The sequence below is a fragment of the Lactobacillus sp. ESL0679 genome (assembly GCF_029433515.1).
Classification (GTDB): domain Bacteria; phylum Bacillota; class Bacilli; order Lactobacillales; family Lactobacillaceae; genus Lactobacillus.
Genome location: NZ_JAQTIG010000003.1, coordinates 1 through 57,671, shown reverse-complemented (window position 1 = coordinate 57,671; position 57,671 = coordinate 1). Strand labels below are relative to the sequence as shown.

Genomic DNA, 57,671 nt, shown 5'->3' with positions numbered 1-57,671 from the left:
GGTAAGGCCGAATGCCATTACCATTGACAAAAACACTAGCAACCATCAATTTTTTGAAAACATGCTGGTCCTGACTAGCCAACATCATGGCAACAAGACCACCAGCATCAAAGCCAAAGCAATAACAACCCCGAATATTAACCTGCTTAATAAAGGTCGCTACATCCTCAACTTCTGTTTGGTAATGCTCGGCAATCTCGCCCTCGCTTAGACCATGGCCACGCATATCTAAGACATAAACCGTATAATAAAGCGACAGTGGCGCCACCACTTGGTCAAACATCCCACCATCCAAGTGGTGACCGTGAAGTAATAAGAGCGGTGCCCCCTGACCTAATTTATTATAGTAAAGTTCGTTGCCGTTAACCTTTTCTCTCATTATTGATCCCTCTCACTTACTTCAACTAAGTGTTGGCTTTGCCGTTTTTGATGATGTTCATGCCACAGACTGCGGGTCACAATTTTAGCCACAATGTAATTGGCTTTAAAGTCATCTGGGATCATTTTTAGGTTAAAATTGTGCACCATGCTATCCTTGCGCTGCCAATAATGATAGAGCGGCTGACTATCGCAATAAAAGCCCTCGGTCAATGCCAAATACTGCACATTGAAAATCTGGTCTTCCATAAAGACCAAGTCTTCCACAAACCTCAAATGATGCTGACGCACAACTGCGATGCGATACCCTTTATTCCACGTATAGCCCTTAACTGGTGTTGCCAAAATATGATTGTTAAATAGCGAGCCAAGAGGGTTGCTAACAAGTTGATACGTTCTGAACTTTTTCTTCATCCCGTGGACAACTTTTTTAGTTGCCGCAATTGACCCTTGCTTGTTTTCATAATTAAGCCAAAAGCCACACGAAACCATCGCCGCATCTGGATGAGCATGGAAAGCATGCACAAAAAAGGCCGTATATCCGGGATCAACCCAATCATCACCATCATGAAAAGTAAAATACGGCGTATCGACATTCTTTAAGCCGACATTACGGGCATCAGACAGACCACCGTTGGGTTTATTAATGATTTTAAAATAACGAAACTTATCTTGGTAACTCTCCGCTATTTTACGTGTATTATCTGTTGAGCCATCATTGACAACCAGCAGCTTAAAGTTCATGTCATTTTGCACGGCCAAGTGATCTAGCGCCCGCGCTAGATACTTAGCAACATTATACACTGGCATGATGATAGTTAATTCAGGTTGCTCGAGCATAGGTCCTCCTCAATCTTATTGTTTATTATACCATCTAAAAAATTAAAAAAAACGTAAAATAAACGACACGAAATCGTAACTTGACCTTTTCCTATGAGCACCTATTATAATTAAGACATCAAAAAGGAGTTAATATTCTTATGAAAAAAATGTTTTCAATAATATCAATATTGCTAGTAACACTTGCCACGGCCTGCGAATTCACCGAGCAGCTGCAGATCGTAAAGGCCGATGATTTACCAATTATTTGTTTAGGGACATCGTTAACCGACCCGCAGCGTGATGGAACATTGAAGACCTTAACCGCACCGCTCAATGGTTCTAGTTACCAAACAATTACGATTAACGGTGAAGACCTCGTCAAGTACCTTAATCCGTCAGGCGACAACTTCACGACTGGCTCAGGCGTTTGGTCCAGTGCCATGATCCAGAAGACAGCCAGTGGCAGTGGTATCAACGTACAGATTTTAAATTATAAAGGCAGTAACAATATTACAACCATTACCGCCAACCAATACAAGAACGCCGCTTTAACCGCGGGGATTGCCGACGCTAACATTTATGTCACCAGCGCCACTCCAATCGATGGTTCCGGTGCTTTAGCCGGTGTTTATGCTGCTTATGCCAAGACTGGCGACCATTTAAACCAAAGCCAAGTAAATGCCGCTCAAGATGAGATGGGCACTTTAAGCAAAATCACTAAGGAAAACAAGGGCAAAGATGGCTACACCGATGCCCAATTAAACAATGCGATTGCTGGTGCCAAACAAGAAATGGGTAAAATCGGCAACAATATTTCCGATAGTCAAATCCATGATATTGTTAATAACCAAATTAATATTAATCATCTTGGCAACACAATTAATAACAATCAAAAGCAGCAAATTATTAACGTGTTAATTGAGGTACGTGATTCTGGTGCTCTGAAGAACCATAATTTTAAAGAACAGGCAGCGACCCTTTCTAAAGGAATCGAAAAGAATGCCAAAAATATCTTTAATAAACTCAACACGCAAGAGAACCGCAACTGGTTTGAACAGCTTTGGGACAATATTGCCGGCTTTTTCGATCATTTGTTTGGCGGCACCATTGTTACTATTAAGTAGTTACATTTGATCCATAAACTTGTTCAAGGTATGGTCAACAAACTCATTACCGCGATTATTAGCGTGCCCCTTAGTCCACTTAAATTCCGGATTACTAAACTGGGCAAGCAAACTATCTAGCTCTTGCCAGCCAGCTAAGTTAGCAATTTCACCCTTGGAACTTTTCTTCCAGCCCCGCTTTTTCCAACTTTTAAGCCAGCCTTTTGTAATTGGATTCAGCACGTATTGTGAATCAAGCACAAATAGCAGTGGCTTGGTATTAAAGTTGAGTTCCAATAGTTTTTTGAGGGCCTCGATCAATGCAGTCAATTCCATTTTATTATTAGTGGCACCAAACTCACCGTTTGTGCCGTAAGTTGACTTAGGCTCCCCGGCTTCCTGCCATTCAATCAGGTAAGCCCATGCAGCCTTATCCGTTGGCTTAACATGACCACCCTTATAATTACCGGTATTGCGGGTCCCACCATCAGTATAGATTGTCGCAAAATAAGTTTGATCCCTATGCACCTGAGTTTTCTTCTCGGGTGCTTTTTTAATTACTTGCCTAACTCGCGGCGATCTAGGCTTGGGCGATTGCAGCTTGGTCTGTTCACTAAAGCGTTGAATCTTAGCAATCGCATTTTGCAAGGTGTCCTCACTCTTGGGCAGCACACTTTTAGTAGCAATTGGGACGACAGCAGGCCGCTTTGCACCAGCTACATGCTTAACCGCTTTGCGTTTAGGTTTAGCAGTTGCAGGTTTATATGCTGGACCCATAAATTCAATTGCATCAGCTTCCTCATTGAAAGACTTGTACCTAGCCCCAGAAAACCCGTCAACTTGCTTTTTGGTTGCATCCCACGTACGATAAATTCCGGGAGCACGACCTTTTTTTACTGCATAAAATTTCATATGTACCTCATTATTTACTAAAAAGTTATTTGCAATGTTAGAATATAATTAATTATTATTTTAAAGGTGAGCGTAATGTTCTTCAATACCAAAAAATATAAGGAAGAAGCGGAAAAAAACCGCAAACACAATCTATCTGAAGAACCTAGTAGGTTTAATATGCTCTCTTTGGCGATTTTAGCCAGCATTGCACTGACTAGACCTCTGCTACATCTGCACAAAAAGCACGTCGATGATAATGCCGTGATTGAAGAAAAACTCGGCGACTTTAAACAAGTACCCGTGCTTTACTTTCACGGCTTTCGCGGCGGCGACTACACAACTAACGTCATGATTAAGCAGGCTCTAAAAGATAAGGATAACCCTAAATATCTCAAGGTGACAATTGATTTGTTAGGTAATTTTAAACTCGAGGGCACTTGGACCGGCGACTTAAACCCAATTGTTCAAGTGGTCTTTCGGCAGCGGCTAATCGGCGTGTACGCGATTGACTATTATCTGCGAATGCTACTGCCCTTTTTAGCACAAAAATTTCACTTTAAAAATTACATGGCTGTCGCGCATTCACTCGCCTGCCCATGTGTTGTCCGCACCGAGATGCGCACCTGCCGCAAGAAGAATTTCCCGCGGCTGACCAAGTGCGCCTTTATTGCCGGGCCTTTCGACGGTGTAACTTACATGGGGGACATCCCGAACGTTAACGGTCTTAATGCCAACGGCCGCCCCAATGTAATTAACCCACATTACATTTACCTGCTGCTCAGACGCAAGCGGTTCAACCCCGACATTTCCGTTTTAAACATTTATGGTAACGTCCTTGACAACACTAACAGCGACAAGTTTATTTCCGTTATTTCTGCTAAAAGCATTCGCTACATTCTGGCACCCGGTGCCCATTCATACCACGAAGTTGAAATCCGTGGGCAAAAATACGCCGAGCACAGCTGGATGCATGATAATCCGTTCGTTATCAAAATTGTCGATAAATTTATCGGCCTAACACAGTAACTTTTTATTATTCTGGAGGATTTCCGTGAGTCTACTTCGTGACATTGCGCGTATCATCATTATTGCCAACACTATTCTTGCCTTCTACATCGTCTTTCACAGACGACGGTCGGTTTCTACAACCTGGGCATGGCTAATTATCCTGCTTGTTTTCCCCGTAATCGGGATGACTCTGTATGGCTTTTTTGGTCGTGGAATTTCACAAGAAAATATTTTTGCCATTAATAAACAGCACCACATCGGACTGCGCAACGTGCAAAAGTCAATTACTAAAGCTCCTAAAAAGATTAGCTCATCTGATACTTCTAATAAGGCCAAGATGGTCGTTCACTTCTTCGACCGGCAAGGCGAATCACCATTAAGTAAGAACAATCAGGTCAAGCTCTATACTGACGGACAACCAATGTTTGCCGACATGATTCAGGATATTAAAAATGCCCGCGAAACCATTAACGTAGAATTTTATACCTTTTATAACGATGATATTGGCAATGAAATTTTGAATTTATTAATTAAAAAGGCTTGCGAGGGCGTTTGCGTCCGTGTCCTTTATGATGCTTGGGGATCAATGGGGGCAACCAAGTCATGGTTCAACCAATTATGCCAAGTCGGCGGGCAAGTATTGCCCTTCGTCACATCGCGCAACATGATTACGCGGTACCGGATTAATTACCACCTGCACCGCAAGATTGTAGTTATCGATGGTAAAATCTCGTGGACCGGCGGGTTTAACATCGGTGATCAATATTTAGGCCGAAAAAAGAAGTTTGGCTATTGGCGCGACAGTCAGGTTCGCATTGTCGGTTCGGCTTCACTCTTACTTCAGGAACGTTTTGTCATGGATTGGAATGCTTCAATTCAAAAAGATAGCCAACTGATTACCTTCAACCACCTTCTCTTTCCTGACTTAGATGAGAATGAAATCCATCCTGGCGATATTGCCACGCAGATTGTCTCCGATGGTCCAGACCATTACAACGCCAACATGCGTAACGGTGTTATGAAGTTAATGTCGCAAGCCAAAACACGGCTTTGGCTGCAAACACCTTACCTTATCCCTGATGATGCCATGTTCGCGACCCTGCAGACAGTTGCCATGTCAGGCGTTGATTTGCGAATTATGATTCCGTGCAAGCCAGACCACCCCTTCATTTATCGGGCAACGCAGTGGTACGCAAACGAATTATCGCGTTACGGCGTCAAAATTTACATCTACAATCACGGCTTTATTCACGCCAAGACAATTGTGGTTGATGACGACGTTTCAACTGTCGGCTCAATGAACCAAGATTACCGTTCTTATGACCTTAATTTTGAGGACATTGCGATTTTTTATGATAAAAACTTTACTAGCAAAATTGCCCATGCCTTTGAAGAAGACATGAAACAGTCAACTCTGCTTTCACCAGAGATGATCGCTAAACAAGGCCGCTGGCTGCGGACCCTGCAGAGCTTTTCGCGGATGCTATCCCCAATTTTATAATTAAAAAAATAAACTTTTACATTTATCTGTAAAAGCTTAACTCTAAAAGTCATGCCTTAGTGCGTGGCTTTTTTTATAAAATATCTTGCACTTCAATCTGAACATTGTGGCCAATGCGCTTTTTCAAAACAGTAATAATTTGCGTCACTTCTTTAGAAAAGCGCAGGTAATATTGTTGGTGCTTCTTCGTCATCAAAATACAAATTACCATTTTCTTCTTGAGTTTCGGCACCTTAATCAAAGTTACCATGACAATATCTTTATAGGCAATTGTCCGCCTAAAATAACCCGACACCACTGCCCTTTTCGGTGCTAAACCGGAAAAGCCATCAATAATTCCCATTAATAAAAAGATGGCGAGAAACATGCTCAAGCCCGGGTCGCTCTTTTCCAAAAATTCCCACGCAAAACCAGCCCAAATAATTAGCACAGTCCAAACAATTGATGAAGTCCGATAATGTCCCTTTAAGTCAATACTAGCTTGCCAAAACCAACTGTAGCAGCTGTAACCAAGCAGTATTGCATCCAAAAGAAAATATAAAAATGTCGAATTTGCCATAAAAATTCTCCTCGCTATTATTCTTTATTATTATAACAGAGTAGCTTAATTTCGATAGTCATCGTGAATATAATTAATTTTTGCTTGCAATTTTATTAAAAAGAGTGTTAAATATCATTTAACATAAATGCAATGACAAAGACGAGTAAATAATTTATCTCTACTCAGTGAGGTGCAGCTAGTGCAAATGCGCCAGACCCTGAATTATCGAAAAACCCTTTTAGCAGCGCACTGAAATTTTAGAAGAGTAAGTTGCGTCGTCCCCAGTACGTTACCACGCTGGTGAAGCATGTTAGTGCTTCATGAGTTGGCTCAAGCTTTGAGCAATTTAGGTGGTACCGCGGAAAAAGCCTTTCGTCCTATTGAATTATCAATCGGACAAAGGGCTTTTTTCTTTGACCCAATTTTGGAGGTAACTACCATGACTTTGATTTTACCAGAAAAATATCAGCCAACTTTAACAATTAGAGATACCGAAGCAGCAATCGTGTTTATTCGGGAGCGATTCCAAGACATTTTAGCGCAAAAGCTCAACTTGCAACGGATGTCGGCACCAATGTTTGTCGAAAAAGACACGGGACTAAACGACAACTTAAACGGTGTGGAACGTCCCGTCGCCTTTGATGCCAAAGACATGCCTAAGGACGATACAATTGAGATTGTCCACTCACTTGCCAAATGGAAACGCATGGCGCTTAAGAAGTATGGCTTCCGGATGCACGAAGGACTCTACACAAATATGAACGCCATCCGCCGCGACGAGGAAATGGATAATTTCCATTCCATCTATGTTGACCAGTGGGACTGGGAAAAGGTCATTAGCAAAGAAGACCGTACTAGCGAAACCCTGGAAATCACCGTCAACAAGATTTTCGCAGCGATTAAACAGATTGAAGCTGAGTGCGCCTCGCGTTACCCGGCTTCTACTTATCGCCTGCCCGACGAGGTCCACTTTATTACCACGCAAGAATTGGAAGACCACTGGCCAGATATCAGCCCAGAGGAACGTGAAAACAAGATTGCCAAGGAAGAAAAGGCCGTCTTTTTAATGAAGATTGGTGATAAATTAAATCGTAGTGGTAAGCCACACGACGGTCGTGCACCAGACTACGATGACTGGCAATTAAACGGCGACCTGATCTTCTGGTATGAGCCACTCAAGCAAAAGTTAGAAATTTCTTCAATGGGGATCCGTGTTAGTCCCGAAAGTTTACACGAGCAACTAACAAAGGCCGGCTGCCTTGACCGTGAACAATTACCGTTCCACCAATTGCTGCTGAAAGGCGAATTGCCTTACTCAATCGGTGGCGGTATTGGCCAATCGCGCCTGTGCATGTTACTACTGGGCAAAGCTCATATTGGCGAAGTTCAAGCCAGCATTTGGCCTAAAGAGATGGTTACGACATGCGCTGAACACGGCATTCCACTATTATAAAATACAAAAAGATCGTTAAGTTTAACTTAGGACTAGCTCCCGATATTTTATCGGAGCTAGTCTTTTGGTTTTGATTCTTTTACAAAAAAATAACCTTAACCATATTGTAACAGTCAGAAATATAGGAAATAAAACTGTTCAGATTATAAACCTTGGATATATGTATAAGAAAAGAAGGAAAAAGACACCTATTATAAATAACATAAATAAATTTATAAACGATAAAACTCTACCTGTCACTATTGAGCCCAATCAAATGATCATTTTTAATATTAATATATCATTCATGCTTTTTTGAACTATTGGATAACCTTCTTTAAATACATTTTCCAAATACAAAAAGCAGCTTAGAAAATCTAAGCTGCTGTGTACACTACTTAAATAGTTTAACTAATTCAGCTAACACACCTTGCAATGCAGTTAACAAATTGGTTGCTTGTCTAAGAAAAATGTAAGCTATGAAGAGTTTAACAACGTTTTTCAGCATCGTGTTCACCTCCTTTAGAAAAGTTGACTAGACTTTTCAGAGTTACACACTAAAAGACGTGCAATAATATTCTAGCATGTTATAATTATCGTATGAAGAGTTTACACGTTTTCAGTGTAAAAAGACGTGCCTGTAAGTTGACTACTTACAACGCGCGGTAGCGATCCCAATGGATCGCTTTTTTTATTGGAATATAAAAAAGCGGGCTTTAAGTCCACCATATCAGCTTTTCTTCTGCTACCAAAGATTTCTTTGACACATAGTTTTAAATTATGTGCCATTTTTGTGTCAAAATTACTTTTACTAACAAAAATAACCTTGAATTACCTGTGCTAAACGTTGATAAATCAAGGTTATTTATAAAAACAGCATTAAAAAATGCTGACTAAAAGACGAAAGATTACCGACTTCAATACTTATACCGACCTCAAGTCGCTTAATTGGTTTCATTTTGCTTCCAACTAATTAATTCTTCATAACTATGTGCTTTCGGCAATTTTTTAGTGCCATCCATATCTGCCTTTATCTCTGCCAACGATGCTTGAACAGTCGCACTAAGTTTGGGAATAATATACTGTTTTGGCAAGCCCTCAATCGCAACTTCAGTTAAACTCATTCTAACAAAATCAGAAATACTCAAACCATGTTTTGCTAGTTCTTTACTGGCCTTGGCTTTAATATTCGGGTCTATTCTTGCTTCAATTCTTGCTGTTTGTGCCACTATAATCACCTCAGTTTAATCGTACCATAATTGTCGTACAAATCTACACTATTCTAAATTTTTCCTCTGGCTCCACTTTTAGTTCCTCTTTATTAAATATTCAAACACCATTTCCATACCCGCATCTTTATTTTAAAAAAGAGTATCATCAAATTGACAGTGAAATAACTTAATAATATTGGTTGGGAGAAATTAAATTTTACACAAAAACATACTAACCTAGTAGTGGAGCAATATTCGCCGGAATATTGATTCACTGCTTTTTATTAACTCCTTAAATTGCAAAACCTCTAATTATGTCACACTAAACTCATTCATCGCAGCCGCAACTTGTAGTAAACTACAGATAGTAAATTAATTTTAAGAAAGGTGCATAACTGATGATTGACCCAAAGCAAATAGCTGAATTAAAACATGACATTGACCAAGCCCAGCACATTACATTTCTAACTGGCGCCGGTGTTTCTACTCATTCCGGCATTCCTGATTACCGTTCCAAAAACGGAATTTACGATGGTGTCTCTGAAAGTCCCGAAACCATTTTAAGTAAAGAAACGCTTTATAACCGGCCCGACTTTTTCTACAAATTTGTCATGGATAACATGTACTTCCCCGATGCCAAGCCGAATGCAATCCACCAAAAGATTGCTGAACTTTGTAACGACAAGGGCGATTTAATTACCCAAAACGTTGACCACCTTGATACAAAGGCTGGCAACCAGCACGTGACCGAATTTCACGGCAGCTTGTATAATATCTACTGCACCAAGTGTCACCAACCTGTTGCCTACACGGAATACGCCAAAAGCTACCGGCATGAGAATTGTGGCGGCATCATTCGTCCTGGTATCGTGCTTTATGGCGAAGCTATCAACGGCGATAACCTATCTAAGTCCGTTAATGCCATGCAAAATTCTGATTTAGTAATTATTTCTGGTACCAGCTTTGTCGTTTATCCGTTTGCCCAGTTGCTGTCTTACCGCCAAAGTGACGCCAAAATTTGGGCAATCAACAAGACTGAAATCCCTGCTGCCGGAATTTCTTCAATTATTGCGGACGCACTGGACGTTTTTGACCAAATTTAATGCTTTATTACGCAAATTTAACCATTGACCATGTGACTTTTCAATTAGTTGCAGATGAAAGCGGTCTTACTTATGTTGGGCAAACAAACGCAGCAACTTTGCCATTAAGGCACTTTTATCCAAGCGAAAAGCCGCTTCCTGATCCGGCAAGACTCACACCTTATGTCCAAGAATTACGGGAATTTTTAACTGGGACTAGGAAAAAGCTCGATGTGCCGCTAAGTATTAGCCAGATAGTCACGCCTTGGCAGCAAAAAGTCCTTGAGCAAGTAAGGCAAATCCCTTATGGTCAGACAATCAGTTATCAAGAGCTAGCCCAAGCGATTGGGCAGCCACAAGCCACTCGAGCAGTAGCTCACGCGGTTGCTCTGAACCCCGTTTTGTTTTTCATCCCGTGTCATCGAATAATTCGCGCTGATGGCACTTATGGTCAATATCGCCTTGGCAATAACTACAAGAAACACCTCATTAATTTAGAAAAGAGTTTTTAGATGTCAATTATTAAAATGTATGCCCCCTTTTTCAGTGCCAGCAATTGGCTGCACGTCTTAACTAGCGGCAAGGATTGGATGGTTATCCTTACCCTGATTTTGATGGAATGCTTGTTGTCCGTTGATAATGCGGTCGTTTTAGCCACACAGACAAAAGTCTTACCTGATAAAAAGCAGCAGGAAAAGTCCTTATTTTATGGTCTTTGGGGCGCATATATTTTCCGTTTTATCGTTATTGGGATCGGAACTTACCTGATTAATTTTTGGGAGATTAAACTAGCCGGCAGCTTCTACCTGTTTTACCTCGCCATCAAGTTTTTCTATGATCAGCGCCACCCGCAAAAAGCCGCCGCAAAAGAAAAAGCCGAAGAAGAAAAGATTTTGGCTCATCAAAAAAAGAAGGGCAAGCATGTCTTGTCCCTCTTCTGGCGCACAGTTATTTCGATTGAAGCAATGGATATTGTCTTTTCAATTGATTCAGTTTTAGCGGCATTGGCCGTTTCCAGCAATCCAGTAGTTGTTCTAATCGGCGGAATGATTGGAATTCTGTGCATGCGGGGCGTAGCCGAAGTCATTATCAGATTGATGGATATTATTCCGGAATTACAACCAATGGCCTACGTCTTAATTGGGATTATCGCACTTAAACTGCTACTTTCGCTGCCGCCATTTAATTATGAACTGCCAAACACGTTGTTTGCAATGATTGTCTTTGGCATTCTTTTACTGACAATCGCCTTTCATTTTTGGCGGATTAGACGCCACGGGCGCAAACTATAAGGACTGCAGCACATATTCTTTGAGTACAACCGCTTGGTTGTGCTCTTTATTTTTTGCACTATATAAAAACAAGACATCTTGCTTAGCCAGCTGCGCTTTTACTAATTCTAAAAATTGCGGCAGCGCCGGATTTTTCTGTAACTGCGCAAGATATTTCTGCTTAAAAGAGACAAACTTCGCATCTTCATGGTTAAACCATTTGCGCAAGTCGCTACTTGGCCCCACTTCTTTTGCCCATTCATCCAAATTAGCCTTAACCTTACTCATCCCGCGTGGCCATAACCGATCAACTAAAATTCGGTAACCAGCAGGTTGTTCATGATTATAAATTCGCACCAATTTAATTTCTGTCATTATTATTTCCCTTTTATTTTCAATATCTTACTAGGAAGAAAAAATGAATTATTCCACATACTTTACTAACAATTCTACTACCGAAATCACCGCTGACCTAATCGGACGACCGTTAACTTACAATAATGGTCAGCACTTAATGGGCGGCTATATCGTTGAAGCCGAAGCCTATTTGGGTGCCCGCGATCGCGCCGCGCATTCTTATGGCAATCGCCGCAGTCCAGCTAATGAAGGCTTGTACCGCACTGGCGGCACCATTTATATTTACAGCCAAAGGCAATATTTTTTCTTTGATGTAGCTACACAAGAACTAGACGAGCCGCAGGGAATTTTGATTAGAGCAATCGAACCAGCATGGGGCATTGAGCAGATGATTACCAATCGCGGCGGTAAAAGTGAGGTTTTACTAACCAATGGCCCCGCTAAAATGATGCAGGCCTTTGGCATTCATGATAAACATTGGAACCTGCACTTTTTAGATGATTCACCATTTAGCATCGACCTAGACAATGCTCACAAAAAGCACGCAGCTAAAATCATTGCTGGGCCGCGAATTGGCATTAATCAATCTGAACCAGAGTGGGCACAAAAGCCTTTGCGTTATTATGTCGCTGGCAATCCCTACGTCTCAAGAATGAAAAAACGTGATTACACAGAAAATCACGGTTGGCAATAAATTTCTGCTTCTTATCAGTATTAAAATATATTTAGTGTTGTTGAATTTTTTCATATTTAGATCATAATAATTACATAATATTTTTTACAGGAGCTAAATATGAAAAAAGTCCGTAATTCTTCCCTCTTACCAATCATGGCATTAATTTCTAACCTGGGTGACTTATCTGTTGGTATTGGCGGTTCAATCTTAATCGCTTCTTTTTCACGGTCGGTAACTGTCAACAGCATCTTCTCAAGCTTAGAATCGTTTGGCATCATTATTCTGACGCTTTTTGTTGGTTCCACAATGGACCGTATCAGTAAGAAGAAGGCCTTACAAATCACCTATCCCTTACTAGGCTTAATCTTACTAATTCCCTTTTTCTTTAATGGCGTTTATTTCATTTATGCCTACATTGCCTGTGACATCGTCATGACTTTTATTGCACTTTTTGCTCAGTCTGCATATAACGGTGCCACCAAGCGCTTCATTCCTGACGAACAAGTTGATATGGTAATTGGTAAGAACACAACTTTCGGCAATATTGGCTTAATTTTAAGTTACTTAGCAATTGGCTGTGCCTATGTTCTGGCTAGCGAGCTTAACGATGGCTCGATTATCTACAAATTTTTATTACTTGTTGGTAGTATTGCCTACCTATTATTTGCGATTCCAACTAGTTTACTAGATGAAAACTACGATCCTAATCTGGTTGGTCATGACCTAGCCACTAATTCAACCTTAGCGCAAGTTAAAAAGATTTATCACCTGATTAAGACCAATACTGGCTTACGCAGCTCAATTATCTTGGCAATTTTCATTAGCTTACTGATGGGTTATTTTAATAGTCTAATGGTCTACCTGTGGAGTAGTGTTGATCCCCAGTATACCAACATTGTCTATTTAATTGTCGATTATGCCATTGGCACCATCTTAGGCAACCTCGTTTTGCGGACCAAATTAAATTTCAAGAAAAGCATGGTGCTCATTACTTTACCCGCACTATGTCTAATTATCTTTGCCGTTAGTCCCAGTGTTTATACTTTAAGCATTTGTATTATTGCCGTCATGCTTAGCTGCATCCCTGTCAGCACATGGATTTCTCGGATTCGAATTAGACGGACTGAAGTTACAATTCAATCTGGCCAAGCAAGCTTTATCACTTTTGGTTCTTCAATTCTTGACGTCTTCTTCGGAACAATTGTTGCCGGTATTTTTGACTTACTTAAAAAGCCGCTTTTACTGCCAGCATTTATTGCAATTATTACCGTCATTGTTTTCCTAATTCTTGGTAAAGACATGACAGCATACGAAAAGACGCCCGTTGTTAAGAATTAAAAATTAGCACACAAAAACACGCTAGGCAATTCTGTCTAGCGTGTTTAAGATTAGCCATTTAATTTATTAGCAGCCGCGGCGTTCTGGTGCACCTTCAACCAGTAAATCACCAGCTTCTGGAACATGTCCTAATTGATAAATTCTTTCAACATCAATTACAACAATGGCAGTACCGTCGCCAAGGCCACCCTTTTCCTTAGCAGTTTTATATTCTGCTGAGCCAGGTTGGTAAACATGAGCTGTACCTTCAAAGCGGTAGCCAGTTCCAGCCGCCTTATTTGATACAGCAACGGCTGCCTTACCAGTAGCCTTTAAGTTTTCATAAGCTGTCTTACTTGTCCATTCAACATAAGCTAAGTGTTCATCATCGTAAACCTTTAATGAGCCCTTAGGACCTACTTGAGGATTACCATCCTTGTCAGCTGTTGCTAAGAAAGGAAATTCGCTTGTTACTAAATCTTGCATTTCTTGTGTTAATTTTGCCATCTATATGACCTCCTAAAAGTCTTACATAACTTTGCTTATATATACACTATAAAGGAGTCACTTACAAAATACAAGTAAGATGCTTACCATTTGATTTTTAAGTCTTAAATTAAATATTATTAAAAATTTTTTAATAATACAGTTGACAATCATCAAAATTTAATTTATTATTTTCATCAAGTTAAATAATTTCCAATGCAATAGAGGTCGCGACAATTACGAACCTAGTCTAAGCACGCGTGATGCAAAGATGATTAGTGTCAAGAATTGCCGCCGAAACCGAAATTTTATCCGTCGTAAGGTTTTGGTTGGGCTGCAGGAACAGATCCTGCAGACTGTCCCAAGTCAATCTTGGGGAGCGCTATATGATTTGTCTAAATATGATTGATTATAACCCTCGTTGTCTTGAAAGATGACGAGGGTTTTTATTTACGCTTTTTATTGTATTGGCTTTATTTGAAAAATATTTGGAGGTTTTCAAAATGAAGTCAAGATACAAGTGGTTAACCGCAATTTTTGCAGTTCTAATCGGTTTTACTATCAGTGCATTTTTCAATATACCCTCAGTCCAAGCAGCTAAAAAAGACGATGGGGTATTAAAAGTCGCAATGGAAGCTAACTACTCGCCCAACAATTGGACCCAAACCACTTCGGCTAATGGTGCCGTCCCAATTGACGGCTCACATACCTATGCTAACGGCTATGATGTCAAAATTGCCAAAATCATTGGTAAAAAGTTGCATCGTAAAGTGGTCGTACTTAAGACTGAATGGGATGGATTACTCCCCTCATTAACTAGTGGCAAGGCCGACTTAATTATTGCCGGAATGAGTCCAACTCCTGAACGTGCTAAAGCGATTAACTTCACCAATGCTTATTGGAGCGGCATTTTTGTCGTAATTACTAAGAAGACTAGCAGATTCGCCAACGCCAAGAAGCTAACAGACTTTAAGGGTGCAAAATTGACCTCACAGCAAGGTACTTTCCACTATAAATTAATTAATCAATTGCCCGGAGTTAAGAAGGAACCTGCCATGAGTGACTTCTCCGCAATGCGGCAAAGTCTGGTTTCTGGAACAATCGACGGGTATATCGCTGACTCAACTGAGGCCATTTCGTTCAAAATGGTTGATCCTGATATTACGGCAGTAAAGCTTAATCCGATGCATGGTTTCCATGTCACCAAAGAACAGATGGTTTCTTCAATTGGTGTTGCCAAGTCTAATCCCAAGCTGCTTAAAGACGTCAACCAAATCTTAGCAGGGATTCCTACTAAAAAACGCCAAGAATTAATGACGGCAGCTATTAAAGAACAACCTAAGACCACTTCGAAAAAGGGTAAAAATGGTAAACCAGAGCCGTGGCTCATCTCCATGCTCAAGCAATACGGCGGCATGATTATGAGCGGGATTGGCATGACCTTATTACTAGCTGCTGTCGGAACAGTTGCTGGTTTCCTAATTGGTTTAGTCGTTGGAATTGTCCGCACAATTCCTGAACCCACCACTCGCGGCAAGCGTTGGGGCTTGAAATTTATTAATTGGCTCCTGTCAGTTTATATCGAAGTCTTTCGGGGCACGCCAATGATGGTTCAGGCAGCCGTAATTTACTACGGCATTGCGCAATTCTGGCATCTTAACATTGACAGAACTGCCGCTGCCTTAATCATTGTTTCGATTAATACCGGTGCATATTTAGCCGAAATTATCCGCGGCGGGATTATTTCCACTCCCGATGGTCAGTTCGAGGCAGCCAGTGCACTGGGGATGACTCATAGCCAAAGAATGTGGCACATTATCCTGCCGCAGGCAATCAGAAATTGTCTCCCTTCAATTACCAACGAGTTTATTGTAAATATCAAGGATACTTCAGTTTTGAGCATTATCTCTGTTTCTGAATTATTCTTCGTTGGTTCCACAATTGCCAGTCAAAGTTTCAAATTCTTCCCAACTTACCTGACAATTTCCGCAATTTACCTGATTTTAACCTTTACTATCACGCGGATTTTCAACTTGATTGAAAAACACCTCGATGGCAGTCAGAATTACAATTTAATGGCCAATCAGATTCAAGTTGGCACGCAAGACAAATAATTATTTAATTGATAGGAATTACTATGGATAGACAAAGACAAATTAAGTTATTACAAGATTTAATCCAAATAGAAACCATTGACGACCATGAAAAAAAGGTTGTTGACTACGTTGAACAGTTATTCGCACCCTTTGGCGACCGCGTTCGCATAACACGTGTTCCCTATCAGGGTGATCGCGAAAGTGCTGTCATCTCAATTGGCCCCACTGACGGCAATTTCAAGCTCGGCTTTTCCGGTCACATGGATGTGGTTAACCTTGGCAATCGTGCAGCTTGGCGCGATGATCCATTTTCCGGCAAATTGTACGATCATAACACCAAAATGTACGGCCGGGGCACGACAGATATGAAGAGCGGCTTAGCGGGGATGATTGGCACGCTCATCACTCTACTCGAAGACAACGTGCCTTTAACAGGGGAATTACGTTTATTAATGTCTGTTGGTGAAGAAACTGGGCAGTGGGGCGCTGAAGAATTAACTAGGGAAGGCTTTATTGACGATTTAAACGTTATTGTCATCGGTGAAGACTCCAACCTTGATATTTCTTATTCCAATAATGGCGACATTGATTACACTGTCACCTCTTACGGCAAAGTCGCTCACTCTGCGCAATTAAATGTCCTCAACGCCATTGATAACATGACTGATTTTATCCAATTAGCCAACCAAAAATTACGGCATTTGCCACTGGTCCATGAAAAGTTAGGTCCTGTTCTGCACAACATCACGATGATTTCTGGCGGTGACCAAGTTAACAGTATGCCTGATAAAATTGTTGCTCGCGGAAACATTCGCATTAACCCGTTCTACACGGTTAAAGACATCCAAACGATTTTAGAAGATGTAATCAATGAAGTTAATCAAATGCCACAGCACCATTTTGAATTGCAGTACGATTATTTAGGCGAGGCTGTTTCTGGTGATGCAAACAATGAGTACGTGCAGGCAGCTCAGGAATTACTCGCAGACGTTTTAGAGCGACCAGTTAATTTGGTAACCGAATCAGGCACCACCGACGCCTCTAAGTTTGTCAATAGCCCAACAGCACCAACAATGTTTAGCATTGGACCGGGCAATGACAGCTGCCATCAAATCGACGAGTACGTTGATATTCCCGACTACTTAGCGGCATGCAAGTTCTATCTAAAATTTGCGCAAAAATATTTAACTGAATAATTTTAAACATAAAAAAGGCACCGTTCTCGATTAAGAAGAATGGTGCTTTTTAACTGGGGTAAAACCTAAGTGCTGGTAGACTTTTTGCGCACGCACGCTAAATTTGGCAACGTCTAAAATAAGCTCTATTATTGCAAGTTTACTTGTTACAAAGGCTAATATTTGTCGCAGAAATTCCTGCCCTTTTCCTTGCCCTGTTAAATTCGGCTTCATGCCCAGACCTAATTCATAAACACCCTGATTTTTATCTGCTGGCTCAATCACAAAAAGCCGATTAGCCTGTTATCAGCAAGTACCTGATAATAATTATTTCCCCGCAACCTTGGCATAATGATTTCCTCATAATCTTCTGGATCAGCAGTCATATTATCTAGCCCAGTGTCCTTTCTTTAATCCATTCTGCTAATCCAAGCATTACTTCTTCAGTTTCATTATCAGTAAAAGTTATTTCATAAATTCTTTAATCTTTCCATTAATGGCTGATGCTTTTTATATTGCTTTTCTATATATTTCATTAAATTTGGGTCAGCTTCTTCAATTTTGGTAAAAGTTATTTGTCTCCCATCTGGCGAAATAGTCTTTTTAAAACGTGTATTACTATCTGCATGAAGAAATTCTTTGTCTTGCTTCAAAACACGAAAAACCCATGAATTTCCTGTTTTAAACAACTTTGTTTCTTTAGTTAAATCAGCTGGATTTTGCATACATATTTCTCCTTTTATCTTGTATATAAATATTACAAAATTGTACTTACGCATTCAACTTTTCCCATTATCTATAAATAAATAGTTGACAAAGCAATCTTTTTAGCCTATGCTTTTAGTCAAGTTAAATAATTTCCAATGCAATAGAGGTCGCGATAATCACGAATTCAGTCGGAGCTGGCAAAGAGCTAAGATGGCTGATGTAAGGATTACCGCCGAAACGAAAACAATACTTGTCCGATTATTTTTGTTGGGACGCAGAAGCAAATTCTGCGGACTGTCTCGGTTTCCCCGGGGAGCGCTATATGATTTGTCTAAATATGATCAATTATAACCTCGTTGTCTTGAGAGACGATGAGGTTTTTATTTACGCTTTTTATTGTGTTGGCTTTATTTGAAACGTTTTTGGAGGTTTTAAAATGAAGTCAAAAAACAAATGGTTATCTGCATTCATTGCTATTTTGCTCAGCTTAACAATTGGATTTAGTTTCAATACTCGTCAAGCTGCAGCCAAAGACAACAATGTTCTAAAAGTCGCCATGGAAGCTAACTACCAGCCATACAATTGGACTCAAACTAACAACGCTAATGGCGCTGTTCCAATTGATGGCTCGCACACTTTTGCCAATGGTTACGATGTCAAAATCGCCAAAATCATCGGACAAAAATTGCACCGTAAAGTAGTTGTGGTTAAGACGGAATGGGATGGGCTATTACCCGCTTTAACTAGTGGCAAGGCTGATTTAATTATCGCCGGAATGAGTCCAACTGCTGAACGTGAAAAAGCAATCAACTTTTCTAATCCTTATCGTCGGAGCACATTCGTTGTCATCACTAAGGTTGGCAGCAAGTACGCTACTGCCAAAAAGTTGTCTGACTTTAAGGGCGCTAAATTAACAGCTCAACAAGGAACTTTCCACTACCAATTAATTAAGCAATTGACTGGCGCTAAACGTCAACCTGCTATGCGTGACTTCGCTGCCATGCGGCAAAGTTTAATTTCAGGCACAATTGACGGTTATGTAGCCGAAGATACCGAAGCAACTTCATTTAAATTGGTTGACCCAGATATTAAAGCTATTCCTGTCAGCAAAATGCCTGGTTTCCACGCCACTAAAGAAGAATCAGTTACTTCAATTGGGATTGCCAAGCCTAACAAGCAGCTGCTCAAGCAAGTTAACCAAATTTTAGCAACAATTTCTAATGCTCAACGAGTTAAGTTAATGAACACTGCCGTTAAACAGCAACCAAAGACCGACAATTCTAAGAGCAAAACTGGAAAGCCAGAAAACTGGTTCGTTTCCATGTGGAAGCAATACGGCGGCATGATTATTAGTGGTATCGGGATGACACTACTACTAGCATCAGTTGGTACCATTGCCGGATTCTTTATTGGTTTAATAGTTGGTATCATCCGGACAATCCCTACCCCAACTACTCGCGGTAAACGTTGGGGCTTAAAGTTCATCGATTGGCTATTATCCGTTTATATCGAAATCTTCCGGGGCACACCAATGATGGTTCAAGCAGCTGTAATTTACTATGGGATTGCCCAATTCTGGCACCTTAATATCGACAGAACTGCAGCTGCATTAGTCATTGTTTCCATTAATACTGGTGCATATTTAGCCGAAATTATCCGCGGCGGGATTATCTCAACACCAGAAGGACAATTTGAAGCTGCCAGTGCTCTAGGGATGACTCATAATCAGAGAATGTGGCATATTATTCTGCCGCAAGCTATTAGAAACTGTCTGCCATCAATCACTAACGAATTTATCGTTAACATCAAGGATACTTCAGTTTTAAGTATCATTTCTGTTTCTGAATTGTTCTTTGTTGGGACCACGATTGCTAGTCAAACGTTTAAGTTCTTCCCAACTTACCTAACAATTTCTGTAATCTATCTAATTCTGACCTTTACAATTACTAGAATTTTCAACCTAATTGAAAAGCATCTGGAAGGCAGTAAGAACTATAATTTGATGGCCAATCAAGTTCAAGTTGGCCCAACTGAAAAGACGGAGGTTAACAAATAATGACACAAGCAAACAGTACAATTTTAAGTTTAAAGCACATTCAAAAGTCTTTTGGTAATCACCAAGTATTAAAGGACATTTCTTTTAATATTAAAAAAGGAGAAATTGCTACAATTATCGGGCCTTCTGGCGGTGGTAAATCAACTACTTTACGCTGCATTAACATGCTAGAGGAGCCTAGTGCTGGTGAAATTGATTTCCACGGTGAAAATGTACTAGCTCCCGGCTACAACCGGAATATCTACCGGGCCAAAGTCGGCATGGTTTTCCAGCAATTTGACTTATTTGAAAACAAAGATGTCTTAGCCAACTGCATGGTTGGTCAAGAGCTGGTCTTGAAACGTTCCAAAGAAGAAGCCCGCAAAGTTGCCATCAGCAACCTTAAAAAAGTCGGCATGGCGGAATACATTAATGCTCGCCCTAAGCAATTGTCCGGTGGTCAGCAACAACGGGTCGCAATTGCCCGCGCGATTTCAATGGATCCGGAGATTTTACTATTCGATGAGCCAACTAGTGCCCTTGATCCAGAAATGGTCGGCGAAGTACTTAGCGTTATGAAGGACTTAGCCACTACCGGATTAACGATGATTATTGTTACTCACGAAATGGCCTTTGCCCGCGATGTTTCCGATCAAGTCTTCTTCATCAGCGATGGCGTAATTACCGAGCAAGGTAGTCCTGACCAATTACTTAACCATCCACAAAACGAAAAAACTGTTAAGTTCTTACGTAACTTCCAAAATAATTAAAAATAATCATAAAAAGAACCAACTTACTAACAAGTTGGTTCTTTTTGATTAATTAAATGGCCACCACGGGAAATTTTTATTCACTCTTAATGCAGTAGACGCATGCTCTGGTCCTGTTGATTCTTTAAATGGCGTATAATCATCCGGTATTGTTTCACGCATTTGTAGAGGTATCTCACTCTTTTTAACTAAGCGAGCTGCATATACATATGAGCCCTTATGCATGACATAAGCCCAGCGGTGCTTTAAGTCGTATTCTCCAGTAGAAAACTTTAACCACGAACCATGACTAAAAGCGTCGTCAGTAACATACGCATCCACTTTTTGTGGAACTTTAAGCCAAACCTTCTTCTCGGTTTTACCACGTTGCTCGATTCCACGTTCTTTTTTCACTTCGACTTTATCCGGCAAAACAGCATAACCATACTTCGTTTCTAAAAATGGGTTAAAGCGGTCAATCCACTCCATTTGATTTGCCCGACCATAGCCTAAAACGCAAAGCCATATTAAAATCACGGTAAAGATACTGCCAATAATTATCAAATACCGGCGGTATCTCCGCTTATCATTTACATCCGAACTAATTTTCTTAACCATTGCGTTATTGTCTCCTTTCAATAAAGTGTCAAGCGGAACAGCCAACAGGTCACTTAGTTCTACCAAAGTGTCCAAATTAGGATAGCTCAAAGAATTTTCCCAGCGTGACAACGTTTGGCGCGTTACATGTAACTTATCTGCCAACTGCTGCTGCGTTAAATTCATTTCTTGCCTTTTTTCACGTAAAACATGCGCTAATTCCATTTGCACTTTACTTCCTTTCTAAACAATAACTTAACAATATCTGCCGCAAAAGTAACGCAATTATCATGTTACATCGGCGCCAGAAGCGGCTTAATCAATAATATTATCTTAAATGATGTTAATTAAAAAGAGCCAACTTACTAACAAGTCGGTTTTAATGATTGTACACTAAATCCTGTTGATGAATACCTTGTGGTATTATGTTAACAAGATATTTTTGTACAAAAAAGAGGCCCCAGCCGCCACTTAAAAAGATTGGAGTTTTGACTATGACCTCTATTGATAACTATTCAACTAAACTTTTGCTTAATATTAAAGACAATAACCTCACTTTTTCTGCTACTTATTTAGCTGCCGATCAAGTTACTAGGGTTTTAGTCGCTGAACTCAAGCTCCCTTTAACTGCTTGTCCCACTTGTCAAACTCCCTTAGTTCACAATGGGCACTATCAGTCATTAATTCATTATCACTCTTATGATGCTTCACAGCCAATCCAGATTGAACTGCACAAACAACGCTGGCTTTGCCGTGCAATAATTTCTGCTAAAGTCGTCTTGCCAACACCTGGCGGGCTCCAAAAAATCATTGAAGATAATTGCTGGCTCTCAATCATCTCACGTAATATTTTCCCATTGCCAAGCAATTGCTCTTGCCCCACAAATTGTGCCCAATTTTTAGGCCGAACACGACTAGCTAAAGGAGTATTATTTTCACTACTTGTAACTAATGAGCCTTGCTTCGTTACTCCATCTTCTTTTATAAATTCTATTTTTCAAAACCTATTATACAAGTTTTTGAAGAATATTTTTAAAGTTATCAGCTAAGTTAACGTAACTTATTGCCGTTTTACAATTACTCTGCCCCAGACAACTGTGATTAAACTGATTACACAAAGAACAGCTAAAATGCCATAATCCAGCTTACTACCTAATGCAGTAGATGCAGCTAAACTACCACCATGTGATTGAGTAGTAGCAATTACAGCTGATAAAACACTAGTACCGAATGAACCCGCATACTGCTGCGTTGTGTTAAATAATGAATTTAAAGCCGCGTTTTCCTGACGAGTAATCTGCAAACTAGCGTCTGATAACGTGTTGCTAAAACCCAAATTAAAGCCGCCTCGCATTAAAATATAGATTATGCCAATAGTTAAAGTAGTAATAAAACCCGTAGTTCCGAAAAAGAGTAATGATCCCGTTAGCATAATTAAGCTTGACCACAACATTGAACTAAAGGCTTGTCCATGATCGAATATTTTACCAGCAAGAGGCGAAACAAACGCTCCCACCAATGCACCCGGCAGTAATAATAAGCCAGCAATAAACGAGCTCTGATGCAAACAATCTTCAACAAAAATAGGAATAACAAATGAAATACCAATATTGATAAATGCTAAAATAAAGTAGTTAACCCACCTTAAAGCAACCAATGGTTGTTTCAACAAGCGAAAGTTCAAAATTTTACGTGATGAGCGGTGCAAATGCCAAGCTAAGACAAGCGCAATTACGACAGAAACTAATAGCAAACCAATAAAGCTAAAACTAGTAAAACCAAATTTACCAGCATTGGTAAAAGCTGTACTTAAACTGCCAAGCATCATCGTTAATAATAAGACCCCAAGCCAGTCAAACTTTTGTAATGTGCCTTGAGGCGCTAAATGAATATATTTTTCACCCATAATTGCAGTGATAATTAAAATAGCCAGTGCTACAATAAAAATCCCTCGCCAAGACCAAAAAGAAGTTAATGTGCCGCCGTAAGTTGGACCCAAGGCCGGCGCAAAAGAAATCACCATCTCACTAAATCCCATATAACTGCCCCTCTTAGATTGCGGAACTAAAGTCAGTACTAAATTAAACAGTAAGGGTGTTGAGATTCCTGTAGAAACAGCTTGTAATAAGCGACCACTAATCAGCGCAACGAAGTTCTGCGCACTTGCACAAATAATCGTTCCCACTAAATTGAACGTAATCGCAGCCGTAAACAGATTATGAGCATTAAATCTTTGATTAAGATAACCGGTGGTGCTCATAATAACTGCAACCGTTAGTAAGTAACCAGATGTTACCCACTGGACCGTTCCTAAAGATACATGTAATTCTTTAGCCAAAGTTGGAAAGGTTACATTAAGTGAGGTTTCAACCAAAATCCCTAAGAATGACAACATTGCTGCTGCAATAATTGCCAGCTTAGTCTGTTTATCAATATCTTTATTTACCATATTGTTTGACATCCTTTCTAGTAATTTATAAAATTAAAAGCAGATAGTTTCCTGGGAAATTATTTACTTAATAAGTTTACTACTAATCATTTGTGATGCAACTATTTAAATTTATAAAGGAATACTATGACTAAATATCAACAAATTTTAGCTAAATATTATCATCTGCTAGCTTTAGACAACAATGAAGATCAAGAAAAGAAATGGTTAGTTGCTCAAGATTACCTTGCCCAAAATTTAAGCACCGTACACTTTCATATCTTATCGTATTTATTAGCTACGCCTCACGCAACAGCGACCGAAATTCGTGCACACTTAGGCGTACTGCGCGGAACACTCTCTAAACGCTTAACCACTTTAATTAAAAAAGGTTTGGTTGTCGCTAATCAAGATCAAGCAGACGCCCGCAGCAAGCACTATACCTTAACTCCAGCTGGTATCCAGCTAGCACAGTTACATAATCAACTACTGCAAAAAAAGGATCAACAATTAGGACATGTACTTGATCGTTTTACTAACGAAGAATTATCAACCATTGATCATTTCTTATCCGATCTAGTAACTGCTGAAGAAAATATTAATTATCATTAGAAAGGCAAATAAAATGAATATTCCTACATTTACTCTAAGAGATGGACTACAATTACCCGTAATTGGCTTTGGTACTTCTGGCATTAAGGGCAAGGCCGGCATCCAAACATTAACTGCCGCAATTAACAACGGATATCGCCTAATTGATACTGCCTACAATTATGAAAGCGAAGGCACGATTGGCCAAGCCATTCAGCAGAGCAGCATTAACCGTAACGACCTAGTGATTTCATCCAAATTACCGGGACGCTACCAGTCATATCAAGCAGCATTAACTACCATTGAAGAGTCCCTTTATCGCTTGCACTTAGACTACTTCGACCTCTATTTGATTCATTGGCCTAATCCTATGCGCGACGAATATGTTTCTGCATGGCAAGCACTACTAGAAGCTAAAAAGCGGGGGCTAGTTCAGGCTTGCGGAGTTTCAAACTTCCTGCCAGAATATCTTGACCGCTTACAAAAAGAAACAGGTGAATTACCAGAAGTTAATCAAGTCGAATTGCACCCCCTTTTTAGTCAAAAAGAGCAGCGCCAATACGATCAAAAGCACCAAATTCTAACTGAAGCGTGGAGTCCATTAGGCGGTATTGGTATGGGACTTAGTCAACCCATTCGGCAATTGCCTTTAATCAAACAGTTGGGGCAAAAGTACCATAAAGATGGCAGTCAAATAATCTTACGCTGGGAATATCAGTTGGGAGTGTTACCTCTACCATTAGCTCATAGCTCTCAACACCAATTAGCTAACCTTGATATTTTTGACTTTAATTTAACGTCAGCAGAAGTTGCTCAAATTACCACTCTAGATCAAAATAATGCCCGGGTTTCTGGTCAAGATCCGAAAACGCACCTAGAGCTATAATTACTATATTTCTTTCTGTTCCATTAAAAAAAGCAGCTCAATATGAGTTGTCTTTTTATCCTGTCTAATTATTTAAATCTACTATCAAAATTTTTTACTTTTGTTCTCTTAAATAATAGCATTATCTTTCTGTTCTTCGGCTAGTTTCCAGCCTGTCATAAAATGCTGCTCGCGTAACAACCGCAATTCATCATAATCACTCTTGAGACTATCAATCGCGTCCTGCAATTTCTTATTTTGCTTACGCATCATATTTAATTCTGGATCATTAACGACACCCTTAAGATGCATTGTTGCCGCCAATTTACGTCGCCGTTCATTAAACTCACCTTGCAATGTCGCCAGTGCATTCTCATACTTAACTAATTTCTGGTTAACCGGCTTAATTTCATCATTTAGCTTAATAAACAAAGTATACGGCATATTAGACTTAATTTTATTACACTCTTTACATGACAATATCAAATTATCTAAGTCATTATTATGTGAGAGTGATACCGGATTCTTGTGGTCAACACTGCGCCCGCGCCGACCACAATATTGGCAGCGATAATGATACTTGGCCCGAATCCGCTCGCGGTCAATATAATCAACTTCATTTAATTGAAAATTAACCTTCAAACCCAATTCTTCTAGGTTCTCTGCAAAGGTTAAATCCATCCGCGGCACGAAGCTGTTTTCACCAGTTTCACTGGCAATAATGGCGGCATTAAAATCATGACGGGACAATTGTTGCTGGGCCAAGCTATTGCCGTCATAATCCTGAATAAAGGCTTCATAACGCTTACGACTTTCCTTTTTAGCAACTAGGAAGTCAGCGGCAGTTTTAGTATCTCGCCCCTCAAACGTATAGAGCAGCCCTTGAGCAAAAATCTGCACTGCCGAATTAGCAAAGTCACTGGCGTCTTGCCCTCTTTGCAGACAAATATCACAGATGCTCGTTAATTTAGGATTCATCAACCCCTGCTTTTTAAAATGTACCGAATTAATGCGTAAGCCGCAGCTGCTGCACTGAAATTTCACGTTGCCATTCTCCTTTAAGTTAAAGTTACTACTCCAATTTTACTCAATTTACAGCAAGAAAAAAAGGTAGATTACAAGTCGTAGTCTACCTTTTTATTTTGTTATTATCAGACTATTTGTTTTCGTCTGCTTTAGCCTTGTTCAAGAAAGCAACAACTGCTGCAACGTGAGCAACACGCTTCTTGCCGTTCTTCTTGTTCTTAGGTCTTTGGTTTGGTTCACAACCAGTGTTGTAATTTTCACCTTTACGCATAGTACTATACTTCCTTTCAGATTTTCGAAAATCTTATTTAGTTTACCACGAAAAGCCCTAGGATTCAAGACTAGCAATTGGCTAACGCCGCCTTACTCAATTTCTGCTTCTTTAAAGTACTGCATAATTTTCGGTAAAATCGCCAGCATATAAATTAGGGTAACTATTCCCGTAACAATAGAAATCAAATAGCTCTACCGACCGTTCTGAAATAGCAATCAAAAAAGCGCCCCACATTTCAAGGACACTTTACTTAATCATTCAAATTTACTAGCAGGTTTTGCCTTCCTGCAAATCCTTAGCTGTTATGTCTGATGGTCGAAATTCATTAATTGAAACCGCACCATCAATCACGCCGCTATCGTCGGCCAAGCTCAATGTGGCATTCTTTTCAGATACAACTAAATTATTATCCAAATATTGCATTTCTGCAGGACTCGTAAATAAATTTAATCCAACATTATTATTGATAATAATTGAAAATTCAGGGTCTGTTTGATCCAAAATCACAAATTGAAAATTAGCCCCAATCGTACAGGTACCGCCGACTTTAGAATACTGATTAGAACCATCATTTAGCGCCAATAACACAACTTGGCCTTCCTTAACATGACTCTTAATTCTTACAGCAGCTTCAGGCTTGATATTCATTTCAATTGTTTCGGCATTATTCATTATAAATCCCCCTTATTTTTCCTACTTACTAAAGTATAGCTTGTGTGCATAAAAGAAAGCAAAATTCCTGCTTAGTAAATTGACATTTTCGTAGTCAAAAATTTATCATTGCACACAACGAAAAAAAAGCTCAAAATAGAAGTAATAACTATAGATGATTATAACTTGCGAAAGGGGACATTTTATGACCGTCTTAAGAAAAATTTTTAGTGATAAAATCTTGCAGATTACTGCTGTAGTCACTATTGTAAGTCTTTTTTTTGCTAGACCGCGGCTTGGGGATATTAACTTACATACAATATTTTCAGTCGCCGCGATGCTAATTATCATCCAAATCTACGCGTACTTGCACGTTCTCGACGTGCTCGCGTACAAATTAACCAGTATCGCTGACAATACGCGCAAACTGAATATTCTATTCACTCTTTTAGCAATTATTGCCGGAATGTTTCTAGGCAATGATATAACAGCATTAACACTAATTCCGCTTTATTTAAATATTGCTAAAAGGTACGACTTACCGCAAATTTTACCGGTTACGTTAATTGGAATGGGCGCTAACATCGGGGCCGCATTTACGCCTTGGGGCAACCCGCACAATATTTTTCTTGTTAGCAAATATTCGGTTAACGCTTTGACCTTCTTCTCATGGTCACTGCCATACTTGCTCAGTTCACTAGTGATTACATTTATCATTTTTCACTTTATTCCACGCAAGCAAATTCCAGTTCAAGAAACAAAACAAATCAATATCAACATTCGACCAACTGTAATTACGACCGTTGTGTTCGCCTTCTTCTTTTTAGGTGTCTTCAAAGTGGTCAACGTTGCATGGCCAATGCTAGCTGCAATCATTCTTGCCTTTTTAATCAACCCACGAATTTTACTTAAGGTTGATTTCGCATTGCTGCTGACTTTTACCTGCTTTTTTATCTTTATTAGCGATATTCAGCAGATTCCAATCATTGTCATGATTATTCACACAATGATTAATTCAGAAAGCTCAACTTACTTCACATCGATTTTATCCAGCCAAATCATCAGCAACGTGCCGGCCACAATCCTTGTTGGTAAGTTTACGCCATACGCTAAAGCGCTGTTCTTAGGCACAAATATCGGTGGTTTTGGCTCACCTATCGGCTCAATGGCCAATATGTTGGTGCTTAAGACTTTCATTCAAAACGGAACTGTCTCAAGAAACGAATTCTTCAAAAAATGGACAGTTATGCAATTTATCGGTTTACTAATCCTAACAATCATTGGTTGGCTACTATTGCTCGTTTAACATACTTTACTTATCTGAATCAGGATGTTGTGCAGCATCCTTTTTTTGTATCCAAAAAATAAATAATCAGTTATAATTAAATAGTATATATAAGGAGGTTCAACCTATGCCATCATTAACTTGGATAATTTTAATTATCGTTATCTTATTAATCGGAATTTATATTGCTATTTATAACGGCCTACAAAAAGCCAAGGTATACACTGACGAATCTTGGAGCCAAATCGACGTGCAATTGAAGCGGCGTAATGACCTAATTCCTAACTTAGTTGAAACTACTAAGGGCTACGCTAAACATGAAAAGGAAACGTTAGAAAACGTTGTGGAATTGCGCAACCAATTAACTAACATCCCTCAAGATGACCGGGCCCAAACTTTAAAGGTTTCTAACCAAATTTCTGATGCCTTGAAGTCAATTTTTGCTTTACAAGAAAACTACCCTGACTTAAAGGCCAACCAAAACTTCCTGAAATTGCAAGAAGAACTGACCAACACTGAGAACAAGATTGCTTACTCACGCCAACTTTACAATTCATCGGCAGCCCTTTATGATCAAAAGTTGCTAACTTTCCCATCAAATATTATTGCCAGCATTCATGGCTTTAAGAAGGTTGACTACTTACAAGCTAGTGAAGCCGAGAAAGAAGCACCTAAGGTTAAATTTTAAATATTAGGGCAAAATCATTATGTTATTTCAACAAATTGCTCGCAATAAGCGCAAAACCGGCATCATCATGGTCTTATTTGCCGTAATTTTAGCTCTTGTTGGTGCTGGATTAGGCTACATTTTCAGTGATAGCCCATGGAGCGGAATGATTATTGCGCTGGTTATCAGCGTCCTTTACCTGTTTTTGGTCATGCGTGATCCCGCAAATATGGTAATGAGCTTAAATCATGCCAGTGAAATTCACGAACAAGATAACCCCGAATTGTGGCACGTTGTCCAAGACATGGCCATGGTTGGCCGTGTACCTATGCCCCGCGTTTTTATCATCAATGACCCCAGCCCCAACGCCTTTGCGACAGGGCGTGATCCCGACCACAGCGCTGTCGCCGTAACTCAAGGATTACTTGATATGATGAACCGCGAGGAGCTGGAAGGCGTCCTAGGCCACGAGATTTCTCACATTCGCAACTACGACATTAGGTTATCTACGGTTGCGGCTGTCCTTGTCGGCGTGATTTCCTATTTATCCGGAATCGCTAGCCGGTATATCTGGTGGTTCGACGATGACCGTGGCAGCGATAAGGATGATGATAATAACCTTGTCATTCTTTTTAAAGTTGTTGCGATTATTTTCGTACTTATCCTGGGGCCACTATGTGCTAGTCTTGCGCAAATGGCTTTATCGCGTAACCGCGAATACCTCGCTGATGCTTCATCAGTTGACCTTACTCGTAATCCGCAAGGATTGATTTCTGCTCTTGAAAAAATCGCTGGTAGTAAGCCAATGAAAAAAGCTGATCCTAGCAGCGCCGGAATGTATATTGAAGACCCACTGCGCAAAAAGCACAGTTTTACGCACTTGTTTGATAGTCATCCACCAACAGAAGACCGGATTAAACGGTTAGAAAAAATGTAATATCACAAAACGACACCTGTTCAAAAAGCAGATGTCGTTTTTTACTACGATTAACTTTTATAAAGCAGCTAAAACTGCCTGTCTTAGCTCTTGTGTTGCTTTAATTGGGTCAGCAGCCTGCATAATCGCCGATACAACAGCAACCCCTGCAACATGTGCTGGTTTAACTGCCGCAACATTATGTGCCTTTAGGCCGCCGATTGCATAAACAGGAATTGAAACATTTTGCCTAATTTGGCTTAACGTTGCTACACTTGTATGCACTGTCTTAACGTGGGTTTGTGTCGGGAAGATTGCCCCCACACCCAAGTAGTCAGCACCCTCTTTTTCTGCCTCAAGAGCTTGCGACAAAGTCTTAGTTGTTGCACCAATAATCTTATCTGTCCCTAAAATTTGGCGGGCAGCCTTGACGGGCAAATCACTTTGGCCTAAATGGACTCCCGCGGCATTAACCGCTTGAGCAATATCAAGGCGATCGTCAATAATTAACGGTAACTGATAACGATCAGTTATTTGCTTAACTGCTTGCGCCAATTCGTAATATTCACGCCCAGACAGCTGTTTTTCACGTAACTGCACCAAATCAACGCCACTTTTGCAGGCTTGCTCAATTGTAGTTAAAAATTGGCGATCAGTTAAATTAGTCCGATCGGTAACTAAATATAGTGGTCGTTTTTGTATTTTCATAATTATTTCTCCCTAATAGACATCCCTGTTCAACTGGTTAGTTGATGCCGCCACGCCTACCGCCGTAATCGTGTCGCCGACAACATTAGCAACTGCACGGAACATCCCGACAAACCAATCAATCCCAGCAAATAAAGCAATACATGTATTAGGAAAGCCAAGCACGGGAAGTGCAATTGTTAACGCAACAATGCCGCCACCTGGAACTACTACAGTCCCTAGGCATGACAAGACGGCCAGTAAAATTATTTTTAAGAGTAATACTGGCACCAAACTAGCACCATAAAGCTGCATTAAGGTGATACAAACTAGCGATAGGTACAGTGCTAAGCCATTACTGTTCAGCGCCATTCCCAGCGGTAAAACAAGTTGGGTAACAGACTTACTAACCCCCAGCTTTTCTTGAGCATCAATCATTTCGATTGGCAAAGTTGCGGCAGACGATGTCGTCGTAAAAGCGACAACGATGATTCTAGTCAGGCCTTTAACTAGGCCCCAAAAAGATACATGAGCAACTAAGCTAACAAAGATAAACAAGGCGAGTAAAAACACAATTACCGCCACAGCATAAAGCACTAAAAAGTACAGCAAAGGCAGGAATACTTTACCGCCGTTTTTCGCAATTGTACTGGCAAACATACAGGCGATGCCGAGCGGTGCAAACTTGATGATTAGCATTACCAACTTAACAATTAACTGATTAAATTGTCTAATCAGCTTTAGCACTAAATGATACTCATTATTTTCATTGGCGCGACTTAAAACAAGACCGAATAAAACAGCAAAAACAATTACTTGGATCACGTTTCCTTTAGTAAGAGATGCAAAAATATTATTAGGAAACAGCTGCAAGATTGCTGCACGTAAATTAACGCTAGAATGCAGCACTGCTTTTGTTTTTACTAAATTCGGCAGCCGCAGCATTGTTCCCGGCTTAAAAACTAAGCCCAAAAACACACCTTCAACCGCCGCCAAAATTGTTGTAATGGTAAACCAAAGACAGGTTTTTAACCCTAATTTGCCTAATTCCGCAAACTTTAAGCTACCTAAGGCCTCGATGACTGCACCCAAAATTAGCCAGACAATTACCATTTGCAGCAGTCGTAAAAAGATATCGCCAATAATCGTTAAATTTTCTGCCCACTTAGGCAATAACAATCCAACTAGCGCTCCAATTAAGACACCAATTGCGATCTGGCCAGTCAAGCTAATTTTATGCATTATTAATATGCCTCCTGATAAAGCGATGCGGTCAAGAATTCAACTCCCCGCTGCAAATCCTCAGGTTTGGTATTTTCTTCTGGTGCGTGACTAATACCATTAATGCTGGGTACAAAAATCATTGTCGTTGGTACGACACGATTCATAATTTCACTATCGTGTCCTGCACCCGAAGCCAATTTCATGATTGAATAACCCATTTTGTGCGCTAATTTTTCATTTTTTGTCAGCATTTCCGAACTTAAAATTACAGGTTGATCATGAACCCAGCGCTTAAATTCAACGTTAATCAGCGGATCAGGAAGATTAGCAATGGTGTTTTTCATCATTTTTTCAAATTCATCTAAAAGCTCATTATTTTGATGACGACAATCAATAAAAAACGTCACTTTGCCGGGAATCACGTTAGAAGTATTCGGCCAAACAGCAAGTTCGCCAACTGTAAAAGTCAAAAGTGGATCCACTGCACTCGCAAGCACTTCAAACTGGTTAATTAACTTAATTGTTGCCTGCAAAGCATCGTGACGCTCAGTCATCAAGGTCGTCCCCGCATGATTAGTAATGCCGTTAACCGTAACGCGATAACGCCGCTGACCGACAATCGCTATAACTAACCCAAGTGAAATATCATTGAGGTCAAGGCGGTTTCCTTGCTCAATATGTAACTCAGTAAAAGATTGTGGCAGCTTGGGAAAAGCATAATTGACACCGCTAATTTGCTTCAATTCATTAACAGCATTACTGCGAGCATTTTCGATTTTGATGCCATTTTCATCAACTAAGCCATTAGTCTCAGCCGCGCGAGCATAGTGCTTCGAGCCGCTAAAGGTGGCATCAAATCGGCTGCCTTCTTCTTCACAAAAGGAAATTACCCGAAGCGTCTTTTGCGGAATACCAAACCGCTCGCGCAGATTCAAAGCAGCCTGTAACCCGCCCAGAACACCATACAGGCCATCAAAGCGGCCGCCATTTTTCACAGTGTCCATATGCGAGCCCGTCGCAATCACTTGCTCTTGGTCCTTTCCAAGTAAATCTAAATAGACATTACCGTAGTCATCAACTGTAACTTGAAAACCCGCTTTTAACGCAAACTGGATTAATAATTTCTGTCCCTGAAGCCAATCAGAAGAATAGACCAAGCGGTTCTGTCCTAATCCAGAATTAGGCAGGGTTGTAATCTGCTTAAAAAGCTGACTAACCGTTATTTTTTCACTCTGCTGCATGACGTTACTTACTTACACCAGTTAATGGTGATGACGCAACTGCACCGTGTTCAATTACCCGGCCAGGGCCAGCCAAATAAGCCTTACGTCCTGCTTCAATTCCCAATTTAAAAGCTTCGGCCATTAATGGAATATTCTTAGCTGTCGCCATCGAGGTATTAGCCATAATTGCATCGGCACCCATTTCCATTGCTTCGGCAGCTTGGCTCGGGCGACCAATTCCCGCATCAACAATGACTGGGACGTCGATTTCATCAATCAAAATCTGAATTAACTCCTTAGTTGCCAAACCTTTATTGGTACCAATCGGCGCTGCCAGCGGCATAACAGTAGCCGCGCCCGCATTGACTAATTCCCGTGCAGTATTTAAGTCAGGCAAAATATATGGCATAACAATAAAGCCTTCTTTTGCCAGAACCTCTGTTGCCTTAACAGTTTCCGCATTATCAGGCAACAAGTACTTTTTATCAGGCACTACCTCTAACTTGATGAAGTCACTGCCACTCAATTCACGAGCTAAGTGCGCGGTTCTAATTGCCTCATCAGCCGTTGTTGACCCTGACGTATTTGGTAAAATTGTCACGCCCTTAGGAATGTAGTTAAGAATATTTTCTTGATCAGACGTTGTCCGCCGTAAAGCCATCGTAATAATTTGTGCCTTAGCATGCTTTACTGCCGCGTCAATTAGGTCATAAGAATATTTTCCTGAGCCCAAAATAAACCGTGAGGTAAAAGTGTGCCCGCCAATTGTTAATAAATCTGTTTCTTCAGTATTTGTCATTATGTTTTCCTCTTTTAATTTAAATCTTCAATTCCTAAAATTAACTGAACAATCATATTTGCCTCATGACCAGCACAGATTGTCACGCGTGGAGCCATAAGACCCTCTGTCCCTTTAGACTTGCCATCACCTGCTAAATACACATTAGGCAATATTTTTCGCGTCTTAATTGCATTAGCACTATGAATCCCCGCCATTCCTGACGCCATGACTAACGGCTTATCAGGAAAAATTGTCGTGACATTTTCCAATAACATTGCTTTGGCCGCTGGGTCATCAAAGGCCTCACAGATAATATCCGCATCTTGAAATAACTGTGCGATATTTTGCAGTGTTACCCGCTCTTTTATCGCCTTAACCGTTACAAACGGATTAACTTCCTGCAAGTTCTCCTTCATCGCAACTACCTTCGCCATTCCAACTTGATTAAATTTAAATTGCTGACGATTAAGATTACTTAATTCAACCTGGTCAAAGTCAATCAAAGTTATTTGACCAACACCAATGCGAGCTAAAGCAAGAGAAATATTTGTTCCTAAACCGCCACAACCAGCAATAGTTACCTTGGCAGCAGCTAGTTTAGAGCTAGATCCCGAGACGTTACGTTTTTGCATTTCAGCGACAACTGCCGAATTGCGTGACCTATCTAGCATTTATCCACCCCCAACAAATGAAATTATTTCCACCTTGTCATTTTCTTTTAGCAGAACATTGGCAAAATCGCTGCGAGGCACAATCTTGCCATTTAGTTCAACTGCTAAATTGCTGACCGGCGCATTTCTTTGGGTTAAAAGTGTTGCAATTGATGTACCAGCGACTGCCACTTCTTCGCCATTAACAGTAACCAAAAAATCCCTTCCTTCGGCTATCAAAGGAAAGGACTTTTAATAAAAATGAGCCATTCTTAAATAAGAATGGCTCAAAAAATTGATCAACAAGCCGCTCTTCCTTCGGTAGTATAAACTACATCAGGTTCGATGAGTATAATCTCAGTCGCTTGTGCGACACCCCAGACGAACTTTCGTTATTAAATTATAGTTTAGGTATAACAGCTTTTGGTTGCGCTGTCAATCATTTTTTATTTCAAATTAATGTTAGCCTGGCGAAATAGCTCCGCACGCATTTGAACCGGCGTCTGATGATAATATTCATTAAACTTTTTATAGAAAAATGACTTGCCATTGTAACCGACCCTGGCAATAATCTCCTTAACTGAAATATCAGGACGTGCAAGCAAATTGCGTGCTTCCTGCATTCGCCGCTCATCAACATGCTCCACAAAGCTTTTGCCGGTCTTTTGTTTAACTAAACTAGAAAAATAATTCGGATTAAAACCGAAATACTTAGCAGCTGCATCTAAAGTAATATCAGCAAAATTGGCATCGATATAGCTTTCAAGTGTTGCATTGGCAAAGCCTTGCTTTTCTGCTGGCGCTGCAGCGAAGTTTTGATTACGTACTGCCGCAACTAGCAATAAATTTAATTCTGCTTTAACTACACTCTCGGCAAATAAATTTTGATTTAAATATTCATCAATTATCCTATTCATCAATTGTGCCGACTTAGAAATTGGCGTTGACTTTAAATATAACAGGCGATTAACCCGCAGCTTGCTAATTACTTGCTCAATTGCCTGTTCTTCACGTGACTCCTTATTCGTAATATTTCCTAGGAAATATTGTAAATTATACTTAGAATTTAAATCTAACTTTACCAAAACGTCATTTTTAGTTTGTTTTTGAACCTCATAATCACTTTTAGCTGGTAAAAAGACAATATTCCCTACTCCTAGCTCGAAATCTTGGCCGTGAATTTTAATATTTGATTTACCGCCAGCTTCATAAAAAATCATCGCATTCGTTGTTTGATAACGATGAACACCAGTGTTGTGATTTTCAAGATAAACAGTAAACAGGTCAAAGTTGCTGCCCACTGCTTTTAAACGCAATTCATTTGTGTCGCTATTAGTTGAACTTAAAATGCTAGCTAAATATTGCGCCAATTTGACTGCTGCCATAGTTTCACCTTCTTATTACTAATTTAACACTTTTATTATATAGCAAAATCCATATTCACTGGCACTTTATTTTCATCAAGCTATCATGACTAGACAGAAAAGCAGCTTTCATGTAAAATCAGTTTGATAACTTTGGGGTGCTGCAAGGCTGAGATAATACCCGTTGAACCTGCTATGGACAATGCCAGCGAAGGGAAAATGAATGAATTTTACGTCGTTAGTGCATCTCGTCCTAGCGACTTTTTTAGTTGGTAAAAATAATGATTACAAGCAAAAATTTAACTTTTTCATACGATCAAAATATTAAAATTCTTGATAACCTTAATCTCGAAATTCCCACGGGGCAATTTTCACTATTAATTGGCCCTACTGGTTGTGGTAAGTCAACTTTACTTAAGGTACTGGCTGGTCTATATCCCAAATATGCCGGTAAAGTCAGCGGCGATCTTAATCTCAACGGCTTAAAGTCCGCCATCATGTTTCAAAATGCTGGCGAACAGTTCACAATGGCGACCCCAAGAGAAGAAATTATTTTTGCACTTGAGAACTTACGAGTTAAACAGGCAGATTATCACAAGCACCTAACTGCCGGCGTGCAATTTGCGCAAATTGAAAACTTGCTGGACCAAAAAATTAATACAATGTCCGGCGGTGAGCAACAACGTGTGGCCCTTGCCGTTCTCATTGCAATGGACATCGATTTATTCTTGCTAGACGAACCTTTTGCTAGTTGTGATCCACAGGCACGACAATTTTTAATTACCAAATTAGCGCACTTGCGCGATCAAGGCAAAACGATTATTTTGAGTGACCACGTTTTAAACGGCTACCAAGATGTCTGTGATTGCCTGTTTCAATTTGCAGGCCATCATGTTCAACAATTAGACAGTTTAGCTAAAGACAAACTACTCCAAACAAGCATGCACCAGAATAATTATTCGTTTGCTGTGCCCCAAAATGAAGCTGCTTGCTTTACCTTAAATAAAACGCAGCTAACGCAGAACCGACTTTTATTAAGCCAAGATCAGCTTAAGATTATTGCGGGCAAAACCACGCTAATTACTGGAGCTAACGGCGTTGGTAAGACCTCACTATTTAACGCACTAACCAAAATGCTGCCTTATAGCGGCAGCTTAACTTACCACAATCGTGAAGTGCGTCAACAGGCAACGCGCAAATACTTATTACACGTTGCTCAAATTTTTCAGAATGCAACCGACCAATTTTTGAGTGTTACCGTTCAAGACGAAATCAACTTGAGTAAAAAACAACGGACTAACGGCTTTTTTACTGATGAAAAAATCAACGAAGTTTTAGCTGACCTCGATTTAGACCAACATCTAGACCAGGTTGTGTATTCTCTGTCCGGCGGTCAACAAAAGAAATTGCAAATTTTACTAATGTTAATCGCAGACCAAGATGTATTGCTGATTGACGAGCCGCTAAGCGGCTTGGACCACGTATCAAGTCAAAAAGTCATGCAACTACTTAGGCAAAGTCAAAAAAAGCGTGGACAAACTTTGCTAATTATCAGTCATGAGCTCGATGGCCTAGCTGATTGGTGTGACTACCACCTCGTTTTTGCCGATAAGCAGCTGCATTACGTGACTAAGTGAGGTACTTTCATGAATCCTAGTTTTAAGTTTATTTTAGCCCTAATTATTTCGCTTGAAATATCATTGAAAATTAGCTTGTCGACTAATTTTGCAATCATCATTTTAGCAATTATTTATTTACTAATTAAGCGAATCAAATTAAAGAATCTGCTAATTCTGCTTTTAGTGCCGTTCATTGCCGCATTTACGATTTTTGCAACACTTGAATGGTTCACACCAACACCTAATCTGTTTAATGCTTTGGGTTTGTCCAGCCGAATTTACGTTTATATCTTAACTATCAGCTGCGTCACGATTAATACCAATGCCGAAGAATTAGCGCGTTCGTTTGAGCAGAATTTCCATTTACCTAGTAAATTTGCTTACGGCGTTCTGGCTGCGCTTAATATTGTTCCCCGCATGAAGCAAGCCGTTAAGCAAATCCGGACGGCGGGCATGATGCGCGGCGTTTATCTCAGCTTTTGGTCGCCAGTATTATATTTTAAAGCGATTTTGGTAGCACTCAATTCTGCCGAGAATTTAGCGCAAGGAATGGAATCCCACGGCTATCAAGAAGACGCCCACCGTTCCGTAATCATTGCCGTACCAGTGCGGGCACGAGATTGGGTCTGGAGTGCTATTATTCTAATTGCACTTAACCTAGCATTATTCATCTTAAAATAAAAAATGTAGTCGTAATTCGACTACATTTTTTTAATTTACATTTGAGCTATAAAATTCAAGGCAGCACCATAAAGATTGGCCGAATTATGATACTGACATGTCATTACCTGCGGCATAATCCGCGCCATTCCAAACTCTGTCAATTTCTGCTTGAGCCTTTTAGCGATTTCGGCGCTGATTTCTGAACGAGCGGACACACCGCCACCCAAAATAAACGCGTCAAAATCAAAAGAAACCTGCAGGTCATACATACTGCTTGCCAAGAGGTCATAAAACCGATTAACCAGACTTTGGGCTAGTTCGTCGCCTTGACTAGCCAAAGCAAATAACTTTTTTCCGTCAACTTCCGTTTTAGTTTTTTGCGAATAAATTTTGGCAGCCTTGACTATTGGCGCATCCATGCTCAACATGCGGTCCGTTCTGCCCCTCATAAAGCCGAATTCACCGCCAACTAAATGCGAACCACGATACAGCTCATGATTAATAAAAACGGCGCCGCCAATTCCCGTTCCGATAACAATAAACGCAACGTTCTTAAACTGCCGACCATTACCAATTTTGGTTTCACAGATACCGGCACAATTAGCATCATTTTCAATTGTTAGTGGCAAGCCAAATTCTGCTTTCAATTCCGCAAAAATCGGCCGCTTATGCAAGTATGGTACCTGACTGATACCTTCAACAGTACCGGCTTTAACATTGACATCACCAGGCGCACTAATTGCCAGTCCGGTGAAACAATCTTGGTCAATTAATTCATGCATTTTTTCTTTTAAAGCGGTGAACGTCTTCGGCGTCTTAAAACTTGCCTGCTCAGTAATGCCTTCATTCGCATAAATTCCCGTCTTAACAGTGGTCCCGCCAATATCAAAAACAGCTAATTTCATTTTTATCCCCATTCTACTTGTGATATGGACTACCACTATTAATCATAAAGCCACGGTAAATTTGTTCGATCAGAACAACACGCATCAATTGGTGCGGCATGGTCAGCTTGCCAAAGCTAAGTAAGTCATCTGCCCGCCGATTAACTGCCGGACTGGTGCCCAAGCTTCCACCAATGACAAAGGTAATATCCGAATGACCATAAGTTGTCAAATTTTCCAGTTCACTGGCAAACTCTTCACTTGTTCGTTCCTTACCCTTAATCGCCGTCACATAAACGTACTCCTTGTCTTTGATTTTACTTAAAATTCGTTGCCCTTCAATTTCCTTAACTTGTTCCTGCTCCGCCTGACTGAATTTTTCTGGGGCCTTTTCATCAGCGACCTGAACCAGCTGAACTTTGGCAAATCTACGCAATCGCTTCTGGTATTCGGCAATTGCATCCTTAAAATATTTTTCCTTTAGTTTTCCCACACAGACAATCTTGATATTCATAATTACTAGTTTATCCCACAATTCCCAATCTTTCCACCTGCTTTTTCCACACCTGTGCAAAATCGAAATCTACATTTTGTGGTCGCTGTCATTTATTTTCAGATAAATTGTGGTTGGCAAACTTTTTTCTCTATTTTACTAAATTTTACCCACACACATACTTTTAATAGCCTAATTTCACAAACTAATTGGCCTAGAATACTATGATAACGGGTTGAACAATTGTTTGTGTAAATCTATTTTCACTAATATTTAAACACAATTAACAGATTATCCACAGGCTTTTAAAGGCATTCTCACATCTTTTATGCACAATCCACAAAGTTTTCCACAATTATCAACAAGAATTATCAAATAATTTTTTCCTTGACAAGCTCAATTACCGAATAAAAAAATGTTTCGCACAATTAATATTAATAAAAAAGCCATACTGCCGGTACAAACCGCTTAGTATAGCCTTTTTTCTTGTTCAATTATAGAATATTATCCCGCTTAATTAGCCTGCAGTTTAACCTGTAAATTGAGTGTTTTACCATTGCGATCAACGGTTAAATTGACGGTATCACCGACTTTATGATCATACAAAATGCTGTGTAACGAAGCAACATCTGTTACCGTTTTACCATCAACTTTAACGATAACATCCCCCGTCTTCATTCCCGCTGCAGCTGCCGAACCGTTCTTAGTTACCGAAGCAATATAAATCCCGCTCTTCAAGTTGGATTTAATACTCAAGTGCTTTCGATAACTAGCTGGAATGCCTTGCAGCGCAATAACCTTCACGCCAAGCTGTGGCCGGGTAATTTTGCCCTTCTTTACCAGTTGGTTAACAATCGTAACTACTTCATTAGACGGAATGGCAAAGCCCATGCCTTCAACGGACGTCCCATCACTTGATTGAGCCAGCTTCATTGAGTTAATTCCAATAACTTGACCAGCAGAATTAACCAAGGCACCACCTGAGTTGCCGGGATTAATCGCCGCATCAGTCTGAATAACTGTTTGCTGGTTAGCAGAAGAAGTTGTAATACTCCTGGCAGGAGCTGAGATAATCCCCTGAGTTACCGTTGACGCGTATTCACTACCCAGCGGGGAACCAACGGCAATAACTGTCTGACCAGCCTGTAAGGTCTTAGAATCACCAAATTCAGCCGTCTGGGTAACATATCCAGAGTCAATTGCTAAAACCGCCAAGTCAGTGGTTGCATCTGTTCCTACAATCCGCGCATTAACCGTCTTACCGTTCGACAACATGACCTGCACCTTGTCACTGCCTGAAACTACGTGGTTATTCGTTACAATATAGCCCTTATTACCGGACTTCATGTAAATAACCCCGGAGCCCTCACTGTAAGTTTGCAGCTTACCCTTTTTACTGCTGTTATCATTGTCGTTATCGCCGAAAATATCAAACAAAGAATTATTGCTGCTATTTGACTGCCGCTTCATGTTAATTACGGATACGACAGCACCTTTAACATCATTATATGCCGGAGTCATCGTCCCACTAGTTTTGGCGCTATTTTTAGAAGTTTTAGCACTATTAGAGCTAATTGTTGTTTGCGCCTGATTATTATTCAAATTAGCATTATTAATTTGGTCTAATGCAACATAAGAAGCACCGCCCCCAATAAGTCCCGCAACGACACCAACAACAGCTGTCTTAACAAGAAACTTATTTTTACCATGATTAGTATTTGGGTTTTCCATATCATTATCTCCTTTACATATATCGCCTAATATACTAATAATTTTTGAAAAATTATCGTCTAAATTATTAAATTTGTACTAAATTCGTCGGCTGCTCTGGAGAAGTCAACTGAATTTGAACATCACTAGGGAGATTGGCATCCCCAGTAATCAACATTTTTTTGGCAGTGTCATAAGCTAACTTGGCCGTATTATTGTGCTGACTACGGTGAGCCAAAAAGATGTGCTTCGTCCGCGGCGTCACCACATCCAACAAGGCTTGACCAGCTTCTTCATTAGACAAGTGGCCCTCATCTGATAAAATCCGCTGCTTCAGCCCCCAAGAATATGGACCGTTGCGCAACATCATGTCGTCATAATTAAACTCCATCAAGTAAGCATCGGCATCCGCAATCACACTCTCAACTTTCTTCGACACATATCCTGTATCTGTCAAAAATACCATTCGTTTGCCACCACTTGTAAAAACATAATATTGCGGCTCGGCGGCATCATGACTAGTCGCAAATGCGGTCACATCCAAATCGCCAAATGTTTGCGTTTGTCCCGGCTCAATCGTATTGATCTGTTCCACCGGCAGCTTGCCGATTTTATTTGTTTCACATAAATATTGCCACGTGCCACTATTGCTAAACGCCGCAATCCGAGGATAGCGCCGCATCAATACCCCTAGTCCCTTGCTATGATCAGAATGGTCATGACTCAAAAAAGCCATATCAATATCCGCAATATCAACGCCAACCTGACTAAGCAGCTGTTTGGTTTTAACACCCGATAAACCCGCATCCATCAAAATCTTATGTTGCCCAGTCTCAATCAGACTGGTATTGCCTGTTGAACCACTAGCTAAAATCGAAACCCGCACCTAACTTTTCCTTTCTAATTCTTTTGGACACTATAAGAGTTGCCTGACTGCAAAATTTGGGCAGTAAAGGCATTTACTCGTTTAACCGTAATATTTTTAGTTGTTTTATTTTCAACCCAGATTAACCATGTTGGCAATAAAATTGTGCTGCCGCGGACCTCTGTCAACTTAGAATAGCCCAGCTTAATCTGCATAACGCGCGAATTATTAACAATCTCGCGGTCAGTATACATCGCCTTAACTGCATGCCAGGCACTAATAATCAGTTGTGGCTCACGAACCGCGCTAATCGGTCCCATATAAGAAATTGTGTAATTGGTTATCGCATTATTACGCACATTAATCATTAATTGAGCATCGCTAGCATAAACTTGACCATAGTCAGTACTCTGAACATAGCAGTAAGTATTCGATCCCGACATGCTGGGCTCATACTTAAACTTAGCACCAAACGGAACATTTTCCGAATCATTCTTAAAATTATTCAGCTGCGTCAAGATTTGACGATGATTGCCGCTTAATGTCACCTGCGTTTTGGGCGTTCCAGTTAAAATATTATCACTTTTTGAAAAATGAGTATTAACTTCCGTCAAGCTAGAAAGCTTCCCAGATAAGTAGTTGCGCTTTTTTGCGGCAAGGTAGTAACCCGACCGCTGCTTGTGCGAAATATGCAGCGGCAGGTCAATGCCATCAGCGCGCATTTCGGAGCGAATGCTGGTCGACTGTGCGTCGCCAGTATTGCTTAAATTAATGGGTGAGCGCCAGATTTCAATGCCAAGATAAAGGTCAATCAATAAGAAAACAACAAAAAATAGCCATTCAATTCGTTTCCGGTCCATTTTATTGCGCTCCTTCCTTGTTGTCCTTATTTAAAGCCGTCAAGTCTTGCTTTTGCCATTCACTTAAGCTTTGCCAGCGATTATAAGCCTTAACGTAATAAGTTGGAATCAAATTAGCTAGATGGTCGTGGCTGTTATCCTTAACCATCCTAAAGCCAACGATAATTCGCTGAATCTGGTCTCTTTTAAGCCCCTGATTAGTTAATTCCTGCAGCACTGTATCCGTGCTTGGCAGACTACGCGTTTGCCCGTCAAATGGGATTGGTATTTGCAAATCAATATTGTTAAACGCCACCTGCATTGATTCTGGTGTAAAACTCGTCTTAATCTGCGGTGTATGCTGTTCCGCAAAAACAGGCAAACCTTCAATATAATTGGTATAACTGATTGCCATGCCATTGGTATCAAAGAAGCGCAAGTCTTGCTCGCTCAACCCCAGCTTGTGCACATAATCAACACTATCTAATAACCGCTCATGCACCGCTAAATTCTTGCTTTTTTCATATTTGGTATAAAGTAAGTCATGCTTCTTCGTGCCACTCTTAGGGATTCGCAGTTTGGTGTAATAATTAAGCGAATATGTTATCCAGCCCTTTTTACTTGAATGAGCCGTCACATTAGTTGTCCCCAGCAGTCGCGACACAAAGTACGAGTCCGTCTGATTATTAGTCAGGTAGCTGTACACCCGCCAGCGTTCCGCATTAGTATAAAAGACCTCATAATAGTCCTTCAATCGCACTAGCTTAACTGGCGTCATGCTGTGTGCATGACTAGCATAACTGCGCAGTTTGGTAAAATTTGCCCGAGCCAAATCAATCCGGTACACAGTCGTTGTCTCATCATTACCTAGATAAAGCCGATTATCACTATTAGAAATAAAAACTCGGCGGAATTTTTTCCCATTTTCAAGCGTATTTTGCTTAGTAAACAGTTTGATACTAACCTCATCGGGAAAAGTTAGCTGAATATAGTCAGGGGCGTTGAGCATGCGCTCATATTTAGAGCGACTGGTGCTCACAACATTTAGATTTTTAAACTTAATTCCTTTTAATTCCTTAGCAAACTCAAGCGGCAAATTTTTCTTGGCATCATACAACCGGTAGAGCTGCCCATTTTTAAAACCATAAGAACAAGTCGGGATATACAGGTCATAAATCGAATTATTGAGCCGATTACGCGACTGCTGTGCTACGCTACTGGTTTGGTTAATATGACTAAAATACTGATCATTGGTCATGATAAAAATCCACAACACAATCGACAAGCTAAAGACAAGCAGTGTACCGACCAGCAAGAAGAAATCACCAAATTTAAACTTAAATTTCATCCCAATCATCCTCCTCGCTCATTGGTTCATACGGCAAGGCAATGTAGAAGGTGGAACCCTTACCCTCGCTGCTGTTAGCCCAAATTTGACCACGGTGGGCTGTTACAATTTCCTTAGCAATTGCTAATCCCAAGCCTGTACCACCTTGAGCCCGCGAGCGCGCCTTATCAACCCGATAAAATCGGTCAAAAATTTTATTAAGGTCTTCGCGCGGAATCCCAAGTCCTTGGTCAGTTATGCTTAAAAGCAAGCGATTTTGTTCCTGCTGCAGTTTAACCGTGATTGTCCCACCATCTGGCGAATACTTAATCGCATTATTCATAATATTATCGATTACCTGCGCCATCTTATCGGTGTCAATCTCAACCCACAAGGCCTGCGTGCCCAATTTGCGCCTGATGGTGTACTTCTTCTTGCCTTCTTTGGCATCAGTTTTAACAATTATGTCAAACCTGTCCAAAATATGCGCCACAAAATCGTTAAAATTAACCCACTCAACGTCAACCTTGGACACACCACGGTCCATTCGTGACAGACTAAGCAACTCGTTAATCATGCGAATCATGCGTTCAGTTTCTTCTTGCGTTACTTGCAAAAATTGCGGGGCCACGTTCGGATCCTTCCATGCACCTTCATTCAGAGTTTCAATATACGCGTGCAGACTTGTCAGCGGTGTCCGCAATTCATGCGACACGTTAGATACAAACTGCTTTTGCGAGTTTTCATTCTTCTGCTGCTCGGTAATATCGTGCAGCACGCAAACACTCCCAGACACAAAGCCCGTTACCCGCTTAATCAGTGAAAAGCTGGCATGCAAAATCACTTCATCACGCGTCCCCTCGTTAAGCGTAATGACAATTCCTTTTTGATTCGACATTAAATCTTGTGAGATTTCTTTTAGTCCTAGAACTTCCGCAATCGGCTTGTTGATAATTGCTTCCTTAGTTTTATTTAAAAAGTTGAGTGCCATCTGGTTAACAACACTAACGTTGCCGTGCCGATCGGTCGCTAGCACCCCATCACTCATGTGTGACAACACGCTATCCAGCCGTCGCTGCTCACTCTCAGACTCTTCCTGCGACCGTTCAATGCGCACGGACAAAGTATTAAAGGCTTGCCCTAATTGTCCTAACTCATCATTAGAATAAATCTTCACTTGGCTGGAATAATCGCCATCGGCAATATTTAACGCCTGCCCCTGCATTTCCTCGATTGGCTTGGTAATCGCATGCGAAACAACTAACGACAATATCGCGCCTATCACCGCGGCAATTAACGATGTCACCAAGAACATAAAGGAAATATTACGCAAATTGTTAAATACCCCCTGCATTGACGCCCGTACATAAATTGCCCCAACTGTGTTGGTCGACCCATTGCCCGCATTTAGCGGCGTCACCTGCACCATGTAATTGTCTTTATCATTGATTACTTTGGTTGCCTGACGGCCTGTTGACGTGACTTGCTTAACCAGCAGATTGTTAACCCGCTGACCGATTCGACTTTTGTCATTCAGATTTGACACTGCCCGAATAATGTCCTTGTTATCAACCACAATAATCTCACTAATCGTGTTAGTACCATTGCTGTAATCATTAACAATCCGGTTCAAGCTGGCGCTTGGCCGTTTATTATCGCGCAGCAATTGCAATGACAGCTGATTAGTAACAATCGGCGGTACTTGAATTGACGACTGGAAACTCTCAATACTGTTTTGTTCCAATTGCCTAGTAAAATACGCCCCAATAACTTCAATCATAGCAATAATCATTGCCATAAAGACAATTGCCAAAGTCGTATTAATCGAAATAAATAGATATTTTAACTTACTCTTGATTTTTTTCATTATTTTTCATATTAGATAGTAAAAAAGCCGCGCACTAAAAATAGTCCGGCAGGCTTTTTCTTTGTTTAATCTTCATTTGCTTGTTTGACGTAATAGCCAACACCACGCCGTGTCAGCAGAATTTGCGCTTGTACGGGGTTATCCTCGATTTTTTCACGCAGACGGTGAACCGTAACGTCAACGGTCCGCACATCCCCGAAGTAATCATAACCCCAGACGGTTTGTAACAGGTGCTCTCTAGTCATTACTTGTCCCATGTGCTGGGCTAAATAATAGAGCAGCTCAAACTCGCGGTGGGTTAGTTCGATCTTTTTACCGTCTTTTTCAACGATGTAGGCATCTGGCATGATTACCAAGTTGCCAATCGTAATATTCTTAGTTGCTCTCTCTTGATTTGCACTCTCAACTTTTTTGACAATATCACGGCGCCGCAAATTAGCCTTAACCCGGGCAACTAGCTCTCGATTGGAAAAAGGCTTAGTAACATAGTCATCAGCACCCATTTCTAGGCCCAACACCTTGTCAATCTCGGTATCCTTAGCTGTCACCATGATAATTGGCATGTCATGCGTTTGTCTAACCTCGCGCGCAACCTCCAAGCCATCCTTCTTAGGCAGCATCAGATCCAAAATCATTAAATCTGGATTGTATTCATCAACTTTCTTGACGGCTTCTTCGCCATCATAAGCGGTGTCGACATCGAACCCTTCCTTAGTTAAATTAAACTTGATAATATCAGAAATTGGTTTTTCGTCATCGACAACGAGAATCTTCTTTGGCATCGAAAGTCCCCCTTTTCTTTTATTATACTGGTTTTTACCCTATTAGCCAAAAAAGTCACCGAAATTTAATAAAAAAACTTGCAATTCACTAAAAATAATAGCATAATAGTTTTTGTCGGTTATATGTAATAACGATTTGGGTGGCTAGCTCAGCTGGCAGAGCAACGGACTCTTAATCCGTGGGTCCAGGGTTCGAACCCCTGGCCACCCATAACTTATAAAACAGCGATTATTAATTTAATCGCTGTTTTTTATCTTTTTTGAAATTTTTTTGCTCAAAACTCTTGTCAAAACCAAAAATAATTGCTAATATATTTAATTGTCAACAGATAATATGATTTGGGTGGCTAGCTCAGCTGGCAGAGCAACGGACTCTTAATCCGTGGGTCCAGGGTTCGAACCCCTGGCCACCCACCATAATAGAATTGGCACTGCAAGTAGGCGGTGCTTTTTTTATACCAAAAACAAGTTCTTCGGAGTAATATCTGAGGAACTTGTTTTGTTTTATCTAATATTTTTACAAATTAACTTCTGCTAAAATTCTGTCTGCTAAGACGGCAGTTTTCCCATGAATATTTACCTGATACCCTTTTATTTTGCCAATAAATAAGAGTAAATTACCGGCAAGATGACCACTAGGGCTGCGACCGGGATAATCAACCACCAAATTTGATAACAGGACAGGGCCATTAAGACTAAGCCGCACAAGACAAGAAGCCAACCAGTAAAGCGGTTAGTCTTGCGCCAGTTTTCACTGTTAGCTAGCGTCCGTGGCAGCCGCACACCCATCGCCTTGTTTGGTTGGGCTTTAGGTAAAAAGTTGCCGATTAGCACAAAAACAAATCCTACAAGTAGAGTAACAATCATCCCTACCTTGACATGATAGCCTAAATTAAAAATATACATGCAAAGGCAAGCAACAACTGAAATCAGTGGCACTAGCCATAGACCAATATTGGCAAGTTTGGAATTAATATCTTGCTTAGCAGTCCTAAAATAAACAAACCATTGCAGTCCCAGCATTATTAATGGCAGGCCAAAAACCACAACCCACTTGGGCATCCAGCCATTAGGTTCATTATTATTACCAAAATGTGTTGCCATTACATTGGGCAATTTTGGCCAAAGTAGTAGCCCGATTAATAGCGAAACTAAGATTACCAAACTAGTGATTAGCCACGTTCTGCGCAAATTATTTTTCATCATCATGACCCCCTTTTAAATCAATTAACCACGTCATAATTTCCTCTAAAATTGTTGTATTTAGTGAATAATAAATGAAATTTTTCTCTCGCTCTTCAAAAACCAAATCCGCCTTTTTCAGAATATTGAGATGATATGAAATCGTTGCCTTGGTCATGTTAAAATGCCGTGCAATGTCTCCAGCTGATAACCGGCCGTTCTTTAATAACTGCAAGATTTTACGGCGAACTGGGTCAGAGAGTGCCTTAAAGCTACCTTCAAAACTCATTGATCATTTTCTCCTAACTATTTAGATAAATATCTAATTAGATGCTTATCTAAATACTACCACGTTAAAAATTAAGTGCAAGATTTTTGGGGCAAAAAATTTTAATTAAAGCCGTTTAAGCAATTATTTAATAATTAAAAGCATATAATAGATTTAGAAATAATTTAAACTTAATTAATGTGGAAGAATAGTCATGGCTCAAATAATTGATGATTATATTAAAATTTTAGCGCGTAAACTACTAGACCTATCTCCTGAACAGCGACAGGCTGTTCTTGCGTTTTACCGTGACTTTTTAATCAACGGTGACTTTCAAACAAAAGAAGAAATTGAAAAAGAACTTGGTCAACCGATAGACTTAGCTCGCGATGTCTGCAGCGATTATCAAGAAATTGCCAAGGTTACTCATCTGACGTCGCCCAAGCCTGCTAGTGACAATTACGTGCGGGGGTTTCACGTGGAAAAAAATCCTTCACGAAAAAGGACAATTATTCCCGATAAATTTATCAATATTAAAGTAACACTTAGCAACGCTGATTTATATATACATTCCGGTAATAGTTTCAAAATTTTAATCACAGATTATAATAGTAGACCGATTGAGGTTAAAACTGAAGGGCAAACCTTAATCGTCGATGAACAACAGCCGCCAAAAAATAAGGGCTTAATTGTTATTAATTGGCGAACTGCTACCAGCCACGTTGAAATTATTGTTCCAAGTAGCTTAGTGCTCACAACCATCAGTGGTTATAGCACTAATGGCAATGTTATCCTCCAAGACATCAACTTGCAGACAATGACCTTGCAGCAAGATAATGGTGATACTTTATTTAATAATGTCACTCTGGCTAACGACTTGACCCTTAATTCCAAAAATGGTGACGTCAGAATGACACAGGCGAAAGCTGCTATTATTTCATTAAAGTCACGCAACAGCGACATTTCCGTCAAACGCAGCGCGTGCGGACAATTTATTCTGCAAACATTAAATGGTAATTCTAATATTGCCCAGTGTAATTTAACTTTAAAGCTTAATTCCAAAAATGGCGATGTCAGGATCAGTCGCAGCCAGTTAACTAATGACAATATTGTTAGTTCAACTGCGGGCGACTTGTACCTAAAGCAGTTAGCTCATGACATGAGTTACCATCTCACTTCCAAGCACGGGACAATTATTTATCACAAGTCCAGCATTGGCAACAAGTTTTCCAGTACAATTGCCTCAAATGACACCTTGCAGCTGGCTTCAACTGATGGTGATATTATCATTTATTAAAACCTAACGTAGAAGTGCTCCACAATTGTGGAGCATTTTTTTATTCAGAATTGATGTTTTGAATTTAGAATAATTTACCTGATAAAATACCGGAATTGTGTATTAACGACGACGTAAGTTTAAAAATATCTAACTTTTCTGCATAAAAAAAGACGACCAATTGAGGTCGTCACCGCGCGTTGCAAGTGACCAAACTTGCGTTGCACATAATGTGAACGTGTAGAAACACATCATTCTGATTCATACGTAGTGTACCACAATTGGGCAAAATGAAAAAGCACGGAATGTGCACATCTGAGGAAGTTAACCAGCTTCCAGTGAGGAGGTGAAAAGCGTGCAGCATACAGTTGTTCTGATTCTGCTGTATCTTGTGTTTGCAAAAGCTCAAGATGTGCTTGACGATATCAAAGATATCATTGACAAACTGCGTAAGTAGTTCAGCTGTTAAAAGCCCAGGTTAGCCTGGGCTTTTTTCAATTGATACAGATCAACGCAAATACTACTTTTTTAAACCTTTATTGCGCTTTAAGCCCTACCCAAATTGAACAATGATCAGCCTTCCCCTGGCAAACAAAAGACGCTTATCTCGATTTCAGTCTTGGAGTCAATATCGACCAGCAACACATATTAAGACAGGATTACAGACAAGCTTCTACTTCTTTTGAAAGCGCTTGTTAGCGTCGGCTAAACCACACTTTTACCCCTTAAGACATTATTGGCTAATGCAACAAGTGAAAAAATATGCAAGCATATAAATAGACTTATTTATTTTGGGAGATTATTCTAATAGTAGTTACAAACATAATATTGATATGGAAGGAGTGTTCTTCAATGGAGAAGTTCACAAAAGAATCTTTGGCAAAATACGATGGTAAAAACGGCAATCCAGCTTACGTTGCTATTGACGGTAAGGTTTACGATGTAACCGGTAATTCACACTGGACTAACGGTGAACACCACGGCTTTTCAGCTGGTCAAGCTTTAGACGAAGGGATTGCACAATCACCTCACGGCAAGAGCGTTTTGGCTAAGTTAAACCAAGTTGGTACTTACGAAGACTAATTACCTCATCAAAAAGCAGATGTCCCAAAAGGACACCTGCTTTTTTATTTGCTTAAATTTTTGATTAAACGTGCGACATTCTCAGCTGTCACAGCTACATCGTGTGCGGCATTAGCAATTGCCTCAGGCAACGCTTCAGCGCCAACAGGAGTAGCAAAAATCGCATCAATTACGCCATTTTTATATAACGCACTAACATCTTGACCAATATTACCGGCAAGGGCCAGCACAAGTGCATCCGGTGCAACTTCTTTAGCGGCAAGAGCGACACCATACGGCGTTTTACCAAACTGCGTTTGATAGTCAATGCCACCTTCACCGGTAATTACGATATCTGCCTGCTTCAGCTTTTCCTTTAATCCGCTAAAGCGAATAACAATGTCGCTGCCCTTAGCCATTGTCGAATTGGTAAAGGCAATCAGGCCAGCACCTAATCCGCCAGCTGCACCAGCACCAGCTAGGTTCTTAACGTCAACGTTCAATTCTTGCCGAATTACGTCGGCGTAGTGAGCAAGATTGTGGTCTAACTTAACCACCATTTCCGCAGTTGCGCCCTTCTGCGGGCCAAAAATATAACTGGCACCATCTGGTCCGACTAACGGGTTAGTCACATCAGAAGCAATCAAAATTTTCACTTGTTTGAGTCTAGGATCAACCTTGCTGGTATCAATCTTAGCTAACTTGGCAAGCTCACCACCGCCAAAAGCAAGCTCATGACCCTCGTTATCAAGTAATTGATAGCCAAGTGCTTGGGCCATCCCTGCACCACCATCGTTAGTTGCCGAGCCGCCAATACCGAGAATAATCTGACTAACTCCTTGATTAATGGCACTAGTAATTAATTCTCCCGTGCCATAGGCTGTTGCAATCAGAGGATTATGCGTTTGCTGCGTCACGTATTGCATCCCACTAGCTGCCGCCATTTCAATCACGGCGGTGTTAGACGTACCTAAAATACCATAGGTGGCCGTTACTTTTTGTCCCAGTGGTCCCGTTACTTTTTCTTGAATAAGCTTGCCATTAGTCGCAGCTGTCAGGGCACTAACTGTGCCTTCACCACCGTCAGCCATTGGTACAAGCGTATATTCAGCTTGAGGTAAAATCGGCTGCATCCCCTGCTTAATTGCAAGAGCCGCTTCTTTAGCCGTTAAGCTTCCTTTAAATGAGTCTGGTGCAATTACAATTTTCACAATCAGATTCCTTTCTGAAAACTACATTAAATGGATAAAGCCATACAGAACAGTCGCAACAATCGTTGCACTTAAGCCGACAATGGTCTCATATGCAATTGCCTTGGAGCGTTCTTTGATATCCATGTTCATTGCATTAGCTGTTACGTGGAAATAATTACCCTGTGGCAAATGGTCGATAACAATCGCACCCGTATGTACCATTGCGGCACCAGCCAAAGGCGAAATGCCAAAGCCCAAAATCGCCTTAGTAAACGAGCCGGTAGCCAAAATGACACCAGTAGATGTCGAGGCCGACGCAGCTGCCATCAAAATACCCGAAATTGGAGCTAAAAAGACACCTGAAATCCCTGAGGACTTAATTAACATAATGATTAACTTGGGTAAGGTTGAATTAGTTATCGTCGCACCAATTGCACCCGCCCCAATTAAAATTAACACAACATCGGTCATCCGGCCAATCCCAGCTTGTGCATAATCGCGTAACTTTTTGCCCTGCTTCATGGCAAGTGCACCAATGATACTGGCAATTGGCAAAACATACATTGCATCCAGATTTATTTTAGTTAAAACGGTCAAATTAAAAATCGACCCGATTGGGTTGATTAATAATAACAAAATCGCCAAAATCGGGGTAACTAGCGCAGAAGCTAGAGAAGGTAAAGAGTCAGCGTTATCCTCAGCAGCCAACCCTGCCAAATCTTGATCAGTAACAGCTGACCCTTTACCTTTAATTAAACTGACAACAATTACTGTCACTATGAGCGCAACAAGTGCGGGAATAAAATCAGCAATCATCAACTGACTTAATGTCACTTTAAAGCCTTTGGCAGCCGCAATTGTATTGGGATTAGGCGAAATAATATTTCCGGCCTTGCCCCCACCAGATAACGCAACTAATAGCGCCAACTTAGAGATATGCATTCTTTGACCAACCTCTAAAGCAATTGGAGCAACTATCAAAACAGCTACCGGAATAAAAACCCCGACAGCCGTAATTACCATTGTAGCAAGTGCTAATGCAAAAATTGCTAACTTGTCACCAAGCTTATTTACAATTGTTTTAGCAATAATATTGGCCGCGCCAGATTCCATCATGACACCAGCCAGCATCCCCGCAGCTAGGACCCGTAAGATCGTGCCCATAACGCTTTGACCGCCAGCAACCAAAATATTAATCGTCTGTGTTAAACTAGCCCCACCTATCAGACAAGCCAAGATTGCCCCCAAAATTAGCGAATAAACAGGATTTAATTTTTTTAATATTAAAATAATTGCTAATATCAATCCCAGCAGCGCCGACCACCATGTTAAAACCATTTCTTTCTCCTTCTAAACTGACATCAATATTTCTCAACGAGTAAATTCACTTCGTTAAGTTTTGCGACATTTTTAATGATCTCTATCAACTTGAGACGCTTTTTGAATTATGTTATTCTCAAATTACCTTATAATTTATAAAAAATTATAAATAGCATAAAAGACTATGATACTACAGATAGCCGGATTTTAGAACATAATTTAATAAGTAAGATACTAATCTATGATAAATTCAATTACGCAAAATGCGCTGCGGGCACTATTATATGAGGTTACAACGGAACCTAAACCTGGTCTGGTTGATCCCGGCAGTCCCGGCCCACACTCCGATATGAACATTTATACTTTTATTGACAGCAGTCTTAGCTTGACGCAATACTTTAATGACGCAGTTAAAATTGGTCAAACTTTTACAGGTTCTGACTTAACGCAGATGTTTTTCGCATTGCGCCGCAAAGGCCTTGCCGCTGAAAAGGCAATGCTTGCAGCGACTCATGGAGTTAACACACACAAAGGAGCAATCTTTGCTTTAGGGGTTTTTACTTGCGCTGAAAGCTACTGCCACACTCGCCACACAGAACTCTTTACTACTATTCAAGCAATGTGCCACGGCCTAGTCGAACACGATTTAGGCCACATCTGTTCACCGCAAACTGCCGGCGAGAAAGAATATGCCGAGTACGGCTATGGTGGTGCTCGGGCAGAAGCCGAACAGGGCTACCCAATTATTGAAGAAATCGCCCTGCCTTTTCTAAAAGACAGTACTGGCACCATTCAAGCAAGATTACTAGATACACTAATGAAAATTGCCACAAGAGCTGTCGATAGCAATCTAATTAAGCGTGCTGGCAATATTCAAGTAATTGATTGGCTGCACGAAGAAGCAGCTGCGTATTTGGCCTTGGGCGGCTACGCAACTGACGCTGGCAAGCAAAAATTAAAACAGCTCAATCAGGAATGCCTAGAACACAACTACAGTCTAGGCGGCTGTGCCGATTTACTAATTGTGACGATTTTTGTCGGGCTTGAGCGCGGCTATTTATAAGCAAAAAAATAATAGTTAACCAAAAAAGGTTAGCTATTATTTTTTATTTACTAATTATTAATGTGCTGATGCACCAGTTGCTGTATCAGTTTCTTTTAGTTCACTACAAGCAGTGTCGGCAGCAATGCGACCAAAAGTAAAGATATCAGCCAAGGAGTTACCACCCAAGCGGTTACCTGCATGTAAACCACCGGCTACTTCACCAGCAGCATACAAACCGTTAATTACGTGGTCATTTTCATCAAGCACTTGCGCCTTAGGATTAATCCTAACCCCGCCCATAGTATGGTGAATTGCTGGTTTACGTGGTGTTGCGTAAAATGGTGCAACCTCACACTTCAAGTGGAAGGCACTCTTACCAAATTCAGGATCTTTACCAGCGTCAACATAAGAATTATATTTCTTAATCGTTGATACTAAGACGGCTGGATCCATGCCTGCTTTTTCAGCTAATTCTTCAAGTGTATCGGCCTTAAGCAACGTGCCTGCTTCAACTTGCGCATCAATCGATTCTTGGGTTGTGTTGTAAGCAGTTGCCTTAATCTTTTCATCAGCAATCAGATAGAACAAGCCACCATTGGCAATTGCGGCTTGAGCCAAGGTATCACGTTCCGCAAATTCATTAACAAAACGCTCACCCTTTTGGTTAACCATGATAAAGTTTTCTGGCGGTGTTTGCAAACCGGTAAACAATTCACCAGTTTTTGGATCTGAAACTGGCATTAATTGGATAAAGCCCATACCGACTAACTTAGCACCTGCTTCTTGACCAAGTGCAATCCCGTCACCAGTAATTGCTGGTGAGTTAGTTGTAGCAATATCATCATCAATATGTTTCCAGTATGTATTGTATTTTTGCACCATTGGTGTGTTTGCACCAAAACCACCGGAAGTTAAAATGACTTTTTGCGCGTGAATTGTTACCTTGCTGCCGCTGCCGGTTTCAGCAATTACGCCTGTAACTTGGCCGTCAGTAATGATCAAATGTTTGGCTCTTGTTTCGGTTAAAATTGTTGCACCATGAGCCTTAGTCCAGTCACCCAAGACGTGGATAAAAGCATAACCCATTGGTTCAACCGGCTTATGACCTCTGCGCCATAATGCACCAACTGGCATTGTAACATCGCTACGATCAAATTTAACACCCAAATCTGTTAGCCACTTAACAGAATCCAAAACATTATTAACTAATTTGGTTACTAAGGCATAATTTCCGTGGATTTCATTACCATTCAAATCTGTCCGCTTACCACCCAAATAAGTTTGAATTTCATGTAATAGGACTGAGTCAAAGAGGTAGTCGTCGCCAGATTCTACATAAGCCTTAATTTGCTTCTGCAATTTTTCAAAATCTGCTTGGAATTCGGGATCAATCTCATCAATTGGGGTTTCTGCCAACTTAATCAAGCTTTCTTTTTCACCTGGAAGAGCCTTAAACTGCTTTTGCCAGTCAGGTTCTGCGGCGTTTAATGGGCCACCAGCACGAGTAGTGTTACCACCGATTTGCGGATACTTTTCTAAAACAATAACCTTTTTGCCATTTTGAATTGTTTTTGCAGCTGCGGCAAGTCCAGCACCACCAGCACCAATTACAACAACATCAGTTGTATATTCAGCATCCTCACTGTCATCAACGCTTGGCTTAGCGCGGTTTTGCCATTCTTGAGCATCGCCACCGGCTTCGGTAATTGCTTCAGCAATCCCATCAACCACACCTTTACTTGAAATCGTTGCACCACTGACAGCATCAACATTTAAAGTTTGATTATTAATGATTTGCTTTGGTAAACGCTCGAAAACTTTGTCAGCGACACCCTTAGTTTCACCACTGGAATCAATTGTAATATCAGCTATCTTATCTTCAGAAAGGGTCACTTTCATTGGCATGAAGCTAGCGCCGTGACCTTTTGCTTTTACATTATATGTACCTGGTTTCATTATTTTTGCTTCCCTTCTGCAACATTTAATAAATAAAGTTTACTAATATTTGCCTAAATCGTAAAATACTTTTATGACAAGTAAGTTATAACACTTTTGTTATTGGAGAAACTTAATGAAAAATCCAGAAATTTTATTGCACTATCTTGATGCTTTGCTCAAAGAAAGCAATTTTACCCGAGCCGCACACGAATTATATATTTCCCAGCCCTATCTAACGCAGTTAATTAAGCGTATTGAGCAGCAACTAGGAACTCCTATTATTAATCGTAATAATATTCCCTTTACGCTGACTGAAGCAGGGCTTATTTACTATAAATACTTAGAAACAACAATTCATAACAAGCAAAACTTGACTCAAAAGCTAACACCTTACGTCCATCCAGATAAAGAAATTATTCGTATTGGTATTTTAGAAAGCTTGGGGACATTTTTACTACCTGAATTATTGCCCAACTTTCTAATTGATAATACTAATGTCAAAGTACAACTGTTTGAGTCCTTTCCCCGAAAGAATGAGGCCCAACTATTACACGAACAAATTGACTGCTATATTGGGCAAACACCCGAATCACTTAATCATGGATTAGACTTTTATGTCAACGGTAGTGAAAAGTATTTTGTTATTATTCCACCTTCTTCACCTTACTTCAAAAAAGGTAAATTTATTTTAAGTCCAACAGAATATCAAATTACTGATCTGCTCAAAGAACCTTTTGTAGTCAGTTCAACTAATTCTGCAATCAGACATCAAGTTGACGGTGCTTTTCAAAAGTTTCATATTAAACCTAACATTATTTTAGAAAGTAACAGCATTATCACCGCTACTAATTTGGCAATTAAAGGTGTCGGTCTAACAATTTCTGCTGCCAGTATTATTAAGCGAATGGCGCAGACGCCAATTAACCTTTTACCATTAGATCCACAATTGATTGAAATAAAGTATTTCATTGCTGTAAAACATGGCCAGGTTCTAAGTCCTAGCCTAAGTAATTTAATTACCAAGTTTCAAGAATTACAAATTCAACCAATTATTAGATAAAAATAACACAAAAAAAGAGGACCCCCCAGGTCCTCTTTCTCTCACTTTGCTCCGGCTGTCAGACTCGAACTGACGACATCTTGATTAACAGTCAAGCGCTCTACCAACTGAGCTAAGCCGGAATATTAAAAAAGCACGGCAGCGTCCTACCCTCGCAGGCAGTCTCCCACCAACTACTCTCGGCGTGAAGAAGCTTAACTACTGTGT

At 40.4% G+C, this 57,671-nt stretch carries 58 protein-coding genes, 3 tRNA genes, 1 pseudogene, 3 riboswitches and 1 other annotated feature (1 of these 66 running past the window's edge); of the genes and pseudogenes, 26 read left to right on the top strand and 36 right to left on the bottom strand.

Features of this window, described 5'->3' with window-relative positions; all coding sequences use genetic code 11:
* Together PT287_RS04865 and PT287_RS04860 are read right to left on the bottom strand one after the other, a co-directional pair.
* Positions 1-379, bottom strand: partial view of an alpha/beta hydrolase gene (locus tag PT287_RS04865; RefSeq protein WP_277133086.1) — the 5' portion only. Its footprint begins 278 nt before the window's first position; only the first 379 of its 657 coding nucleotides appear in the window; its start codon is at positions 377-379; its stop codon lies off the left edge, out of view.
* Complete coding sequence (locus PT287_RS04860; protein ID WP_277133084.1) at positions 379-1,218, bottom strand: glycosyltransferase family 2 protein; 840 nt, start codon at positions 1,216-1,218, stop codon at positions 379-381. Before PT287_RS04860 ends, PT287_RS04865 begins: the two co-directional genes overlap by 1 nt.
* 140 nt (positions 1,219-1,358) lie before the next feature.
* Between PT287_RS04860 and PT287_RS04855 the strand changes: the two genes are divergently transcribed.
* The gene (locus tag PT287_RS04855) at positions 1,359-2,324 is read left to right on the top strand and encodes a DUF1002 domain-containing protein (RefSeq protein WP_277133082.1); all 966 of its coding nucleotides are present in this window, start codon (positions 1,359-1,361) and stop codon (positions 2,322-2,324) included.
* Here PT287_RS04855 and PT287_RS04850 read toward each other — a convergent pair whose 3' ends face one another.
* Entirely contained in the window at positions 2,325-3,215 is an 891-nt protein-coding gene (locus tag PT287_RS04850; RefSeq protein WP_277133081.1) for a ribonuclease H family protein, read from the bottom strand.
* Positions 3,216-3,290: 75 nt separating this feature from the next.
* On the opposite strand from PT287_RS04850, the gene PT287_RS04845 reads away from it, so the two are divergent.
* Together PT287_RS04845 and cls are read left to right on the top strand one after the other, a co-directional pair.
* Positions 3,291-4,223, top strand: coding sequence for an alpha/beta hydrolase (locus tag PT287_RS04845; RefSeq protein WP_277133078.1), 933 nt, complete (start codon positions 3,291-3,293; stop codon positions 4,221-4,223).
* A gap of 25 nt (positions 4,224-4,248) precedes the next feature.
* Positions 4,249-5,706, top strand: coding sequence for a cardiolipin synthase (gene cls, locus PT287_RS04840; protein ID WP_277133077.1), 1,458 nt, complete (start codon positions 4,249-4,251; stop codon positions 5,704-5,706).
* A gap of 73 nt (positions 5,707-5,779) precedes the next feature.
* Here the strand turns inward: cls and PT287_RS04835 are convergent, their stop codons facing one another.
* Positions 5,780-6,265, bottom strand: coding sequence for a hypothetical protein (locus tag PT287_RS04835; protein WP_277133074.1), 486 nt, complete (start codon positions 6,263-6,265; stop codon positions 5,780-5,782).
* 123 nt (positions 6,266-6,388) lie between these two features.
* Positions 6,389-6,630: a binding site (T-box leader), on the top strand.
* Between the two features lie 56 nt (positions 6,631-6,686).
* On the opposite strand from PT287_RS04835, the gene asnA reads away from it, so the two are divergent.
* Entirely contained in the window at positions 6,687-7,700 is a 1,014-nt protein-coding gene (gene asnA / locus PT287_RS04830; RefSeq protein WP_277133072.1) for an aspartate--ammonia ligase, read from the top strand.
* 923 nt (positions 7,701-8,623) lie between these two features.
* Here the strand turns inward: asnA and PT287_RS04825 are convergent.
* Positions 8,624-8,908: a type II toxin-antitoxin system RelB/DinJ family antitoxin gene (locus PT287_RS04825; protein WP_277133070.1), complete on the bottom strand. Its 285-nt coding sequence runs from the start codon at positions 8,906-8,908 to the stop codon at positions 8,624-8,626.
* Between the two features lie 380 nt (positions 8,909-9,288).
* Between PT287_RS04825 and PT287_RS04820 the strand changes: the two genes are divergently transcribed.
* From PT287_RS04820 to PT287_RS04810, 3 genes are read left to right on the top strand one after another with little or no spacing between them, the layout of a single operon-like run.
* On the top strand, positions 9,289-9,993 hold the full coding sequence (locus tag PT287_RS04820; RefSeq protein ID WP_277133069.1) for an NAD-dependent protein deacylase: 705 nt from the start codon (positions 9,289-9,291) through the stop codon (positions 9,991-9,993).
* Positions 9,993-10,484, top strand: a complete 492-nt coding sequence (locus PT287_RS04815) for a methylated-DNA--[protein]-cysteine S-methyltransferase (protein ID WP_277133068.1) — start codon at positions 9,993-9,995, stop codon at positions 10,482-10,484. The genes PT287_RS04820 and PT287_RS04815 overlap by 1 nt, the downstream gene beginning before the upstream one ends.
* Positions 10,485-11,264, top strand: coding sequence for a TerC family protein (locus PT287_RS04810; protein WP_277133067.1), 780 nt, complete (start codon positions 10,485-10,487; stop codon positions 11,262-11,264).
* Here PT287_RS04810 and PT287_RS04805 read toward each other — a convergent pair.
* Entirely contained in the window at positions 11,259-11,618 is a 360-nt protein-coding gene (locus PT287_RS04805; RefSeq protein WP_277133065.1) for a DUF488 family protein, read from the bottom strand. The two genes, PT287_RS04810 and PT287_RS04805, sit on opposite strands and share 6 nt — an antisense overlap.
* A 43-nt stretch (positions 11,619-11,661) precedes the next feature.
* Between PT287_RS04805 and PT287_RS04800 the strand changes: the two genes are divergently transcribed.
* Entirely contained in the window at positions 11,662-12,294 is a 633-nt protein-coding gene (locus tag PT287_RS04800; protein WP_277133063.1) for a DNA-3-methyladenine glycosylase, read from the top strand.
* Between the two features lie 99 nt (positions 12,295-12,393).
* Entirely contained in the window at positions 12,394-13,614 is a 1,221-nt protein-coding gene (locus PT287_RS04795) for an MFS transporter (RefSeq protein WP_277133062.1), read from the top strand.
* A 66-nt stretch (positions 13,615-13,680) separates the two neighbouring features.
* Here PT287_RS04795 and PT287_RS04790 read toward each other — a convergent pair whose 3' ends face one another.
* Complete coding sequence (locus tag PT287_RS04790; RefSeq protein ID WP_277133060.1) at positions 13,681-14,100, bottom strand: pyridoxamine 5'-phosphate oxidase family protein; 420 nt, start codon at positions 14,098-14,100, stop codon at positions 13,681-13,683.
* 193 nt (positions 14,101-14,293) lie between these two features.
* Positions 14,294-14,472: riboswitch (Lysine riboswitch) on the top strand.
* 110 nt (positions 14,473-14,582) lie between these two features.
* Here PT287_RS04790 and PT287_RS04785 point away from each other — a divergent pair.
* Both PT287_RS04785 and PT287_RS04780 read left to right on the top strand, forming a co-directional pair.
* Positions 14,583-16,193 (top strand): ABC transporter substrate-binding protein/permease, encoded by a 1,611-nt coding sequence (locus PT287_RS04785; RefSeq protein ID WP_277133058.1) that lies wholly within the window; start codon positions 14,583-14,585, stop codon positions 16,191-16,193.
* 23 nt (positions 16,194-16,216) lie between these two features.
* Positions 16,217-17,371, top strand: coding sequence for an ArgE/DapE family deacylase (locus tag PT287_RS04780; RefSeq protein WP_277133056.1), 1,155 nt, complete (start codon positions 16,217-16,219; stop codon positions 17,369-17,371).
* A gap of 30 nt (positions 17,372-17,401) precedes the next feature.
* On the opposite strand, the gene PT287_RS04775 is transcribed toward PT287_RS04780, so the two are convergent.
* On the bottom strand, positions 17,402-17,635 hold the full coding sequence (locus PT287_RS04775; RefSeq protein ID WP_277133054.1) for a GNAT family protein: 234 nt from the start codon (positions 17,633-17,635) through the stop codon (positions 17,402-17,404).
* A gap of 185 nt (positions 17,636-17,820) precedes the next feature.
* Entirely contained in the window at positions 17,821-18,075 is a 255-nt protein-coding gene (locus tag PT287_RS04770) for an AbrB family transcriptional regulator (RefSeq protein ID WP_277133052.1), read from the bottom strand.
* Between the two features lie 419 nt (positions 18,076-18,494).
* Between PT287_RS04770 and PT287_RS04765 the strand changes: the two genes are divergently transcribed.
* Both PT287_RS04765 and PT287_RS04760 read left to right on the top strand, forming a co-directional pair.
* Positions 18,495-20,114: an ABC transporter substrate-binding protein/permease gene (locus PT287_RS04765; protein WP_277133050.1), complete on the top strand. Its 1,620-nt coding sequence runs from the start codon at positions 18,495-18,497 to the stop codon at positions 20,112-20,114.
* Complete coding sequence (locus tag PT287_RS04760; protein WP_277133049.1) at positions 20,114-20,863, top strand: amino acid ABC transporter ATP-binding protein; 750 nt, start codon at positions 20,114-20,116, stop codon at positions 20,861-20,863. The genes PT287_RS04765 and PT287_RS04760 overlap by 1 nt, the downstream gene beginning before the upstream one ends.
* A 48-nt stretch (positions 20,864-20,911) precedes the next feature.
* On the opposite strand, the gene PT287_RS04755 is transcribed toward PT287_RS04760, so the two are convergent.
* The 3 genes and pseudogenes from PT287_RS04755 to PT287_RS04745 all read right to left on the bottom strand — a co-directional run bounded on the left by PT287_RS04755 (position 20,912) and on the right by PT287_RS04745 (position 23,888).
* Positions 20,912-21,664, bottom strand: coding sequence for a helix-turn-helix domain-containing protein (locus PT287_RS04755; RefSeq protein WP_277133047.1), 753 nt, complete (start codon positions 21,662-21,664; stop codon positions 20,912-20,914).
* Positions 21,665-22,181: 517 nt separating this feature from the next.
* Positions 22,182-22,424, bottom strand: a pseudogene (locus PT287_RS04750) (AAA family ATPase); the annotation flags it as partial.
* 75 nt (positions 22,425-22,499) lie between these two features.
* Positions 22,500-23,888, bottom strand: a complete 1,389-nt coding sequence (locus PT287_RS04745) for an MFS transporter (protein ID WP_277133045.1) — start codon at positions 23,886-23,888, stop codon at positions 22,500-22,502.
* Between the two features lie 126 nt (positions 23,889-24,014).
* Here PT287_RS04745 and PT287_RS04740 point away from each other — a divergent pair, with 126 nt between their 5' ends.
* Positions 24,015-24,479, top strand: a complete 465-nt coding sequence (locus PT287_RS04740) for a MarR family transcriptional regulator (RefSeq protein ID WP_277133043.1) — start codon at positions 24,015-24,017, stop codon at positions 24,477-24,479.
* A 13-nt stretch (positions 24,480-24,492) separates the two neighbouring features.
* On the top strand, positions 24,493-25,344 hold the full coding sequence (locus PT287_RS04735) for an aldo/keto reductase (RefSeq protein WP_277133041.1): 852 nt from the start codon (positions 24,493-24,495) through the stop codon (positions 25,342-25,344).
* Positions 25,345-25,452: 108 nt separating this feature from the next.
* Here PT287_RS04735 and PT287_RS04730 read toward each other — a convergent pair whose 3' ends face one another.
* From PT287_RS04730 to PT287_RS04720, 3 genes are all read right to left on the bottom strand, one after another.
* Positions 25,453-26,367, bottom strand: a complete 915-nt coding sequence (locus PT287_RS04730) for an HNH endonuclease signature motif containing protein (RefSeq protein WP_277133039.1) — start codon at positions 26,365-26,367, stop codon at positions 25,453-25,455.
* A gap of 112 nt (positions 26,368-26,479) precedes the next feature.
* A complete protein-coding gene (locus PT287_RS04725; RefSeq protein WP_090094091.1) occupies positions 26,480-26,620 on the bottom strand; it encodes a hypothetical protein in 141 nt (46 codons plus the stop codon).
* A 270-nt stretch (positions 26,621-26,890) separates the two neighbouring features.
* The gene (locus PT287_RS04720) at positions 26,891-27,295 is read right to left on the bottom strand and encodes an iron-sulfur cluster biosynthesis family protein (RefSeq protein ID WP_277133033.1); all 405 of its coding nucleotides are present in this window, start codon (positions 27,293-27,295) and stop codon (positions 26,891-26,893) included.
* Positions 27,296-27,479: 184 nt separating this feature from the next.
* Here PT287_RS04720 and PT287_RS04715 point away from each other — a divergent pair, with 184 nt between their 5' ends.
* From PT287_RS04715 to htpX, 3 genes are all read left to right on the top strand, one after another.
* Entirely contained in the window at positions 27,480-28,580 is a 1,101-nt protein-coding gene (locus PT287_RS04715; RefSeq protein ID WP_277133032.1) for an SLC13 family permease, read from the top strand.
* Between the two features lie 106 nt (positions 28,581-28,686).
* Complete coding sequence (locus PT287_RS04710; protein ID WP_277133031.1) at positions 28,687-29,247, top strand: LemA family protein; 561 nt, start codon at positions 28,687-28,689, stop codon at positions 29,245-29,247.
* 19 nt (positions 29,248-29,266) lie between these two features.
* Entirely contained in the window at positions 29,267-30,163 is an 897-nt protein-coding gene (gene htpX, locus PT287_RS04705; RefSeq protein WP_277133030.1) for a zinc metalloprotease HtpX, read from the top strand.
* A gap of 57 nt (positions 30,164-30,220) precedes the next feature.
* Here htpX and thiE read toward each other — a convergent pair whose 3' ends face one another.
* From thiE to PT287_RS04670, 7 genes are all read right to left on the bottom strand, one after another.
* Entirely contained in the window at positions 30,221-30,850 is a 630-nt protein-coding gene (gene thiE, locus PT287_RS04700) for a thiamine phosphate synthase (RefSeq protein WP_277133027.1), read from the bottom strand.
* 12 nt (positions 30,851-30,862) lie between these two features.
* Positions 30,863-32,071 (bottom strand): dicarboxylate/amino acid:cation symporter, encoded by a 1,209-nt coding sequence (locus tag PT287_RS04695; RefSeq protein WP_277133025.1) that lies wholly within the window; start codon positions 32,069-32,071, stop codon positions 30,863-30,865.
* 2 nt (positions 32,072-32,073) lie between these two features.
* Positions 32,074-33,294: a M20 family metallo-hydrolase gene (locus tag PT287_RS04690; protein WP_277133023.1), complete on the bottom strand. Its 1,221-nt coding sequence runs from the start codon at positions 33,292-33,294 to the stop codon at positions 32,074-32,076.
* A 4-nt stretch (positions 33,295-33,298) separates the two neighbouring features.
* Positions 33,299-34,075, bottom strand: coding sequence for a thiazole synthase (locus PT287_RS04685; protein WP_277133021.1), 777 nt, complete (start codon positions 34,073-34,075; stop codon positions 33,299-33,301).
* Between the two features lie 14 nt (positions 34,076-34,089).
* Positions 34,090-34,728: a sulfur carrier protein ThiS adenylyltransferase ThiF gene (gene thiF, locus PT287_RS04680; RefSeq protein WP_277133019.1), complete on the bottom strand. Its 639-nt coding sequence runs from the start codon at positions 34,726-34,728 to the stop codon at positions 34,090-34,092.
* Positions 34,729-34,923: a sulfur carrier protein ThiS gene (thiS, locus tag PT287_RS04675; protein ID WP_277133018.1), complete on the bottom strand. Its 195-nt coding sequence runs from the start codon at positions 34,921-34,923 to the stop codon at positions 34,729-34,731.
* 79 nt (positions 34,924-35,002) lie between these two features.
* A riboswitch (TPP riboswitch) is annotated at positions 35,003-35,097 on the bottom strand.
* 56 nt (positions 35,098-35,153) lie between these two features.
* Positions 35,154-36,092 (bottom strand): AraC family transcriptional regulator, encoded by a 939-nt coding sequence (locus PT287_RS04670; protein WP_277133016.1) that lies wholly within the window; start codon positions 36,090-36,092, stop codon positions 35,154-35,156.
* Between the two features lie 123 nt (positions 36,093-36,215).
* Positions 36,216-36,305, top strand: a riboswitch (TPP riboswitch).
* Between the two features lie 44 nt (positions 36,306-36,349).
* Between PT287_RS04670 and PT287_RS04665 the strand changes: the two genes are divergently transcribed.
* Positions 36,350-37,708: an ABC transporter ATP-binding protein gene (locus PT287_RS04665; RefSeq protein WP_277133376.1), complete on the top strand. Its 1,359-nt coding sequence runs from the start codon at positions 36,350-36,352 to the stop codon at positions 37,706-37,708.
* Positions 37,709-37,717: 9 nt separating this feature from the next.
* Complete coding sequence (locus tag PT287_RS04660; protein ID WP_277133014.1) at positions 37,718-38,371, top strand: energy-coupling factor transporter transmembrane component T; 654 nt, start codon at positions 37,718-37,720, stop codon at positions 38,369-38,371.
* A gap of 35 nt (positions 38,372-38,406) precedes the next feature.
* Here PT287_RS04660 and PT287_RS04655 read toward each other — a convergent pair whose 3' ends face one another.
* The 8 genes from PT287_RS04655 to yycF all read right to left on the bottom strand — a co-directional run bounded on the left by PT287_RS04655 (position 38,407) and on the right by yycF (position 47,120).
* Positions 38,407-39,258, bottom strand: coding sequence for an ROK family protein (locus tag PT287_RS04655; protein WP_277133012.1), 852 nt, complete (start codon positions 39,256-39,258; stop codon positions 38,407-38,409).
* A 13-nt stretch (positions 39,259-39,271) separates the two neighbouring features.
* Positions 39,272-39,751 carry a 23S rRNA (pseudouridine(1915)-N(3))-methyltransferase RlmH gene (gene rlmH, locus PT287_RS04650; RefSeq protein ID WP_277133375.1) on the bottom strand — a complete coding sequence of 160 codons (480 nt, stop codon included), beginning with the start codon at positions 39,749-39,751 and terminating at the stop codon, positions 39,272-39,274.
* 492 nt (positions 39,752-40,243) lie between these two features.
* The gene (locus PT287_RS04645; protein ID WP_277133010.1) at positions 40,244-41,461 is read right to left on the bottom strand and encodes a trypsin-like peptidase domain-containing protein; all 1,218 of its coding nucleotides are present in this window, start codon (positions 41,459-41,461) and stop codon (positions 40,244-40,246) included.
* Positions 41,462-41,528: 67 nt separating this feature from the next.
* Positions 41,529-42,326 (bottom strand): MBL fold metallo-hydrolase, encoded by a 798-nt coding sequence (locus PT287_RS04640; RefSeq protein ID WP_277133008.1) that lies wholly within the window; start codon positions 42,324-42,326, stop codon positions 41,529-41,531.
* A 14-nt stretch (positions 42,327-42,340) separates the two neighbouring features.
* Positions 42,341-43,165 (bottom strand): two-component system regulatory protein YycI, encoded by an 825-nt coding sequence (locus tag PT287_RS04635; protein ID WP_277133007.1) that lies wholly within the window; start codon positions 43,163-43,165, stop codon positions 42,341-42,343.
* Between the two features lies 1 nt (position 43,166).
* Positions 43,167-44,501 carry a hypothetical protein gene (locus PT287_RS04630; protein WP_277133005.1) on the bottom strand — a complete coding sequence of 445 codons (1,335 nt, stop codon included), beginning with the start codon at positions 44,499-44,501 and terminating at the stop codon, positions 43,167-43,169.
* Positions 44,482-46,338, bottom strand: a complete 1,857-nt coding sequence (walK, locus tag PT287_RS04625; RefSeq protein WP_277133003.1) for a cell wall metabolism sensor histidine kinase WalK — start codon at positions 46,336-46,338, stop codon at positions 44,482-44,484. The genes PT287_RS04630 and walK overlap by 20 nt, the downstream gene beginning before the upstream one ends.
* A gap of 65 nt (positions 46,339-46,403) precedes the next feature.
* Positions 46,404-47,120, bottom strand: coding sequence for a response regulator YycF (gene yycF, locus PT287_RS04620; protein ID WP_277133002.1), 717 nt, complete (start codon positions 47,118-47,120; stop codon positions 46,404-46,406).
* A 138-nt stretch (positions 47,121-47,258) separates the two neighbouring features.
* On the opposite strand from yycF, the gene PT287_RS04615 reads away from it, so the two are divergent.
* Both PT287_RS04615 and PT287_RS04610 read left to right on the top strand, forming a co-directional pair.
* Positions 47,259-47,331 (top strand) — tRNA-Lys (locus tag PT287_RS04615).
* A 130-nt stretch (positions 47,332-47,461) separates the two neighbouring features.
* A tRNA-Lys gene (locus PT287_RS04610) sits at positions 47,462-47,537 on the top strand.
* A gap of 174 nt (positions 47,538-47,711) precedes the next feature.
* Here PT287_RS04610 and PT287_RS04605 read toward each other — a convergent pair.
* Both PT287_RS04605 and PT287_RS04600 read right to left on the bottom strand, forming a co-directional pair.
* Positions 47,712-48,326, bottom strand: a complete 615-nt coding sequence (locus tag PT287_RS04605; protein WP_277133000.1) for an SdpI family protein — start codon at positions 48,324-48,326, stop codon at positions 47,712-47,714.
* Positions 48,313-48,591: an autorepressor SdpR family transcription factor gene (locus PT287_RS04600; RefSeq protein WP_277132999.1), complete on the bottom strand. Its 279-nt coding sequence runs from the start codon at positions 48,589-48,591 to the stop codon at positions 48,313-48,315. The genes PT287_RS04605 and PT287_RS04600 overlap by 14 nt, the downstream gene beginning before the upstream one ends.
* Positions 48,592-48,784: 193 nt before the next feature.
* Between PT287_RS04600 and PT287_RS04595 the strand changes: the two genes are divergently transcribed.
* Positions 48,785-49,867, top strand: a complete 1,083-nt coding sequence (locus PT287_RS04595; protein WP_277132997.1) for a DUF4097 family beta strand repeat-containing protein — start codon at positions 48,785-48,787, stop codon at positions 49,865-49,867.
* Between the two features lie 831 nt (positions 49,868-50,698).
* On the top strand, positions 50,699-50,929 hold the full coding sequence (locus PT287_RS04590; RefSeq protein WP_277132995.1) for a cytochrome b5 domain-containing protein: 231 nt from the start codon (positions 50,699-50,701) through the stop codon (positions 50,927-50,929).
* A 44-nt stretch (positions 50,930-50,973) separates the two neighbouring features.
* Here PT287_RS04590 and PT287_RS04585 read toward each other — a convergent pair whose 3' ends face one another.
* Complete coding sequence (locus tag PT287_RS04585; RefSeq protein WP_277132993.1) at positions 50,974-52,119, bottom strand: glycerate kinase; 1,146 nt, start codon at positions 52,117-52,119, stop codon at positions 50,974-50,976.
* A gap of 21 nt (positions 52,120-52,140) precedes the next feature.
* Positions 52,141-53,439 (bottom strand): SLC13 family permease, encoded by a 1,299-nt coding sequence (locus PT287_RS04580; protein WP_277132991.1) that lies wholly within the window; start codon positions 53,437-53,439, stop codon positions 52,141-52,143.
* A 223-nt stretch (positions 53,440-53,662) separates the two neighbouring features.
* Between PT287_RS04580 and PT287_RS04575 the strand changes: the two genes are divergently transcribed.
* Positions 53,663-54,484 carry a triphosphoribosyl-dephospho-CoA synthase gene (locus PT287_RS04575; RefSeq protein ID WP_277132990.1) on the top strand — a complete coding sequence of 274 codons (822 nt, stop codon included), beginning with the start codon at positions 53,663-53,665 and terminating at the stop codon, positions 54,482-54,484.
* A 57-nt stretch (positions 54,485-54,541) separates the two neighbouring features.
* Here PT287_RS04575 and PT287_RS04570 read toward each other — a convergent pair whose 3' ends face one another.
* Positions 54,542-56,422, bottom strand: a complete 1,881-nt coding sequence (locus PT287_RS04570; RefSeq protein ID WP_277132988.1) for a flavocytochrome c — start codon at positions 56,420-56,422, stop codon at positions 54,542-54,544.
* Positions 56,423-56,537: 115 nt separating this feature from the next.
* Here PT287_RS04570 and PT287_RS04565 point away from each other — a divergent pair, with 115 nt between their 5' ends.
* Positions 56,538-57,464 (top strand): LysR family transcriptional regulator, encoded by a 927-nt coding sequence (locus PT287_RS04565; RefSeq protein WP_277132986.1) that lies wholly within the window; start codon positions 56,538-56,540, stop codon positions 57,462-57,464.
* 49 nt (positions 57,465-57,513) lie between these two features.
* Here PT287_RS04565 and PT287_RS04560 read toward each other — a convergent pair.
* Positions 57,514-57,586: transfer RNA gene (locus tag PT287_RS04560), tRNA-Asn, on the bottom strand.
* Positions 57,587-57,671: the final 85 nt, after the last annotated feature.

Excerpts from the sequence above, each read along its gene's own strand:
- PT287_RS04785 (WP_277133058.1), top strand. The coding sequence starts at position 14,583 with ATGAAGTCAAGATACAAGTGGTTAACCGCAATTTTTGCAGTTCTAATC.
- PT287_RS04740 (WP_277133043.1), top strand. The coding sequence starts at position 24,015 with ATGACTAAATATCAACAAATTTTAGCTAAATATTATCATCTGCTAGCT.
- PT287_RS04710 (WP_277133031.1), top strand. The coding sequence starts at position 28,687 with ATGCCATCATTAACTTGGATAATTTTAATTATCGTTATCTTATTAATC.
- PT287_RS04790 (WP_277133060.1), bottom strand. The coding sequence starts at position 14,100 with ATGGCAAAATTAACACAAGAAATGCAAGATTTAGTAACAAGCGAATTT.
- PT287_RS04850 (WP_277133081.1), bottom strand. The coding sequence starts at position 3,215 with ATGAAATTTTATGCAGTAAAAAAAGGTCGTGCTCCCGGAATTTATCGT.
- PT287_RS04660 (WP_277133014.1), top strand. The coding sequence starts at position 37,718 with ATGAATCCTAGTTTTAAGTTTATTTTAGCCCTAATTATTTCGCTTGAA.
- PT287_RS04570 (WP_277132988.1), bottom strand. The coding sequence starts at position 56,422 with ATGAAACCAGGTACATATAATGTAAAAGCAAAAGGTCACGGCGCTAGC.
- PT287_RS04765 (WP_277133050.1), top strand. The coding sequence starts at position 18,495 with ATGAAGTCAAAAAACAAATGGTTATCTGCATTCATTGCTATTTTGCTC.
- PT287_RS04575 (WP_277132990.1), top strand. The coding sequence starts at position 53,663 with ATGATAAATTCAATTACGCAAAATGCGCTGCGGGCACTATTATATGAG.
- PT287_RS04695 (WP_277133025.1), bottom strand. The coding sequence starts at position 32,071 with ATGCATAAAATTAGCTTGACTGGCCAGATCGCAATTGGTGTCTTAATT.
- PT287_RS04685 (WP_277133021.1), bottom strand. The coding sequence starts at position 34,075 with ATGACAAATACTGAAGAAACAGATTTATTAACAATTGGCGGGCACACT.
- PT287_RS04770 (WP_277133052.1), bottom strand. The coding sequence starts at position 18,075 with ATGCAAAATCCAGCTGATTTAACTAAAGAAACAAAGTTGTTTAAAACA.
- PT287_RS04845 (WP_277133078.1), top strand. The coding sequence starts at position 3,291 with ATGTTCTTCAATACCAAAAAATATAAGGAAGAAGCGGAAAAAAACCGC.
- PT287_RS04760 (WP_277133049.1), top strand. The coding sequence starts at position 20,114 with ATGACACAAGCAAACAGTACAATTTTAAGTTTAAAGCACATTCAAAAG.
- PT287_RS04715 (WP_277133032.1), top strand. The coding sequence starts at position 27,480 with ATGACCGTCTTAAGAAAAATTTTTAGTGATAAAATCTTGCAGATTACT.
- PT287_RS04645 (WP_277133010.1), bottom strand. The coding sequence starts at position 41,461 with ATGGAAAACCCAAATACTAATCATGGTAAAAATAAGTTTCTTGTTAAG.
- yycF (WP_277133002.1), bottom strand. The coding sequence starts at position 47,120 with ATGCCAAAGAAGATTCTCGTTGTCGATGACGAAAAACCAATTTCTGAT.
- PT287_RS04835 (WP_277133074.1), bottom strand. The coding sequence starts at position 6,265 with ATGGCAAATTCGACATTTTTATATTTTCTTTTGGATGCAATACTGCTT.
- PT287_RS04725 (WP_090094091.1), bottom strand. The coding sequence starts at position 26,620 with ATGCGTAAAGGTGAAAATTACAACACTGGTTGTGAACCAAACCAAAGA.
- PT287_RS04635 (WP_277133007.1), bottom strand. The coding sequence starts at position 43,165 with ATGGACCGGAAACGAATTGAATGGCTATTTTTTGTTGTTTTCTTATTG.
- PT287_RS04780 (WP_277133056.1), top strand. The coding sequence starts at position 16,217 with ATGGATAGACAAAGACAAATTAAGTTATTACAAGATTTAATCCAAATA.
- PT287_RS04810 (WP_277133067.1), top strand. The coding sequence starts at position 10,485 with ATGTCAATTATTAAAATGTATGCCCCCTTTTTCAGTGCCAGCAATTGG.
- PT287_RS04855 (WP_277133082.1), top strand. The coding sequence starts at position 1,359 with ATGAAAAAAATGTTTTCAATAATATCAATATTGCTAGTAACACTTGCC.
- PT287_RS04815 (WP_277133068.1), top strand. The coding sequence starts at position 9,993 with ATGCTTTATTACGCAAATTTAACCATTGACCATGTGACTTTTCAATTA.
- PT287_RS04595 (WP_277132997.1), top strand. The coding sequence starts at position 48,785 with ATGGCTCAAATAATTGATGATTATATTAAAATTTTAGCGCGTAAACTA.
- PT287_RS04720 (WP_277133033.1), bottom strand. The coding sequence starts at position 27,295 with ATGAATAATGCCGAAACAATTGAAATGAATATCAAGCCTGAAGCTGCT.
- PT287_RS04605 (WP_277133000.1), bottom strand. The coding sequence starts at position 48,326 with ATGATGAAAAATAATTTGCGCAGAACGTGGCTAATCACTAGTTTGGTA.
- thiF (WP_277133019.1), bottom strand. The coding sequence starts at position 34,728 with ATGCTAGATAGGTCACGCAATTCGGCAGTTGTCGCTGAAATGCAAAAA.
- htpX (WP_277133030.1), top strand. The coding sequence starts at position 29,267 with ATGTTATTTCAACAAATTGCTCGCAATAAGCGCAAAACCGGCATCATC.
- PT287_RS04580 (WP_277132991.1), bottom strand. The coding sequence starts at position 53,439 with ATGGTTTTAACATGGTGGTCGGCGCTGCTGGGATTGATATTAGCAATT.
- PT287_RS04795 (WP_277133062.1), top strand. The coding sequence starts at position 12,394 with ATGAAAAAAGTCCGTAATTCTTCCCTCTTACCAATCATGGCATTAATT.
- PT287_RS04755 (WP_277133047.1), bottom strand. The coding sequence starts at position 21,664 with ATGGAATTAGCGCATGTTTTACGTGAAAAAAGGCAAGAAATGAATTTA.
- PT287_RS04630 (WP_277133005.1), bottom strand. The coding sequence starts at position 44,501 with ATGATTGGGATGAAATTTAAGTTTAAATTTGGTGATTTCTTCTTGCTG.
- PT287_RS04670 (WP_277133016.1), bottom strand. The coding sequence starts at position 36,092 with ATGGCAGCAGTCAAATTGGCGCAATATTTAGCTAGCATTTTAAGTTCA.
- PT287_RS04565 (WP_277132986.1), top strand. The coding sequence starts at position 56,538 with ATGAAAAATCCAGAAATTTTATTGCACTATCTTGATGCTTTGCTCAAA.
- PT287_RS04820 (WP_277133069.1), top strand. The coding sequence starts at position 9,289 with ATGATTGACCCAAAGCAAATAGCTGAATTAAAACATGACATTGACCAA.
- PT287_RS04735 (WP_277133041.1), top strand. The coding sequence starts at position 24,493 with ATGAATATTCCTACATTTACTCTAAGAGATGGACTACAATTACCCGTA.
- rlmH (WP_277133375.1), bottom strand. The coding sequence starts at position 39,751 with ATGAATATCAAGATTGTCTGTGTGGGAAAACTAAAGGAAAAATATTTT.
- PT287_RS04690 (WP_277133023.1), bottom strand. The coding sequence starts at position 33,294 with ATGCAGCAGAGTGAAAAAATAACGGTTAGTCAGCTTTTTAAGCAGATT.
- asnA (WP_277133072.1), top strand. The coding sequence starts at position 6,687 with ATGACTTTGATTTTACCAGAAAAATATCAGCCAACTTTAACAATTAGA.
- PT287_RS04860 (WP_277133084.1), bottom strand. The coding sequence starts at position 1,218 with ATGCTCGAGCAACCTGAATTAACTATCATCATGCCAGTGTATAATGTT.
- PT287_RS04600 (WP_277132999.1), bottom strand. The coding sequence starts at position 48,591 with ATGAGTTTTGAAGGTAGCTTTAAGGCACTCTCTGACCCAGTTCGCCGT.
- PT287_RS04805 (WP_277133065.1), bottom strand. The coding sequence starts at position 11,618 with ATGACAGAAATTAAATTGGTGCGAATTTATAATCATGAACAACCTGCT.
- PT287_RS04655 (WP_277133012.1), bottom strand. The coding sequence starts at position 39,258 with ATGAAATTAGCTGTTTTTGATATTGGCGGGACCACTGTTAAGACGGGA.
- PT287_RS04800 (WP_277133063.1), top strand. The coding sequence starts at position 11,662 with ATGAATTATTCCACATACTTTACTAACAATTCTACTACCGAAATCACC.
- PT287_RS04590 (WP_277132995.1), top strand. The coding sequence starts at position 50,699 with ATGGAGAAGTTCACAAAAGAATCTTTGGCAAAATACGATGGTAAAAAC.
- walK (WP_277133003.1), bottom strand. The coding sequence starts at position 46,338 with ATGAAAAAAATCAAGAGTAAGTTAAAATATCTATTTATTTCGATTAAT.
- thiE (WP_277133027.1), bottom strand. The coding sequence starts at position 30,850 with ATGAAAATACAAAAACGACCACTATATTTAGTTACCGATCGGACTAAT.
- PT287_RS04745 (WP_277133045.1), bottom strand. The coding sequence starts at position 23,888 with ATGGTAAATAAAGATATTGATAAACAGACTAAGCTGGCAATTATTGCA.